Genomic DNA, 57,053 nt, shown 5'->3' with positions numbered 1-57,053 from the left:
TGCAGCAAACCGACAAGCTCATAAAAACGGTACCGGAAGTGAAGACGGTTTTTGGCAAAATTGGTCGAGCGGATACCGCCACTGATCCGGCACCCCTAACGATGGTTGAAACCTTTATTCAACTGAAACCGAAAGATCAGTGGAGAGACGGTATGACCACTGAGAAGTTGAAAAAAGAACTGGATGCGCTTGTAAAGTTTCCGGGGCTGACAAATGCGTGGGTTTACCCCATTAAAACTCGCATTGATATGCTATCGACAGGTATCAAAACGCCGGTAGGTATAAAAGTTGCCGGAGCTGATCTTAATGAAATTCAGGCGATCGGCCAGCAGCTTGAAGCAATACTTGATGATGTAGATGGCACTGCTTCTGTTTATTCAGAGCGAGTGGCAGGTGGACGTTATGTCAAAGTTGACATAAAAAGAGAGCAGGCTGCACGTTATGGCTTGAACATTGAAGATGTTCAGCAGGTTGTTGCCACGGCTATTGGCGGGATGAATGTTTCAGAGACCATTGAAGGGCTCGAACGTTACCCGATAAACCTGCGCTACCCTCAAGATTACCGCGATTCACCGGAAGAATTAAAGACGCTACCTTTAGTTACGCCAGACGGGCAGCGTATTAGTTTGGCGGATGTGGCTGATGTCTACGTTGAACTCGGACCACCGGCAATTAAAAGTGAGAACGCGAGACTTAATGGCTGGACTTTTGTCGACATTGAGGGAGTTGATGTCGGCACTTATGTTGAAAAAGCAATGAAGGTTGTAGAACAAGAACTCGAGTTGCCAGCAGGGTATTCAGTTACCTGGTCCGGGCAGTACGAATATATGGAAAGGGCAAAGGAAAAACTGACTTACGTGATTCCGTTAACGCTCGCGATTATTATCGTTCTTTTATATATGAACTTTCGAAACGCTACAGAAATAGCCATTATATTGGGAACTTTGCCTCTCGCATTGGTGGGGTCAATCTGGCTAATGTATCTTTTAGATTATAATTTCTCAGTTGCTGTAGCGGTTGGTTTTATAGCTCTAGCAGGTGTCACTGTAGAAATAGGGATATTAATGCTGACTTATCTTAATCAGTCCTATAACGAATACGAACAACGCCAACTAGAGCAAGGTAAAGCTTTGACTAAAGACGGTGTTTCTCGCGCTGTAATGGAAGGGGCTGGGCTTCGTGTTCGTCCTGTCATGATGACGGCGGTTTCTACAATTGCTGGTCTATTGCCTATCATGTTCAGTACAGGAACTGGTGCTGAAGTGGTTAGCCGAATAGCCGCCCCGATGGTTGGAGGAATGATCAGCGCTGTTATTCTAACCTTGCTCGTATTACCTGCTGTTTACTATTTGTGGCGAAAGAAAGACGTTAAGGTTAGATGATACCTTACTCTGTGAATATCACCTGCACACCTTTGATCTCGATCAATGATGTGCAGGGGGTAGTATGCCAATTTATAGTATGGCAATAGGAGCGCACATATGTTGCCTGAAACGTATTGGTAGTTTTAATTAACAGGACAGTATTGATGTCAAATAACGATCATAGAGCAGGAGTGCGGGAAATTAACTTAGTAAACCGCACTTTAAAGCTAAACGCAGAGAGTGTGAAAGAAGTTCGCAAAGCTATCAAAGAAATTGACTTGTTGGTTGGTCTCGATAGCGTTGCCTATGACTCTGAGCATAACTTGTTATCGGTCGCTTATGATGCCTCTAAAGTGGATCTCAATGTTATAGAGGAAAAGCTCAGGAAGTTTGGTGTTGAAATAAATAGTGGGTGGTGGACTCATCTGAAAGAAGAGTACTACAAGTTTATTGACCAAAATATTAAAGATAATGCGGAGCACACACCGTGGAGTTGCCACAGAAGTCCACCACGTACCAAAAGCAAGCGAAAGTAACTCTTAATTATAGGTAAGGAGTAAAAAATGCAAATAGAAACAATCAAAGATGTGCTGAGTTGGACCGTTGATTTCCACAAAAACCTGAAGGAGTGTGTTACTCACTGCTCTAAACAAAACCAAGATGAACGAGCTCGGATGATTCTAAACTACGTGTCGGGTCATGAGGCTAGCTTAGAGCGAATGGTCGAAGGTTTTTTGAGTACAGCAAACCGAAGTGCATTAGACACTTGGTGTTATGACTATATTGGGAAACATCCCATCGTTGAGCATGGACACTGTGATTCGCCTTTTAAAGAGTTAGATACTGATCATATTATGGAGAACATTGTAAACCATCATGAGCAAGTCATTGAGTTGTATGAACACCTATATTCCCGTGTTGATATAGACAGCGCAAAAGAGCTGTTAGAAACAGTAAAAAACGTTGAAGAAAATGAAATTAAACGAATGGTGCAAACTGCGAACCGATTTTCGGATATGTAGTTAGTGAAAATTTTATCGTTGGTACTTTGTGGGAAAGAGCCCTGATTTGGTTAATTTTCCATAAATAAGGAGCACTTGTATGGGTGTGAAAACTGAGGACGTTAGTAGTAGTTCCATTGAGGAACTCATTATCGAGGGAGCCGGTTGCGCGAGTTGTGTTGGCAAAATCGAGAGTGCATTAAAGTCTGTATCCGGTGTGGAAAATGCAGAGATGAACTTTGCGCAGCGAACAGTCAGTGTGACAGGAACAGCAAGTCCGAGCGCTTTAGTGAAAGCAGTAGAGAGGGCGGGGTATAGCGCTAAAGTAGCCACGTCCGAAAGTGACGGTGATGCGTTGGCAGAAAAAGAGCAAGCCGACTGGGCTTATTACAAGCGGCTGATGCGGGAGATGACCGTTGCGCTGTCGTTAGGTGTACCTCTCATGATTTATAGCCTTTTTGTTGGTGAAATGACGGTGACCACTGCCACAGAGCGTGTGACATGGTTAGTCGTAGGTATTCTAACGTTAGGTGTACTTTACTTTTCGGGCAAACACTTCTTCGTCGGTGCCTGGCAATCTTTGAAAAATCATTCCGCTAATATGGATACGCTGATCGCACTTGGTACTGGTACCGCCTGGTTGTATTCCATGGTGGTTGTATTGGTTCCGCACCTGGTTCCGGAAATGGCGCGTCACGTATACTTTGAAGCGACCGCAATGATTATCGGTTTGATCAATTTGGGGCTGGCACTTGAACTGAAAGCTCGTGGGCGCACGTCCGAAGCCATAAAACGTCTCATTGGTTTGCAGGCGAAAACCGCAAGGGTGATTCGTGACGATAAACAATTGGATATCGCTATCGAAGACGTACTCGAGGAGGACGTAGTACGTGTTCGTCCCGGAGAAAAAATCCCTGTTGATGGAAAAGTTATAGAGGGAAGTACCACCGTTGATGAATCTATGCTAACGGGTGAACCCATGCCCGTGGAAAAATCAGTTGGTGATGACGTTGTGGCGGGCACGATAAATAAAAGTGGTTCCTTTTTGTTTCAAGCGACAAGAGTCGGAAAAGCTACAGCACTTGCTCAAATTATTAACATGGTGAAACGGGCGCAAAACTCTAAGCCCCCAATCGGTCGTCTTGCCGATATTATTTCAGCTTACTTTGTGCCAGTCGTTATGATTATCGCTGTTATCAGTGCTCTAGCTTGGCTTAACTTTGGGCCTGAGCCGGCACTGGCCTTTGCTGTGGTATCAGCGACCACTGTCTTGATTATTGCTTGCCCTTGCGCATTAGGCCTGGCGACGCCTATGTCGGTAATGGTGGGTGTAGGAAAAGCCGCAGAGGCAGGTGTGCTGATTCGCAATGGCGAAGCATTGCAAACAGCGTCGAAAGTATCGGCTATGATCCTGGATAAAACGGGCACCATTACACTTGGTTCTCCTAAAGTCACCGACGTATTAGTAGCGAGTGAGTACGATGAGCAAACCGTACTGCAACTTGCAGCGACACTTGAGTCTGGCTCTGAACATCCGCTAGCACAGGCGATAGTTGAGTCAGCCAGGGAAAGAGGGATTAAGACAAGTAAGGTCTCGAACTTCAACGCCATCGCTGGTCATGGCGTGGAGGCAGAAGTTGACGGGAAGTCCCTCCTTTTCGGTAATGAAAAGCTGTTGCGTGAACGTCAAGTTGAGCTCGGTAACTTTGTTGAAAAAGCCCAAGGCTTAGCTGCTGAAGCTAAGACGCCTATGTACTTTGCCGTTGATAATGAGTTAGCTGCAATTATTGCAGTTGCCGACCCGATAAAAGACGACTCCGTAGCCGCCATTAAACGTTTGCAAGATAACGGTGTGCGAGTAGTGATGCTTACTGGTGATAATCGCGCGACAGCAGAAGCAGTTGCTGAAAAAGTAGGAATTAAAGAATTTTTCGCTGAAGTTCTGCCGGAAGAAAAATCAAAAAAGGTTCAGGAGCTGCAGATGGAAGGCGAAATCGTTGGCATGACGGGAGATGGTATTAATGATGCGCCAGCACTAGCTATTGCCAATGTAGGCTTCGCGATTGGCACGGGAACGGACGTCGCTATTGAAAGTGCTGATATTACATTGATGCGCGGGTCGTTGCACGGGCTTGCCGATGCGGTCGCGGTGAGCAAGGCCACACTGAGCAACATTAAACAAAACTTATTTGGTGCTTTTATTTACAACGTAGCAGGTATTCCTTTTGCCGCAGGCGCTCTGTATCCATTTTTTGGAATGCTGTTGAGTCCGGTTATTGCAGGTGCAGCAATGGCTTTTTCTTCGCTTACGGTAGTGAGCAACGCTAACCGGTTACGCTTTTTCAAAGCCAAGAAACATTAATGCACCTTTTAACATTGGCGCATTCAGGAGAATAAATATGTTATTTATTAATATTGCTGGTATCGCTCTGATCGCACTGATCGTCTGGTGGTTTTGGCTTTACACGCCCAAGCAGATGAAGCTGGGAGAAGGTGATTGGGTGATTGCCGTCGAAAACGGCACCTACTCGCCTTCGAGAATAAACGTACCTGAAGGTAAGCCGGTTGAACTCAGGTTTCTGCGGAAGGATCAATCGCCTTGCTCTGAAACTCTGCTTATCCCTGACCTGGAAATCAGTGAAACGTTGCCTTTTAACAAATTAAAGCAAATTCAAATACCAGCGCTGGAACCCGGAGAGTACGACTTTCATTGCCAGATGCAAATGTATCGGGGAAAGCTAGTTGTCGGTTAAATGGCTTAAAACGTCCAGGTCACAATATGAGCTTTAAAAGTTTCCCGTTAGATTCGATGAAATTCAATTTCATCGAAGGCATTGAAGGATTCGGCAATAAATATCGCCGTTATATGAGGTCTACGTCAGCGTGGGCTCCAAGATTTAACGATAGTGAAACAAAGTAAAATTAATGAGACCAAAACAATTTGGTCATAGTCAAGAGGGTAATAAAATGAAAAAAGTACTTTCAGCTTTAACTATCACAGCTTTAATGGCCTCTCCTGTCTTTGCTGATGCACAGCATAAACATGGTGATGATAAAACAGGTTCAATGAGTGGAATGATGCATCATGAAAAAATGACATCAATGAATGAGCACATGCAAGAAATGCGCGAAGCTATGGAAAAAATAAAAAGCGAATCCGATCCCAAGAAACGTAAAAAACTAATGGAAGAACACATGAAGTCAATGCAGAAGGGAATGCAAATGATGAACCATGGGATGGATAAAGGCATGAACAAAGGAGAACATAAAAAGGGAGACAAAGCAGAGCAAATGGGCAAAGAGAATATGATGAATAAAATGAAAATGATGGAGCATAGAATGGATATGATGCAAATGATGATGGAGCAGATGATGGAACATCAGAGTGAAGAAAAAAAGGAAATGTAGTAGAGATTAAGCTCTCCGTTGGAAATGCCGCTACTTGCAGTGTGCAAGTAGCGGTACTTTTTCAATATATCTAATTTACAACGGTATTTTTAAGGAGGAAGTTATGAAACTTAATGCAAAGAAATTTGGCTTAGCAGCTGGCGGTGCTTTCGCAGTTTTATGGGGAGTTTGTAGCTTGCTAGTGCTTATTATGCCCTCTAGCATGTGACCTTTCCCCTGAACTAACACCATCTTATCGATGAAATTTCAGTTTTAAGCTACCTGTTTTGCAAACTCCACAGGCGGTAAATAATTTAACGAGCTATGCGGGCGTTCGTAATTATAATGACGCTGCCACTGCTCTATTTCATACCTCGCCTCGTCGAGCGTTCTAAACCAGTTCTGATCAAGACATTCATTCCTAAACTTACCATTCAAACTCTCAACAAAAGCGTTCTGTGTTGGTTTTCCTGGCTGAATAAAGCTCAACCTTACATCGTTGCTTTTGCTCCAGAAAAACATGGCTTTACTGGTAAATTCGGTGCCATTATCGCAGACAATATGCTCTGGCTTGCTGCGCTCGTCGATAAGCTGAGACAAAAAGCGCGATACTTGCTGTCCTGAAATCGATACTGAGACAAGTTGCCCAACCATTTCCCGGCTAAAGTCATCGACAACGTTCAAGACTCTGAAACGTCGGCCACTTGCCAGCTGGTCAGACACAAAGTCCATCGACCATCGCTCATTAACACGCTGCGGTGCGTCCATAACGACACGCGGTCGTGTCAGCTTTTTACGTTTCTTGGTCCGAACCTGAAGCCCTTGTTCGGTATAAAGGCGATAGGTTCGCTTCTTATTCTTTACAAGCCCCTCGCGCTTAAGCAACCCATGCAGCAGTAAATAGCCATACCGTGGATATTCCACGGCAAGCTCCTTTAGGCGAGTCGTTACCCGTTCGTCATCTCGCTGCTTTGGCTTATATCGGTAAGCTGTTCGACTCAGCCCGACCAGTTTGCACGCAAGGCGCTCGCTTAGCTTATACGCAGAGATTAAATGCTCTACGACACGCTTCTTGCTGGCGGGCTTCACCACTTTTTTGAGACGACATCCTTTAAGGCTTCTGTCTCAAGCATCTTCTCCGCCAACAGCTTTTTAAGCTTGTTATTCTCAGACTCAAGCTCTTTTAGACGCTTGGCCTCATTCACTTCCATTCCGGCATATTTACTACGCCAGTTATAAAACGTGCCGCTGGAAATTCCCATTCGACGACAAATTTCGTCAACTTTTGCACCGGCCTCATGCTCTTTGATGGCCTTGATGATTTGCTCTTCGCTGTAACGTTTTTTCATATCGAGATCTCCACTTGACCCATTTTAATGGAAATCTCATCGATGTCATGGTCCTATTTTTGGGGGAGAGGTCACATGATGGCTTTAACAGAAGGCATGGTTCACGGAAAACTCTCTGGTTTCGAGTGGCATTTGAGTTTTAGTGGATTTGTTACGGGATTATTCGGGTGGTCCTTGGGAGCTATGATTACTGGCTGGCTAATTGTAACGTTATATAATAAACAAATGAAAACGGCTAAATGAGATTGTTGTCAAACTGGAAGCCTTTAAATCTGTTGCTCTGAAACTTTGCTTATTCCTGATCTGGGGATCAGCGATACTTTACCGACCAATAAGTTAAAGTTGATCGAATTGCCAGTATTAAAGACCGGAGAATACGATTTTCATTGTCAGATGCAAAGGTATCTAGGAAAACTTATTGTCAAATAAGTGAGACAAATAAGAGCTAATATGAATGAAAAAAAAGTGCTTATAACAACTATTATCACTCCTGAACTAGCTTAACCTATCACCAACCAGCAGCTAAACCCGAAATATTGGTAACTGTCCAGTGAAGTTAAGCTAGGTTATCTCACCCAGCGCAGCAAGATAATTGGCTAACATCTTTAGTAAACGTTTGAGCGCATAATTTTAAGCCTTCTACCATCGTAAGGTATGGGAAGAGCTCATCAGCCAACTCATTGACTGTCATTCCTGCTCTTATCGCCATTACAGCAGCCTGAATCAACTCACCGGCTTCTCCTGCGACGACTTGAACACCGAGCAGTCGGCCGCTGCCACTCTCTGCGACAATTTTTATAAACCCTTGGGTATTGAAGTTAACCAATGCCCGTGGGACATTTTCAAGGCCCAACGTGCGGCTTTCGGTGACGTAACCACCAGTTTTAGCATCAGCTTCTGATAAACCCACCGTGGCGACTTGTGGATCAGTAAAGATAACCTTGGGCATTGCACTGAGATCAAGATGCGCATCACCGCCCGTCATGTTAATAGCGGCTCGGCTGCCGCCTGCGGCGGCGACATAGACAAACTGCGGCTGATTCGTACAGTCGCCTGCCGCATATACTCTTGAGTTAGAGGTTTGCATGCGCTCGTTAATCGTTATTGTACCGCGTTCAGTTTGTACACCGATGGTTTTTAAATCGAGGTTTTCCGTATTGGGCGTACGGCCTGTGGCCACGAGCAGTTGTTCTGCTTTTAATGTTCCGGCATTGGTTTTGAGAATGAAGTGTTGTCCGTCGTAACGCACTTCGCTGGCTTCTGTATGCTCAAGCACATTGATGCCTTCGCGATCAAAAACAGTCGCTATTGCTTCACCAATGGCAGGCTCGTCTTGGGATAACACCCGATTGCGGGCCAAAACAGTAACTTCACTACCGAGACGCGCGAAGGCTTGTGCTAACTCAAGAGCAACGACCGAGGCTCCAATAATAAGGAGGCGCTTAGGAATGTCATTTAGCTCTAATGCGCTTGTCGAAGTAAGGTAAGGGGTTTCAGCTAAGCCGGGGATGGGGGGGTGTGCGGGTCGGGCCCCGGTGCCGATAAAAGCACGGTCAAAGTAAATCGTTTGCTCACCGCCATCGCGAAGTGATACGGAAAGAGTTTCATCGTTTATAAAGCGGGCTTCGCCGTTAATAACGGTAATGGCGGAATTCTCTCTAAGAATACTCTGGTATTTGGATTCACGGAGTTCTTCTACCCGAGCCTGTTGTTGCTCGAGGAGAGCTGATCGATTTACCTTAAGAGTATGAGTACTTAAGCCTTTATCAAAAGAGCTTTCTCGCCGCAGTTGGGCGATATGAGCCGCTCGGATCATGATTTTAGACGGGACACAGCCAATATTGACACAAGTTCCGCCAATAGTACCTCTCTCAATGAGCGTCACTCGGGCACCTCCCTCGGTCGCTTTGAGTGCCGCAGCCATCGCACTGCCGCCGCTACCAATGACAGCAATGTGTAAATTGTTACTACTCATAACGGTTACTCCTTGGTCTTTCAGTTTTACAGCAGCTATAAGGCATTGTGATGTTTCATGACTGATTTTTTGGTGCCGTTGCTTTCAGTGTTGATGGGTATCCTGCATTTGTCGTTGCTTCAGTGAGCTGCTTAACTGACGTTTTTTCGTCGTCGAATGTCACGGTTGCATCCCGCTCTTCAAAACGGACATCGACGGCGCTCACACCTGCGACTTGGCCAAGTGCAGCTTTGACGGTAATTGGGCAGGTGACGCATGTCATACCGGGTACTGATAGCGTGACGGTTTTCTCAGCCGCCAATGCGGGCATGCTAAACAGTAAAAATAAAATGGTTGTTATCATTGCTTTTTTCATCGTGTATTGCCTCCTAGTAAAAGAAAGGAACAACATAGGGGTACGCCAGTGCTGTTAAAGTAAGCACCGCAACGAGCCAAAACATCACTTTGTAGCTCTTACGAGCACTTGGCGTTGCGCAGGTGTTATCAGGGTTGCAGTCATCAGCACGCCGGTATATTCGACGCCAGGCAAAGAATATGGCAATCAATGCAATGGCAATAAAAATGGGTCGATAAGGCTCAAGTGCTGTGAGGCTCCCAATCCAGGCCCCGGATACACCGAGTGCAAGTAATATGAGGGGACCCAGACAACACGCAGATGCCAGAGTCGCTGCGATCCCTCCCGCGAGAAGAGAGCCCCGACCAGATTTTGAATTTGACATAAGAGTAACTCCTTCGGGCATTTTGCTTTAATGTGTTAATCTTAGACCCGTACCTCACTACGGAAGCAATAGCTATGTTAAAAAAACGCAACGTAATGACAATTGGCACGCTGGCCAAAACAGCCGGCGTGGGCGTGGAAACGGTGCGCTATTATCAGCGCCGAGGGCTAATGAGCGAGCCGGAGAAGCCGTATGGGGGGATCCGACATTACGACGAACAAGCGCTTGCTCGGCTTCATTTTATTCGCGCGTCTCAATGGCTTGGATTTAGTCTGGATGAAATTGGTGAGCTATTAACTCTGCAAGATGGCGCTCATTGCGATGAAGCACGGGAGCTTGGGGAGCAAAAGCTCATCAGTGTTCGTCGAAAGATATCGCACTTACAGCAAATTGAACAAGCGCTGAATGAGTTGGTGCAAAAATGCAGCGCCGGACACGGAGATGTCTATTGTCCACTGATGGCGTCGCTTAATGACGGGGTTGAGGACGCTACCACGGACAAACATAAGGTGCGCTAGTCTGTGTAAAACTTTTGAGTGGAGTTCTTTAACTGAATTGCTTTATAGCTAACGCCAGCCATACACAAGAATCCCCATACCGGTTAGCACAAACGTCGTGCCAATCAGGTCGAAATTGGATAGTGGCGATTTATCGACAATTCGCAGCCAGACTATGGCAGTTAACACGTAAATACCACCATAAGCTGCGTAGACCCGCCCGCTTTCCGCCGGATGAAGTGTTAATAAGTAAGCAAATAAAGCTAAGCTTATTGCTGCCGGAATGAGCAACCAAACGGAATGGCCCTCTTTGAGCCATAGGTAGGGTAAATAGCAACCGACAATTTCGGCAATTGCGGTGGCAATAAATAACCCGAGCGTTTTCAATAAAAATAATGCACTCATTATCAGTTGTCCCTACACGCTTCATCAGGATCTTCTAGTTCTACCGTTGTATGGCTTAAAGCATAGGGCGCAAGGACGTTATCGATGTGCTGTTTTAAGTCGCTACGGGCCTCGATATCAAGATTTTCAGTTAACACCAAATGAACGGTTAATACATGCTCCTCGCCGTCTAGTGACCAAAAATGCAAATGGTGTAGGTCAGCAACATGAGGTAGCTCCAGTAAAGCGTCCGCGACTTGTTTGTAGGTTTTTTTGTCTGGCGTGGCCTGTATGAAGAGCTTCAGCGTTGCCCACAGGTTGCGTAGTACATTCACTAAAATAAATAGCGTAAAGCCAATCGACAATATAGGGTCGAGAATCGGCCAGTCTACGAACAGCAAAACAATACCAACGATAAGTACAGCGACCCAGCCGAGAACATCCTCCAGCAAGTGCCAGTTAATAACGCGTTCGTTTAACGTTTTGCCCTCTGACAATTTGTAAGCAGCAAATCCATTAACTGTAATGCCAACGACGGCTAAAGCAATCATGCCATCAGCGACGGGCATCTGAGGGTTCCAGAGTCTGGGAATTGCTTCCACAAGTACCCAGGCAGAGCCTGCGATTAACACAACGGCATTAATAAATGCACCGGCAAGATTCAGTCTTTTATAACCGTAGGTAAAGTGTTGGTTAGCCTGTTTTTTGCCAAGTTTATTTAGTATCCACGCGAGACCTAACGACAGGCTATCGCCAAGATCATGAACGGCATCAGCTAAAATGGCGGTACTGTTGGTAAGAAAACCACCAATGAACTCAATAATGGTAAAAACAAAGTTAAGCAGAAATGCCCAACCTAATCGGTTGGACGGCATGTCCTTTGAGTGATCATGGTTATGGTGATGTCCCATAATACGTTCCTCTTTTAATAAAAGGGGGCGACAATAACCGCCCCCTTAAATGCTATTGAACCCTAACGGCTTAAATCCTTAATTTTTTGTTTCGAAAACCAAGGATAGAGCACGGGTAAGATAACCAATGTCAGCAGAGTAGCTGATACCAAACCACCAACAATGACGGTAGCCAGTGGGCGTTGAATTTCAGCCCCTGCACCGGTTGCAAACAGCATGGGAATGAGTCCTAACGCTGAGGTTATTGCAGTCATCAATACTGGGCGGAGTCGCGACCATGCGCCATCAAACACGGCATCATTAACCGCATGCCCATCGGTTATTCTCTGGTTAATACTCTCGACCAGAACTACACCGTTTAGTACCGCCACACCAAACAGCGTGATGAAACCCACGGCGCTGGGCACCGATAAGTACTGTCCTGACACATAGAGAGCCACAATACCGCCGATGACTGCCAATGGTACATTCACCAAAATCAACATGGCTTGACCCATGGTGCCGAAAGCAAAATAAAGCAGCAGGGCGATGAGTGCCAGCGATATGGGAACGACAATGGACAAGCGCTCCTGTGCTCGTTGTTGACTTTCGAACTGGCCACCAATATCGACTGAGTAACCGGTTGGTAAATCCACCTTCTCGTCAATCGCCTTCCGAATATCGGCAACCACGCTACCCATGTCACGACCCTGAACGTTCGATTGAATCACAACGCGACGCTGTACATCATCACGACGGATTTGCGGTGGTCCTGATTCAATTGCGACGTGGGCGACTTCGCCTACGGTTACCCAGGCTCCCGAAGGAGTTAACAAGCGTAACGAGCGAATAGACTCCGGCGTATCGCGGAATTGCTTGGCCAGCCGCACGTAAATATCATAGCGCTCATTACCGCGAATGATCTGGCCTGCCGAAGCGCCACCCAAGCCATTGTCGACAACGCTCAGTACATCGGAGACATTTAAGCCGTAGCGTGAGAGTTGTTGGCGTTTCGGCGAAACCACGAGTTGTGCTTCACCTTTTATTTGCTCCATCGCTACTGCAACGGCCCCGTCAACTTGCTTGACGGCACTTTCTATTTCCTGGCCTTTACGGGCCAACACGTCAAGCTCGGGTCCAAATAGTTTGATGGCTAGCTGCGATTTTACACCTGATAGCAGTTCATCAACCCGTGTTGCGATAGGTTGTGAAAAATTAAACAACAAGCCTGGGTGAGCATCGAGTTTTGCCTCCATTTTTTCTTGTAAGGCGTAGCGATCCGATGCTGTTGTCCATTCAGACTGCGGCTTGAGACCCACGTATATCTCGATGTTGCTGATAGGCTCTGGATCACCACCCACTTCAGCTCGTCCAATGCGGCTGAGTGCGTAGGTGGTTTCCGGGAACGACATCAGGATTTTTTCAAGCTTCGGAGCCACCTCTAAGGCCGTTTCAAGGTTAGAGGAGGGGGCTAATGTCACGCGAATATTAATCGTGCCTTCTTCCAATTCGGGCGCAAATTCTGTGCCGAGACGAGGCACTAACACCAAAGCGCCGACAAACAGCACACCGGCCAGGGGAATAACAGCCTTTTTACTGCGTAACGCCACCGATAATAGTCTTTTATAACCATTATCTAGTGGTTTAAGCAGTTTATTTTCACGAGGCTTAATACCCCGACTGAAAAAGTAACTGGCTAATGCCGGGACAACCATAATGGCCACAAAAACCGCGGAGATAATGGCCAACATAATACTGATCGCCATGGGCTCAAATAATTTAGCTTCAACACCCTGAAAACTAAACAGTGGCATAAAGACCACCAAGATAATCATGGCGGCAAAGAATACCGGTCGTGCCACTTCGTTAGCCGCTTCCTTAACTCGCAGCTTGATACCATGGCTATCGAGTTTGGCTGCCTGAGGATCCGGGTCGCGGTGCTCTGTGCGTTGCTCGGCGTCGCCTTGGTGTTCACTATCCGGACGACTTAAGTGCTTAAAGATGTTTTCAACCATCACCACGGAGCCGTCGACCAGCATACCAATGGCAACAGCAATCCCGCCCAGCGACATCAGGTTAGCTGACATGCCCATCGCGGACATTACCATCAGGGCAATGGCGATAGAAACGGGAATGGACAGTAACACTAAAAAAGTAGCGCGTATGTTGAGCAAAAACAGTGCTAATACTGCGATAATAAAGACAAAGGCAATGAGCAGTGAATATGCGACCGTAGATACGGCTTTTTGTATTAAATCGGCCTGATCATAATACGGCTCAAAGGTGACACCCTCGGGTAATGCTTGCTGAATAAGCGGAATGCGCTTTTTAATACCGTCGATGGTGGCTTTGGTATTCGAGCCCATGCGTTTGAGCACAATACCCGACACCACTTCGCCCAGCTGGTTGACCTCGCCGTCGACTTTACGCGACATTGAGACCGCTCCCTGGCGAATTTCACTGCCGATTTCGACGTCGGCAACCTGGCCCAGTGTTACGGAAACGCCGTCAACGGTTTTGAGCGGTATTTGTCGTATTTGTTGCAGGCCTTTTTTACCGCTTTCCAGCCAGCCGGTGCCGCGAATAACCAACTGCTCCTGACCGCGGGGCATATACCAACCACCAACGTTACCGTTATTCTTGTTGACCGCGCTCATCACATCTTGCTGTGTGAGTTCGTAAGACAGTAACTTCGCGGGATTTAGGTTAACCTGATATTGCTTAACCTTACCGCCAAAGGACAAGACTTCGGTAATTCCCTCAACGGGCATTAGTAGCAGTTTAACCACATAGTCGTTAAGACTGCGTAGCTCCATACTGCTGACACCGGAGCCCGGTTCGGCAAGTAGCAGATACTGATAAACCTGGCCGAGGCCGGAAGAGTTAGGACCCATTTCGGGTGTACCTACGCCTTCGGGTATCAACTCCTTTGCCGCCTGCAGTCGTTCAAACACCAGTTGCCGGGCAAAGTAGATATCGACACTCTCGTCAAATACCACGGTAATGCCCGATAAACCTGTTTTTGAGATTGACCGAACTTCTTTGACGTCGGGCAGGGCATACATCACCGACTCTATCGGATAGGTAATAAGCTGCTCGACTTCGGTCGCTGCTAATCCTGGTGCTTCCGTATTTACCGTTACCTGAACGTTGGTAACATCGGGAAAGGCATCCAGATTAAGTTTGGGAATAATAAAAAATGACGCAATGCTGATGCTGAATAAAGCCAATACCAATAACAGGCGATTGGCGACAGCAAACTGAATAATGCGCTGAAACATACAACCTCCTGTTAGTGGTTATGTGGGTCAAAACCGCCTTTAGCGATTTGTGAGCGAACGAAAAACGCGCCGTTATCGACGTACTCTGTGCCTTCCTTAACGCCTCGAATGACTTTCCACGGACCCTTTTCATCAACCAATTCGACTTTCTTCGGTTCAAACTTTCCGGGTTCGTGCTCAATGAATATCTGCCAGTCACCATCAGATGCCCGCATTAAGGCTGAGTCCTTAACTGCAAGCACCGGTCCATCCGACTTGACTGAGAAATAAACATCCGCAAATAAACCAGGGTGTAATTGGTCCTTTTCGTTATTTACCGCAAGTCGTACCGTTCGGGTGCGGGTTTTATCGTCGATTGTGTGGCCTTCCTGAATGACTTTTGCCGCAAAGCGCTGATTGTCGACACTCACTGTAACAGGATCACCAAACTGCACACTAAGGTCAGCTGAGCCTGGTAGACGAGCATTAACCCACAAGGTTTCTTCTTGTAGCACTTCAACCAAGTGATTACCGGCATTAACTTGCTGGCCTTGCTTGAAGTTATCGCTAACCACAATCCCGCCAATTTCTGAGGTCAGTTGGTATTCGCCGACAGGGTAGTCAGCTTTACTTAAACGCTTAATATCACTGGCTGACATACCAAATGCTTTGAGTTGCGCTTGCGCTGAGGTAAAGGCGTTTTTCGCTTCGACAAAGCGTTTTTCACCAACAGTTGACTCACCGAGTGACTGCACGCGTTGCCATTCGTTAAGTGTGACCAAATACTGACTTTGCGCCTCCGCCATGGTGGCGCTGAAGAGGGTTGCCAGCGGCTCACCTTTTTCGACGTGGTCGCCAATACTGACAAAACGTTTGAGCACGGTCGAGTCGATGCGCGGACTCACGATGTAGCTATTAAAGTCGTTAGCAACCACCTCGCCCGGGGCATAAACCGGATATTCAATGACTTGAGTTTGCAAGGTTCGCGTGGTGATATCTGCCATGGACAGCTGCTTGCTGGATAGCTCCACGCCTGAGCTTTCCTTATGTTCACCTTGCTCGTGTTTGCCTTCTTCCTTGTGGGTATCTTCTTTTTCGTCGTGTCCGTGTTCATCCTGCGCCATAACCGAAAAGCTCAGCGCAAGTGCTATTGCTGCGTATAAAGGTTTTACTGACATCGTTTACTCTCCAATCTCTGCGTTTGTTTGCTGGCTTAACGGCGATAACGTCAGCGCTTTACTGAGTTCGCCTGAACGGTACAACCATTCAATGGCGGCCAACCGATATTGTGTTTGCAGCGCTATCCCTGCAAATTGGCTATCGAGCTGCTGTTGCACAGCGGTGAGGTAGTCGGTGGTGGATAGGTCACCGGCGAGCCAGGACTGTTCAATCACCTGCATCGACTCATCCTGCCGAGATTGAAAGTCTCTTTGCCAGCTTTGCCACTGTTTTTTCACAAAACGATAATTGTTAAGAGATGATTTCAGTGCTGCTTGCCATTGTTGCCTTAGTGCAATCAAACGTTTTTCTTCAGCAACAGCTTCGCTATTGGCTGCGCGTACTGCATCGCTGTAGTTATTGCGAATCTGTAGTGGAATGCTGAATGATAAGCCAACTACTGTTTCGTTATCGCTCTCGCCCGCTTCGACGCCTACGGTTGGGTTGGCGGTGGTTAACGAGCGTTTCCAGTCGACATCGGCGCGCTTTAATTGCCATTGCAGGTAAGCAGCTTTTAACGCCGGATGTTGTTGCCAGCGAGCCGTTAACGCAGGTTCAACGTTAAATAGCTCCTCATTCACGGAGAGTTGACCGACGTCAATCGTGGTTAGCAGAGCGTTTAACTCTGCTTCAGCGGATTGCAGCTGTTGATAAGCCGCTGCCGTTTGTTGCAGTTGCCGACTTAGTGCGAGTACCGTCAGTTGTTCGTCGACGGCACCTAAGTCACCGGCTTTACGTCGTTCGGCAACCAGGCTTATCGCCTGTTTAACGATTTTCTCTTGTTGCTCGGCCAGTGCGTAACGCTGTTTTGCATCCAGCCATTGCACATAGGCATTCAACAAAGTTTTAGCATGCGATGTCGCCGACTGGCGATAAATACTCACTGCCATAGCCGTCATGGCGTCACTCTGACTGGCCCTTGCTTCATTGCGAGTGCTCCAGTCCAGCGTCTGGCTTAGACCAACAGCGTAATTATTGATGTCACCCTCGCGCTCTAAGCGTGACGATAAGCTAGGGTTGTACAAAGGCTGATTTAATTGTTTGCCCTGTTGGATCAGCGCTTCAGCCTGCTGTTGAGCGGCTTCAACACTGGGGTGTTGCTGCACAGTTTTTTGCCATTGCTCGGGCAACTGTTGTGCATTGGCGTAGCTTGAACTTATTGCCAGACTTACGGCAACAAACAAGCGTTTGCTATGTGTCGAAAACGGACCCATAGATAGACTCCTCAGTCATATTACTGCGTAAAATAATGATTTAGTTGCGCTGCTAAAGCAGCGTATTAGGCAGCTATGAGGAGATGGGAGGCCGGAACAGCGGCGATGATAGTGGGTTAGTGTAAAACTCAGTATACCCAAGACGTATTGTGCCCATTCGTGGTAACGCGAGAGTTTTTTCAGCCTTCATGGCATATAAATGAAATGAACCATGGCAGTGACAGCAATGATGGTAGTCAAAGCTGATTTCGCCACTTTTAGGGAGATTGCGCTTATCGATGTGGGATTCGTCATGCTCAAAATTGAGGTGTTGCTCAGAAGAGGATTGGTGAGATTGATGCACGTCAGCAACCGACTGACTGATTTGAGTCAGAACGGCAGCAAGCACCAGTATTAAAAATCCGAGTCTAAGCATCATTACCTGCAGTTCTAAATAAGCAGCTTAACGGTACATTAATTAAAAATAGTTTTCAACTAGTGCATTCTGAATCGCCACTAGTTCACTAGACACTCAGTAGCCTAACGAAGCTCCGCTGGACAACCTTAAAAAATTGTGTAAGTACGTTGTGTAACCTCCGGAAATTTAGACGTCTCGGTTACAACTAACAGATTCTATTTCATCAATTTTATTAAGAATTGTACACGCAATAACTTTGCTTTGGCCAGTACAACTTGTTCTAATTGAAGTGAGTTGCTTCTCAAGATCTTGCAAAGAAGTAATTTGAGAGCGTATGTGCATTATGTGTTCATCAATCAGGGTATTAACGGCTGAGCAAGGTTGATGTGGATTGTCTTGATAATCTTGTAATCTGCGGGTTTCAGATAATGAAAGGCCTATAGCTCTGCAGCTACATACAAACTTAAGTCTTTTGTAATGTTTTTCAGTGTATACTCGATATCCGTTATAACTACGAGCTGGTAAAGGTAACAAACCCTTTTTTTCATAGAACCTTATTGTCTGGGTTTGAATTCCTAATAAGTCTGCTAGTTGACCAATACGCATAAGAAAATTTCCTATCTAGTTAAGTAATTTCTTGACCTTATAGTAACTTTATAGTTTTTAATTGTGAAACTATATATTTAAGGTAAGTAATACGATGGCTAGTTCCTTTGATACGGTTCGAACAAATGGCGACTCAAAAAATGCCTACGAAGAGTCAGGTAAACGGCTCATCGTTTACTCTGTAGCAAAAATGGATTGCCCATCAGAAGAACGAATGATTCGCTTGGCCTGAATGGGTTTGAGGAAATTCATTCATTATCCTTCGACTTGTCAAACCGTCGGCTGAAGGTATTACATGATGGTGAGACAGCCTTTATTACTTCTAAATTAGAGACTCTAGGTTTGGGGGCCTCGCTTGAAAGAGACACTGCTGCGGACTCCGAGGCAATCAAAGCTGAGGAGTTTTCGGCAAGTTCGGATAAGCAGGAGTCCCGCACCTTGTGTTGGTTGCTCACCATCAATACTCTTCTGTTCTTGGTGGAAATGACTGCCGGACTGCTTTGGCAGTCTGCTGGTTTGATTGGGGAATCTTTAGATAATTTTGCCGATGCGGCAGTTTACGGGCTTTCTCTTTATGCCGTAGCGCGTAGTGTTAATATGCAAATACGTGCTGCGCACCTAGCTGGCGTACTACAACTGGTTTTGGCTCTGGGTGTACTTGCAGAAGTTGTGAGACGCTTCGTATTCGGGAGTGAACCTGAGTCACTTGCGATGATGGGGATTGCATTTGTCGCGTTGATTGGCAATACCATCTGTCTTCTACTTATCTCCAAACATAGAGGAGGTGGTGCGCATATGAAAGCAAGTTGGATTTTTTCAGCTAATGATGTAGTGATTAACCTTGGCGTAATCATCGCTGGCACCCTCGTTGCGTTGACCGGGTCGAATTACCCAGATCTTATTATAGGTAGCATAGCAGGTTTAATCGTGCTTAACGGGTCAAGACGCATTTTTGCACTGAAGGGGAACTGAATGTCCTGCGTTGATAAAGGATTTTCGCCCTATATTTCTCTGTTAATTTCTGGTTTAACTGTAGTCCTTGACCAAGTGATCAAGTGGCAGACGCAGCAATCAATAGCTTACGGTGATTCGATTTCATTGACCCCTTTTTTCAATTGGGTACACACTTGGAACACTGGTGCGGCATTTGGCCTGCTTTCAAATGGTGGAGGTTGGCAGCGCTATTTTTTTATTGGGGTTGCTCTGCTAATGTCTGTGGCTTTAACGAGGTTGATCTTTAATAAAGTAAGTAAACGGGATGGCATTAGCTACGGGCTGATTCTTGGGGGGGCGGTTGGGAACCTCATTGACCGACTGTTTCGTGGCTATGTTGTCGACTCCCTTCATCTAGGTTGGCAAACGTGGCAATTGCCAGTTTTTAATATTGCCGATATTGCAATTACCCTAGGAGTTATCCTATTACTGTTAAGCAACTTGCAGGTCTCAATGATACCGAATCTACCGGGTTCTAAGTAAATAGTAAGTATAATAATTAATATGGCCGAGCTTATTTTGGATGGATTAGGAATTTATATTGAGTGGGGTAATTGAATGAAAATATCTTGGTTTTTAATACTGACTGTGCTCATTCATAGCTCTTTTGCCTGTGCTCCTGTGGCTGGTACTTTCAGTCAGTCTTCAATAAAGAGTGCAGGAGTTGCGTATGACTTAGTCTTAGAAATTGAGCGTGAAAATCAAGACTTAAATAAATCAATATATGATAGTAAACAACAAACACAACCTCATATTAGTTGCATTACTGGTTATAACCTCTTAATTTCAGCCGTGCCTGTTATTTTGGCACCCAACTCAAACTCTGTGGATTTTGGCCAAAGCCTGACTCACCAACCCCCGGTACCTCCACCAAACGCGTAACCGTTAACTTAGACTTTTTAAAACCTATAAGTTAATGGAGAAGCAACATGAAGTATTTATACTTCGTGGCAGCCTTTTGCTTAGGTGCGCTAGTGCCTGTGGCGACGGCTGCGACGACAGATTTAAAGCTGAAAGAAGCGTTACAAAAAACGATCAAGAATAACCCTGAGTTACTGGAGTATGATTATAAAATACGAGCTGCAGGAGCACTGATAGAGCAGGCTGAGTTTTCAGCGAACCCAAGGGTATCTGCGGAAATAGAAAACTTTGCCGGCTCAGGACGGCTAGAAGGTATCAGTAACTCACAATTGACCGTATCCTTTTCTCAGCTCATAGAGTTAGGGGACAAACGGCAGTTACGCGTTGAAGCTGCAACCGAAAAAGAGAAAGCTCAGCGAGCAGAGTTTGAGTATCGTCAAATTGAGGTTTTGGCAGAAACCACACAGCGTTTCTATGACATTTTAAAACTTCAGCAAGTCGCGCATACCAGCGAGCGTCAAATTCAGCGAACTGAGCGACTGATAAAAGTGGCACAGGAGCGTGTAGAAGCTGGCGCGGTGCCTAAATCCGAGGTTATTCGCATTAAATTACAGTTAGAGCGCCAATACGCTTTCTCTGACGAGTTGAACGGTAAACTGAAAAAGCAACAAGCTGAACTGGCTTCAATGTGGGCAGGCGAGCTCAACTTTAAGCGGGTCTCTGGAGACTTTACTTTTCCGCTAAGCCTCCCGGAAAAAGCCAACGTGTTATCGGCTGTTAATCGGGCGCCGGAGTATTTGCGTTTACTGGACTCTGAGCAACTTCTACAAGCGCAAGCCAGAGCGTTAGCAGCGGACTCAAAGTCGGATATTACCGTTGGTGTCGGGGCTCGCTACAATAATGAGTTCGATGATGTAGGTTTAATTGTCCAGGCATCGATGCCATTGCAGTTCACTGACCCTAACGTCGGTCGCATAAAACAAAGCCGATTACTGCATCAGTCTAACCTGGCGCAGCAAAAACAGGTTCGGCAGCAACTAAAATCACTGGCTTTATCGCTAGTGCACAGTTTGCAAACTCACCAAAGTTATCTGCAAAAGATAAATCAGCGACTGATGCCATTATCTGAGCAATTACTTGAACAGACTCAACAGGGTTACGCACGCGGAACGCATTCTTTGTTGCAAGTGTTAGACGCGCAAACGGAGTTAGCCAAACTCGAGTACGAAAAAGTTTCTCGGAAACATGCGATTTACAGCGACATCATCGAATTAGAGCGCATGACCGGACAGCCGTTTTTAGGAGTACAACAATGAAACTCAACACATTGATTACAATTATCTGCATTGCCAGTTTTTCACTGCCCGTATTGGCTTATGAGAAAGAACACGAAGAGCATGAAGCACCCCATACCAATTTAAGTGATGCAGCAATAGAAAACGCGAAATTAACGTTGGCAACAGCGAGCGCTCAAAGCATTCGAGTAAAGCAAACAATTTTCGGTGTAATAGCCCCCAATAATAACAATATTGTGCATATCGGAGCGAAGTACAAAGGTATTGTTACGTCACTAAAGGCCAATATCGGCGATGCCATAAAAGCCGGGCAAACTCTGGCTGTTGTTGAGAATGTTACGACAGGCACGGCATTTGAAGTCATCAGCCCAATTAGCGGAGAGGTAACTGCACGTTTTACCAATGTTGGTGAAGTGGTTGAGCAAAAGCCATTATTTGAAGTCCTGGATCCATCATCGGTCTGGGTAGAGCTTTCAGCGTTCCCGGAGAACATTGAGTCGTTAGAAGAAGAGCAAACGACCTATGTGTACGACTTGCATCATCATAAAACCGTCGAAGGAACTGTGTCTTATATCTCGCCACAAATGACTGGCGGACATATTGCACGCGCACTTATCGAGTTGCCCAATCAGTCGGGGCATTGGCGACCGGGAATGCACGTAAAAGCGGATGTCGTTACAGACAGCTTTAACGCGAGCTTGGCGATAAACAATGATGCTGTTCAACGTTTAGAAGATAACCCCGTTGTTTTTATTAAAGAGGGTAATCGTTTCGAAGCCAGGGAAGTTGAGTTAGGCCGAACTGACGGTGAATACACCGAGGTGTTATCGGGTATTGAGAATGGCGAAAGTTATGTCGTTGAAAACAGCTACTTGATAAAGGCTGACATTCTAAAACAAGGCGCAGGCCACAGCCATTAGGGAGAGTAAACAATGATAGATGCACTCATTCGCTTTGCGGTTGATCGTCGATGGCTGGTGCTTGCCGCAACCTTGTTAGTAGCAGCTGCGGGCGTTTATAGCACATTAAAGCTACCCATCGATGCTGTGCCGGATATTACCAATGTTCAGGTACAGATAAATTCAGAAGCGCCAGGCTATTCGCCATTAGAAACCGAACAACGTATTTCTTATCCGGTGGAAACCGCGATGGCAGGTTTACCAAAGCTGGACTACACCCGCTCGATCTCACGCTATGGGTTGTCGCAAGTTACCGTGGTGTTTGAAGAGGGCACCGATATTTACTGGGCTAGACAGCAAATCAGTGAGCGATTGCAAAAGGTAAGGGGAGAAGTACCCGACGGTATCGAGCCGACGATGGGGCCAATAGCCTCCGGCCTTGGTGAAATTGTTAATTATGTAGTACGCGCGAAAGAGGGGGCTACCAATGCCGATGGCGAGGCGTATACGCCCGAGCAGTTGCGTACCATCCAGGATTGGATCATTAAGCCGCAACTGGTCAAGGTGCCCGGTGTTACCGAGATTAATAGTGTGGGGGGTTATGAAAAGCAATACCAGGTGGCTCCCATCCCCGGTCGTATGCTGGCCTATAAAGTGACCATGCAGGACCTTTTGGCAGCATTGGATCTTAACAATAGAAACGCTGGTGCCGGTTATATCGAGAAAAATGGTGAGCAATGGTTGGTGCGTTCGCCTGGACAGCTTAAGACACTTGACGATATTCGTGATGTGGTCGTGATAAAACGTGATGATGCACCGGTGCGCGTGAGTGACGTGGCTGAGGTCAAACTGGGAGAACAATTACGCACTGGCGCTTCAACCTCGGGCGAGAGCGAGGTGGTATTGGGCACGGCCATGATGCTTATTGGCGAAAACAGTCGCATCGTTGCACAGAATGTCGCCAATAAAATTGAGGAGGTGCAACGAAGCTTGCCAGACGGGGTGGTGATTGAAACGGTGTATAACCGTACTTCTCTCGTTGATAAAACTATTGCAACGGTCGAGAAAAACCTGTTTGAAGGTGCGGTGCTGGTTATTGTGGTGCTTTTCATTCTGCTTGGAAATGTCCGTGCAGCACTGATTACGGCGTGCGTTATTCCCTTGAGTATGCTGTTTGCGGTAAGCGGCATGGTCGCCAACAAGGTGTCTGGTAATTTAATGAGCCTGGGCGCAATTGATTTTGGTATTATCGTCGATGGTGCGGTCATTGTGGTTGAAAACGCTTTGCGACGGCTTGGAATTGCACAGCAACGCTTAGGCCGGGTACTTACCACTAAAGAGCGCTTAATTGAAGTAACCCATAGTACTCGTGAGGTATTTAACCCTGCGGTATTTGGTGTGCTTATCATTATGCTGGTGTACTTGCCCATATTTGCGTTAAGTGGTGTTGAAGGCAAAATGTTTCATCCCATGGCGTTTACTGTCGTAGCCGCGCTTTTAGGGGCTCTGATTTTCAGCGTTACCTTTGTACCCGCTGCTATTGCAATATTTGTCCGTGGCAATATTAAGCACGGTGAAAACCGAATAATGCGAGCCGCCCGCAAAGTGTATCAGCCGGTTTTACGGCAAACACTGAAGCTTCCAGTTGTCATTATTTTGCTTGGCTTTGGGCTGTTTGCGGTATCAATGTTTCAGGCGAGTCGCATGGGAACTGAGTTTTTGCCACAGCTTGATGAAGGCGATATTGCCATGCAAGCCTTGCGCATTCCGGGGACTGGCTTGCAGCAGTCTATAGCAATGCAAAAAGATGTCGAGTCTGTGGTGTCACGCTTTGACGAAGTTAAACTGGTATTCTCAAAAATTGGTACCCCAGATGTTGCGACCGACCCTATGCCACCGAGCGTTGCTGATACCATTATTATTTTAAAGGAGCGTGAGGACTGGCTAAACCCAGAAAAAACCAAAGAGCAACTGGTTGCTGAAATACGAACTGCTGTGCAAGAGCTTCCCGGTAATAAGTACGAGTTCACTCAACCGATTGAAATGCGGTTTAACGAACTTATTGCAGGCGTTCGAGCTGACTTGGGGGTTCGTATTTATGGCGATGACTTGCAAACGCTTAAACGGTTAGGCGACTCAGCCGCGGCAGTCATTCGCACCGTTGATGGCGCTGCTGATGTTCGGGTTGAACAAATGACCGGTTTATCGACACTCTCAGTTATACCTAAGCGTGATCATTTAGCGTTATTAGGCCTAACAGTCGCTGATGTACAGCGAGCAGTTCAAGCTGCGGTTGGTGGAGTTCAGTCAGGGATTATTTACGAGGGGGATAAACGCTTCAAGCTAATGGTACGTCTCGACAAAGAATGGCGTAAGAGCATTGAACAGCTTAAATCACTGCCTATTGATCTGCCTGCCGGCAACCCTGAGCTGCGCTATGTGCCGTTGGGAGAGGTCGCCGAATTGAGTTTGGAAAGTGGACCGAACCAAATTAACCGAGAAAGCAGCAAACGCAATGTTATTGTGAGTGCGAATGTTGAAGATCGTGATTTGGGCTCTTTTGTGGCAGATGTTCAGGATGCGCTAACGACTGAGGTTGATTTGCCAGCAGGTTATTGGGTTAACTACGACGGTACCTTTGAACAGCTGCAATCAGCTTCCCAACGGTTGAGTTTGGTCGTGCCATTAGCGCTGCTATTAATTATTGGCCTGCTATACAGTGCGTTTAATTCGCTGAGCAGTGCACTCGTCATATTCACAGGCGTTCCCTTAGCGCTGACCGGCGGGATATTCGCATTAGCGCTGCGTGATATGCCGCTATCAATTTCCGCTGCAGTCGGCTTCATTGCACTGTCGGGCGTGGCGGTTTTGAACGGCGTGGTCATGCTGACATTCATACGGCAACTGCTGCGCGACGGACTGCCATTGAAAGATGCGGTGTTTGAAGGCGCGCAACAGCGGTTAAGACCTGTACTGATGACTGCTCTCGTAGCTAGCCTGGGCTTTGTCCCTATGGCATTTAATACCGGTGTGGGTGCCGAAGTGCAGCGGCCGTTAGCGACAGTGGTTATTGGCGGTATTGTATCGTCAACATTGCTGACGTTGGTGGTGCTTCCAGCGCTTTATTATTTAGTGCAGCGTTTTAAAGAATAGAGAGTTAGGTCATTGAGCGCAGTTAGAGCACGCTTTTATGAGCGAGCTTTAACTGCCTCAACTCACGCGAACGTCGCCTTGGCTTTGGAAGGCGGTAACGTCAGGTTATAGGCCTGTGTTACTAAGCGTGTTACATCCGTTGCTCAGAAACGAAAAAGCCCCGCACTAAGTGCAGGGCTTTAGAAAGAAGTTGGTGCCCGGAGGCGGAATCGAACCACCGACACGAGGATTTTCAATCCTCTGCTCTACCGACTGAGCTATCCGGGCAACGGCGTGTATTAAACGTTTTTTTCGGTTTCGAGTCAACCGATTTTCGTGCCTTTTTTACTGTTTGCTCAGTAATTGCACATTAAGCGGTTGTTTTGGTGAATTATTCAACGCTTAAGTAGGTGCTGCCGGCCAAACATTTCTCGTAAAAGTTTGTCCAGCGAACACCGGCTCTTGGTGCGAGACCACCATTTCGAACCTGACGGTCAATTTGTTTCTTAACCGCTTTGGCCATGTACTCCGTATTGTATTGCATGGTTTGCAGCACTTTTTCAGCGGAAGTACCTGGCACCACTTCTTCAATGTAGAAGTCGCCGCGCTCGTCATCGTGACAATACACGTGCACCTCTGTGAGTCGACCAAAGAGGTTATGCATGTCGCCCATGACGTCCTGATACGCACCCGTTAAGAACAGCCCAACATGATAATCTTCGCCCTTACGCAAAGAGTGCATTGGAATGTTATCGCTAATTTCGGTGCCTTCAATGTATTTGCCCAGCTTACCGTCACTGTCACACGTAATGTCGGCAATGGAGCAGCGAACTTCTGGCTTCTCGTTTAAACGTGAAATAGGCACTATTGGCAAGACCTGACCAATGGCCCAGGTGTCTGCGGCTGACTGAAAAATAGAAAAGTTACATAAGTACTGGCTGGCGAGCATATCTTCAAGCTCTTCCAGCTCTTGAATAACATAGGCGTCTTTGTCGAGGGACTGATGAATGTCTGCCAGTATTTGCCAATACATGGTATCCAGCTTCGCCATTTCCTGTAACGACAAAATGCCCAGTTTAAAGGCTTCATAAGCATTCTGCTTATAACCAGCGGCGTCGTTGTAACGCTCCTGAGGGTGAAATTGGTCACCTGACTGGTGCAGCTCACGCATATTTTTCACCAAAATATGCTCATCGTCGCTGGGGCTGACATCGAAATTGGTGCTGGCTGGCTTTATTTCACCGACAATGTTGGTGACGACACAGCTGTGGTGTGCGGTCATTGCACGGCCACTCTCGCTGACTAAATTCGGGTGCGGAACCTCTTCTAAGTCACACACCTGTTTGACGCCCCAAACTACGTCGGCAACGTACTCTTCGGTCGAGTAGTTGCGGGAAGAGTCGCTGGTGGTACTGGTGCCGTCATAGTCAATGCCCAGGCCGCCGCCAATGTCTAAGTATTCGAGCGGTACGCCTTCCTGAATGAGTTTGGCGTACAAACGAGCGCCTTCGCTGACGGCTTCTTTTATCTTACGAATATCAGACAGCTGGCTACCAATATGGAAGTGCAAGAGCTTGGCACAATGCAACATGTCCTCCTGGCGCAAACGTTCAATCACGTTCAGTATCTCGGCAATGCTTAGGCCAAATTTGGCGCGGTCACCGCTGGAGCCAGCCCATTTACCGGCACTTTTCACCATCATTTTTGAGCGCAGACCAATCATAGGTTCAACGCCTAATTCTTTGGCCAGCGGAATCAGCATTTCCAGCTCGCTGTACTTCTCAATGACTATGATCATCTTACGGCGTAGCTGACGACCCAGCAGCGCCAGTGTCAGATAGTCTTTGTCTTTGTAGCCGTTCAGTATGGTTAATGCGTCCGGGTTCTCGTTGTAAGCCATAACGGCCATAAGCTCAGGCTTTGAGCCTGCTTCCAGTCCATAGTTGTACGGTTCACCAGCATCCATTATTTCTTCAACCACTTCGCGCATTTGGTTGACTTTAATCGGAAATACGCCGCAATACTTACCATTATAATCAGCGTCTTGAATTTGCTGAGCAAAGGTCTCGTTAATAATTTCGACTTGCGAGCGAAGAATGTCGTGAAAACGAATAACCGCCGGTAGCTCAATGCCTTCGGCTTTTATCTCTTCAACCACTTCCTGCATATCAATAGCTAAGTCTGGCAGTCGATGATTCGGACGAATTTGGATATTGCCGTTTTCGCCAATAGAAAAATAACCTGCGCCCCAACGGTTAACGCCATACAGTTCTTCTGCTTGATCAATATTCCAGTCTGACATTAATTAGGCTCCTGAGCGCTCTAAAACAAGTAACAACTCGCGGACGACTTTAGCCGCAAATACATTGGAGTTTCCGGTGGGGTCTATTGGCGGTGAAAGCTCAACAGCGTCGGCGCCGACCAAGTTCTTTTGACGCAGAATTTTCATGAGGCTGACGAACGAGTGAAAGTCTTCGCCACCCGGCTCTGGAGTGCCTGTGCCTGGGAAAAATGACGGGTCGAAGTAATCCAAATCTAACGTCAAATACACCGGTCTGTCTGCCGCAATGGCTTCAACGCTTTCTAAAAACTCTTGGCGTGATTTACGAATGGTTTTGTGCTCTTTCATCCACTGATATTCGTCGCGAGTGCCGGAGCGAATGCCGTACTGAATAAGCTCGTGACCGGGACCGAAGTGGTCCACCGAGCGGCGAATTATCGACGCGTGTGAATAGTGGTAACCGAGGAATCCGTCGCGCAAATCAGCATGAGCATCTAAGTGCAAAAGCACTAAATCCGGGTATTGCTTCAAATACTTCACGATAGGGGCGTAGGAAATAGAGTGCTCGCCACCTAACGTTAGTAACTTGATGTTTTCTTTGGCTAAGTCGAGGTTGTCAAAAATCTGGTTAAAGTCACTCAATGCATGATGCCATTGCTGTTCTTCGTCATCGTCAAAGCCCAGTCGCAAATTACCTAAGTCATAAAAGGTATGGTCTTCAAGGTCGGCATCTAAATACGGCGAGTAAGACTCGATGTCTTCAGAAACCGAGCGCAGGCCATCCGGCCCCTCTTTGGTGCCTTTGCGAAAACAGGCGGTGCCGTCAAATCCGAACCCTAAAATATGAGTATGACCCGAATGCAATTCGGTACTGTGTTCCGCGCCAAAATATGGGCGAATAGGATCGTTCAACGATACGGGTAATGACAATGCGGGCATGCGCTTTGGTGACCTCTCTTTCTAGTCGTCGACTTGTGTCGATTTCTGCCGATTCTTCTTAATCGGGTTAAACAGACTTTGTTGAATATTAATGAGCTCTTCGCTCAGTTTTTTGCGTTTTGTCCAGGTGTCTGACAGCGGCGTTGCACTTAGCTCATTGGCGCTGACGCCGGCCATAACACGGGTCTGATTCTGGCGGACTAATTCTACCGCATGAACGCCCAAACGTGTTGCTAAAATTCTGTCCATAGCAGTGGGGCGACCACCGCGTTGCACGTGTCCTAATAAACACGGACGACAAGGTAAGTTAAGACGATCTTCCAGCTGCTCTGCAAGTCGAACCGCGCCACCGGGCCACTGGTTTTCACACAGCACCATTACGTAGCTGGAGTCTCCGCGAACACGTTGTACTGACTCAATGTGTTTTACCAGCGCCTCGACCGTCAACGGTTTGTCTTTTTGCAGCTCCGGCAGAATCATACGCTCTGCACCGCTTGCCATAGCACTGCTTATACCAATATAGCCAGCATTACGCCCCATTACTTCAACAATAAACACGCGGTCCATAGCTTCTGCGGTATCGCGAATTTTATCCAGGGCGTCCATAGCGGTTTCCACGGCCGTGTCATATCCAATAGTGTGATCGGTGCCGTACAGATCATTATCGATAGTGCCGGGCACACCAATGACTGGTCCGTTCCAAAATTTCGCTAAATGGTCAGCACCACGGAAAGAGCCATCGCCACCAATGACAATAAAAGCGTCAATTTGGTGCGCGTCTAAATTCGTTGCCGCTTCGCGTCCGCCTTCATCGGTTTTAAAGCGCTCGCTACGAGCACTTTTAATAATGGTGCCCGAATACTGCATAATGTGCTCGACGTCTTCCCTGTCCAGGCGCACGAAGTCGTTGCTCAGTAAGCCTTCGTAGCCGTGGCGAAAACCAATGACTTCAATGCCATAATTTTCCGCGGCCAATACCACGGCGCGAATGGCGGCGTTCATCCCTGGCGCGTCACCGCCGCTGGTAATCAATGCTATTCTGTTTATTGTGTTATCAGATGACACAATCTGTACTCCTTGATAATGTCTTATGCGTAGCTTAAACGACCTGTCAGCCGTCACCAAGAGGAAATTTCATGAACACCGACGTGTCACGTTTTGATTATTCTGAATTAGCGCAATGGGCGCAGTCGTGCTTAACCAATTCAGGGGCTTCGGGCGAGGTCGCTCGTAATGTGGCTTATTATCTTTTAGAAGGTGATTTACTGGGTTTTAGTACGCATGGCTTAATTCGATTGTTGAATAATTGCCAGTGGTTACAAGACGGAAAAAGCCTGCCAAAAGGGCAGCCTGTGGTATTAAGTGAACGTGCAGCCGTCGCAAATTGGGATGCACAGTTTCTGCCGGGACCTTATGTGGTTCCGCAAGCGGTTAATGCGGCGTGCGATATGGCGAAACAGGCGGGAACAGGGACCGTGGTATTGCGCCGGAGCCAACATGTCGCTTCGCTGGCGGCGTATTTAACCATTGCCACCGATAAAGGCATGGTTGTGAATTTAATGTGCTCGACTCCGGGGCAACGAGCGGTGGCACCGTTTGGCGGAAAAGAGGCCGTGTTTTCGCCGAATCCGTTTGCGGTGGGGGTACCCAGTTCAAAAGAGCCGATGCTGTTTGATATCAGCTTTTCGATGACAGCGGCGGGTAAAGTGCGCCAGGCAAAAGCCAATGGCGAGAAATTACCTTATAAAGCGTTGATAAAACCGAACGGTGAATGGACCGATGACCCGCTCAGCTTCTTTGAGTCGCCGGGCAGTGCTATTGCGCCTCTTGGTGGCGAGCAATTGGGCTATAAAGGGTACGGTTTAACCTTGTTTAGTGAAATCTGGTCTATGGCGCTGGCACAATACGGTCGTGTGCAAGGAGCTGATGACGGCGATGCAAATACCGTATGGGTTCAGGTGATTGACCCGGCAGCCTTTGGTGATAAAAGCGAGTTTCTGAAGCAAGTTGACAGTTTGCTGGACGAGGCGCGCAACAGCGCTCCTGCTGACTCCGACGCACCGGTTCGTGTGCCGGGCGAAGCTGCCCTTGCCCGTAAGCGCGAGCAGCTCAAGAAAGGCGTTATCTACGCACCCTCGACACTTAAAGTGTTAAAACGTTGTGCCGAGTTCTGTGGAGTTGAACTGCCTAAGGTTGCAACCGGGTAATTCGCCAACCATCGCCATCGCGGGTGTACTGATAACGATCGTGAAGGCGGTGTTTGCCGCCTTGCCAAAACTCGAAGGTGTCCGGTATAACTCGATATCCACCCCAGTGACGTGGGCGTGGCACTTCGGTATCGGCGTACTCTTTTAATAGCGCTTGATAATGGCTTTCTAACACATCTCGACTGTCGACCGGGCGACTTTGCTGGGAGGCAAGGGCGGCCACTTGGCTTTCTTTCGGGCGTGAATGAAAGTAGGCGTCGTTTTCTTCGTCGCTTAATTCAACCGCTTTACCGATGATGCTGACTTGTCGCTCAAGCGCAAGCCAGGCGAAATGCAGCGAAACCTGACTGTTTCCGCGGATATCGTCGCCTTTATGGCTGTTTTTATTGGTGTAAAAGCAAAAGCCTTGCTCGTTATAGCCTTTTAGCAACACTATGCGTTGGCTTGGCACACCTTCAGCATTGACCGTTGCTACCGTCATCGCTGTTGGGTCAGTCAGCACACCGCTATCAATGGCGTGTTTCATCCAGTGTTCGAACTGCTCAACCGGGCTGGCAAATAATTGCTCTCGGTGCAAACTGCCTAAACCGTATTCACGGCGCATGGCCTGTAAATCCATAGTGGTTCCTTTTATTACACCTGTTATAACTTAATGATTGTCCTGATAACGCTTGCGGATTTTTTCCATTGCATCCAGGTTATCCAGCATAAGGCCGACTAACTCTGGGTCAAAAAACTGACCGCTGTGTTTCAGCAGATAGTCTGCGGCTTCTTCCGCGTCCTGCGCATCACGGTAGCTGCGCTGAGTGCGTAGTGCATCGTAATGGCTGGTTATTGACAAAATACGGGCATTGAGATTAATGGCGTCGCCGGTTTTCTGCGCGGGAAAGCCAGAGCCGTCCCAACGTTCATGAATGTCCTGCGCGATGCCGGCCGCTATTTTAGCCACTGCAGTATCCGTTTGCTGCAAATAATCATGCCCTTGTATGACTTTTTGCATGATCTCTTCATAGTCATGAATGCTCAGAGCGTCAGCACGTTGCGCTAACTCCAGCTGCACCGACACTTTACCAATATCATATACCGATGCGGCTTGCTTTAACGCTTGCGCCTGCTCGTGGTCACAACCGGCTGCAATAGCCAGCTGTCCAGCCATTTCTGCCGAACGTTTCACGTGGTGACTGACTTCATCAATAGAGCGTTTCTCGATGGCTTCGCCTACGCTGTACAGAAGTTCGCGCTGCGCTTCTCGTTCGCTTTCGGTGGCCTGTAAGTTATCAATGGCAATGGAGCTATTATTCACAAATAGACCTAAGAGGTTTTGATCCAACTCAGACAAGTCACGAACACCCTTAATGAACAGTAAATATTGGCGTGAGCTACTGGTCTTATAAAGACCGTAATAGTTGTTGTTTACGATGCGAAAGTCGACGTTTTTTGAGCTTTGCTGCATGGGGCGCACAATATCCCAGTCAATTTCGCTATTGACTGGGTCGCCCACAGCCTGCTCGAAGTCCCCAGTGCCGCCAATAATTTCAAAGGGCTCGTTGGTGTCTGAGCTGGCGGTGAGTGCATCAATGCGGCAATACATGGCGTCATCGCTGTGAGTAATTAATGCGACCAACTGCTCTAAAATGCCCTGACAGAGTCCTTGCATTGAACGCGCTGAAAACACTTCCGCTGAGGCATTAATGACTTTTTCGAGTCCGCGCTTATTTCGCTCAATAGCGTTTAAGTCGCGGTAAGCGCGTAAGCATGAGTACATTAATGTGACCAGCTTGCGGTATGTCAGCTCAGTTTTTTCTTTGTAGTCATCAATATCAAAGCGGGCAATGACATCTTCCTCTGGCGCCTGACCCGGTTGGCCAGTACGAAGTACAATGCGAATTAGTCGGTTTTTTAACTCTTCGCGCACCCACTTGGCCACGTCTAAACCCGCATGATCGGTTTCCATAACCACATCGAGCAACATCATGGCAATATCGCGATTTTTATTCAAAAAAGCGATAGCTTCCTTACCTGAGTGAACCGAATGGAACTCCAGCGGGCGACCATCGAGACGAAACTCGCTGAGTGCCATTTTGGTTATCGTGTGAATTTCTTCATCATCATCGACAATGAGAATATGGTACGGTTCGACGGCCTCGTCGCTGACTGACTCTACTTCGTCTTCTGCGAATAGAAAGTCATCACTCATTAGTCGTTGTCTCCCTTCGTATAAACGCGCTCACCAGCAACATAGGTGGCTTGCACATTAGTACGCCAAATATCTTCAGCGTCGACTGCAAATGGGTCTTGGTCCACAATAATAAAGTCCGCCCATTTGCCCGGCTCTAAAGAGCCTAGTTGCTGCTCCTGCCATGCGGAGTAGGCGGCATCAATAGTGAAAGAACGCAGTGCTTGTGCACGGCTCATGCTCTCATCGGCATACCAACCGCCTTCTGGCATATTTTCACGATCCTGACGGGTCACGGCGGCATGTAAGCCATAAAACGGGTTGGCAAGTTCAACCGGGAAGTCAGAGCCGGAGGCAACGATAGTGCCTTGTTGCAGGAATGTCTGCCAGGCATAGGCGCCTTTCATGCGCGCTTTGCCTAAACGATCTTCCGCCATGTTCTTGTCACTGGTCGCGTGAGTTGGCTGCATGGATGCGACTAAGTTCAATTCTTTAAACCGGTGCAGGTCATCGGGGTGCACAATTTGTGAATGTTCAATGCGGTTACGCAAATTACGGCCACCCATTGTTTCGTAGGCTTTTTCGATATTATTCAGTACAACTCGGTTGGCACGGTCACCGATAGCGTGTGTATTGACTTGGAAGCCTTGTGGAATAATTAACCGGTAAAGCGACATCATTTGTTCTTGTGAGGTCACCATAAGACCGTGATTACCATGGTCGTCGCTATAATCTTCGATAAGCGCCGCACCTCGGCTTCCTAAAGCGCCGTCTGCGTATATTTTGACACTACGAATTGTCAGTTTGTTGTCGTCGGTATAGTAAGGGCCCTCAGCCAAAAGTTGCGGTAGTTTAGGCTCTGTAGCTGCGAGCATGCCATAAATACGCAGCGGCATTAGTCCTTGATTATGTAGTCCTTTATAAACCGATACTTCATCTGCGCTTATACCGGCGTCGTGAACCGACGTAATACCGCGCTCGACTAAATGCTCGAAGGCCAGCTGAAACGCTTGTCGTTGTTGCTCAAAGCTAGCTTCCGGTATGACTTTTTCGACCAGTTGCATGGCGTTATCAATGAGTACACCGGTAGGCTCGCCATTTTCGTCTTTAACAATTTCGCCACCGTCAGGCGAGACAGTGTCTTTATCGATACCCGCTAAACGCAGTGCTTCTGAGTTAGCCCAGCCGGCATGACCATCTACGCGGGTTAGCCAAACGGGGCGTTCATTAACTAATTCGTCAAGGTCGCTGGCGCGCGGAAAACGTTTTTCCTCCCAGTTTTCCTGGTTCCAGCTGCGTCCAGTGATCCACGGCAGTGCTTGTTGTTCGTCAGCGTAGCGTTTAACTCGCTGAGCCGCGTCCTGAACTGATGTGCTGTCGCGTAAATCGACTTGTAATAAACTGTTACCCAAGCCCAGCACATGGCCATGTGCGTCAATGAGTCCCGGGAGAACAGTTTTCCCTTGTAAGTTGACGATATCATCCGTACTTGAGTAGCGTTCGTTGAGTTCGTCGCCACCAATAGCTTTAATTTTACCGTTGTCGACCAGTATTGATGAAAACTGCTGTAAAACGGCATTTTCTCCGGCTGGGCTGGTTAATGTATAACCATTGGCATTGGTATATAAGGTGTCAGCGCCTGCAACCGTGCTTAGAAGCGCGCTGGCAAGAGTCGCTGTAGCTATTGACGTTAACGAAAAACGACGTGAAAAAGACATACTCAAAACACTCTTTATTTTTTAATTTAACTCACACTATAGCGTTTTTTACCCTGAATAAACCAGACAGCATAATAAACTTTTTGTTAACGAAACTAACAACTCATCTGGGATAGACAACATCGCCGACCGAAATACTTGCTGTCTGTTATATTTTAGGTATGCTAAAAGTTAATTTTAGAGCGAGTAATTTGGACGTCGGAATGAAGATTCTCATTATAGACCCTGAGTTTTTTATGCGTGCAGGGCTGATACAACTTCTAACAAACTATGCGAATCAGCCTTCGATTTATGAAGCCGACTCATTTGAGGTCGCTGAAAGTTATTTATCAGCCGATAAATACGACCTTATTTTCCTGGATATGGACTTACCGGACGCTGAAATCCGCCCGGCACTGCAGAAAATTAAAAAAGAAGCCCCTATGGCGCATTTGGTTGTATTTACACGCCCGCGCTCTATTTCGGAAGTGCGCCAGGTATTGGCGGTAGGGGTACGTAGCTATTTACCGAAAGACAGTACTGCAGAGCAGGCGAAATTAGCCGTTCGCGCATTGCTAAACGGCGATCGTTACATTCCCGATGACCCTTACCTGAATGAGCCTCGTGACAAGTCCAGCGGCGCCGAGGGCTTTTTGTCGCCACGTCAGCTGGAAATTATGCAGTTACTGGCGCAAGGTCTTTCTAATAAAGAAATCGCTAACATTTTGGGGATTACCGAAGGCACGATACGTGTGCATTTGTCTGCGATATTTAAAGCCATAAAAGTGTCCAACCGCACCGAAGCGACACTGTGGTATTTGCTGCGTCAAAAGAAGTTAGTTGACTGATAACTCCGTATGTCGTTAAACCGTCTTATTGCTGAGCTGGAAAAGCATCAACATGCGCCCACCGAGCAGTGGGACCCACCCTACTGTGGAGAAATTCCAATACGCATTGACGGCGACGGCTGTTGGTATTATCAAGGCAGTGAAATTAAGCGGCAGGCGCTTGTGAAACTTTTCGCTTCGGTGCTTGTAAAAGAAGACGATGACTACTTTTTGATCACGCCGGCTGAAAAAGTGAAAATTACCGTCGATGATGCGCCTTTTATGGTGGTCGATTGGGAGCAACGCACAGAAGATGGTGAAAGCCTCTTGCTGTTAACAACCAATATCGGTGATACTCTTGTTTTGAGTTCTGAACATCCGTTACAAATTAAAGACGGTGTTCCTTACGTGGTGATGCCAAGAGAGCTCGAAGCGAAAGTGCATCGAAATGTATTTTATCAGTGGGTATCGATTGCACAGACTCGAGAAGTCGATGGAGCGGAAGAATATTTTCTTTCCAGTGCGGGCGAGACCTTTGTGTTGGGCAGTATGAAGTAGGACGTTGCGGTAAATTCGTCTATGGTAAGAACAAGAACAGTCTATCTGGTTGAGCAGCAACCTGAGCGCCGACAACATTTTGAAACGGTTCTGACCTTTATTGGTGAATCTGTCAAAGTGGTCGAGCCGTCGCAACTGCTGGATCTAAGCCCGACTGAAGCGCTCTGCATTATTGCTGGAACAGGTGTCGATAACCTTCGGGACTTAGCCAGTAACGTTCCACACCTGCCTTTTATTTGCGCGGCCAGCGAGCACCAAAGTGCGTTGGAAAAAGCGAACGTGCTGGGCCCACTGGACGACTCTTTTGACTATTCGAGTTTATCCAATCTGCTGCATTACTGTCAGGCCTACCATCAACAAATGCCTGGCCGTAAGAGTAAGAAAGAACACCCGAAACGTTCTCACTTAGAGCAAACCCTTGTTGGTCAGGGGCGTGCTATGAAGCACGTCAGACAGCTTATTGAGCAAGTGGCGGGCTCTGACGCAAACGTACTGATTCTTGGCGAGTCGGGAACGGGTAAAGAAGTGGTCGCACGCGGCGTTCACGATTTGTCGCAGCGACACAAAGGACCCTTTGTGCCGCTGAACTGCGGTGCCATTCCCGGTGACCTGTTAGAAAGTGAATTATTCGGTCACGAAAAAGGCGCTTTTACGGGGGCTATAGGCGCTCGGAAAGGACGTTTTGAGCTGGCGCAAGGCGGTACTCTGTTTCTGGATGAAATTGGCGATATGCCAATGCCTATGCAGGTAAAGTTACTGCGTGTTCTTCAAGAGCGTACGTTCGAGCGGGTTGGTGGAACTAAAAGTATTGCCGCCGACGTTCGGGTCGTAGCCGCTACCCACCGTGAACTTGAACAAATGATTATTGACGGTAAATTCAGGGAAGACTTGTATTACCGTTTGAATGTGTTCCCAATTGAGATGCCGGCGCTGCGTGAGCGTCAGGAAGACGTGCCGCTGCTTATGCAAGAACTGACACAGCGCTTTAAAAAAGAGCAGGGGGTCGGAGTTCGTTTTACCGACCGAGCGTTGGAATCCTTGTCTTATCATCGCTGGCCGGGCAACGTGCGAGAGCTGACCAACCTTATTGAGCGCTTGACCATAATGCACCCTGACAGCTTGGTTGATGTGTCTGACTTACCTCCTAAGTATCAGCATATTTATCACAGCAGCCCGACCCCCGATTACCCGGAAGAGGTGCTTGAACGTGAAGCACTGAACGCTATTTTCTCTGAGCCCGAATACGAAGAAGATATCGAAGAGTCGACAAGTGCTTCGTTAGACTCAGAACTACCCGACGACGGTGTGAACTTGAAAGACATGCTCAGCGAGATTGAAACCGGCATGATAGCCCAGGCACTGGAAAAGTCGGACTGGGTTGTGGCGAAAGCGGCTGAGCTACTCAGTATGCGGCGCACCACCCTGGTCGAGAAAATGAAAAAGTACGGTATTCAAAAAGACGACTAACTCTGCCGCCGATTTTTTGACATCTTAACTCATTGAAATAAAACAATAATTTACTGGCATCTATTTTGCATTACTAAGCCTAATTAAAACTTAGTGTGAAGTGGGAGATGTCAGTATGGCGACCTACCATCAAATTATTGATGCGATGCCAAATGCCGTAATTTTGCTCGACAGTCACGGTGTTGTGGATTACTGCAATGACAATGCGCAATCATTACTGGAACACTCGCTCAAAGGCGAAGTATGGCGTGATCTTGTCGCGACACTGTTCGCTCCCAAGGCCGATGACTGGCACGAAGTGTCGTTAAAAAATGGACGACGCGTTCGCATAGATACCTCTGAGGTGAATGAAAAACCAGGCCAACTAATTGTCTTAACCGATTTAACCGAAACTCGGCAACTTCAACAGCGTATTTCTCACTTACAGCGTTTATCGTCAATGGGGAAAATGGTGGCCTCGTTAGCGCACCAAATACGAACCCCTTTGTCAGCTGCGATTCTCTACGCACAAAACTTATCACAAGGCATGATATCGCCGGTTAAGCAGCAGCGTTTCTCCCATAAACTGTTGTCCAGGCTTCATAATTTGGAACAACAGGTTAATGACATGCTGCTGTTTGCTAAAAGCGGCGAAAAGCCCGTGTTGGAAGAGCTGGCAACGCACAGTTTATTGAATACGGTTGCTTCAAATGTTGAGTCTTATGCGGCGCAGCATCATGTCAACATTGTCATGCCGGAATGCGGGCACAGTGCTGTGTTGAAAGGGAATAAAACTGCGCTAACTGGTGCATTACAGAATTTAATTAATAACGCCATAGATGCCAGTCAGCCGGGCCAGGAGATACTGGTAAAAACACATGTCGAAGGAAATAACTGGTGTGTTTCCGTCATAGATGCAGGTGCTGGCATTGATAAAGAAAAGCAAGCGCAAATATTTACGCCCTTTTTTACCGGAAAATCAAATGGCACCGGGCTTGGTTTAGCTGTCGTACAAACGGTTTTACGAGCTCATCATGGCAGCATTGACTGGGAAAGCGAGCCGGGTAAAGGCAGTCGCTTCACACTCTCTATTCCGGTTCATTGCTTTAATGAGCAACCGGTAAGCGAGGTGCGTTATGGCTAACGGTGAAACTATGAATGCACGAAATGTTCTGGTCGTCGAAGACGATGTTTCGCTTCGCGAGGCTATTGTCGACACACTTGAGCTGGCTGATTGTGAGTGTATTGAAGCGGCCAACGGCGAAGAAGCGCTCATTGCGCTGAAAGACAATAAAGTGTCGTTAGTGATAAGCGATGTGCAAATGCCAGGTGTTGATGGCTTGCAGCTGCTGCGCAGCATGAATCGTCAACAGTTTGATATTCCGGTCATTATGATGACAGCCTTTGCCAAAGTTGACGACGCTGTCGTGGCTATGCGAGAAGGCGCTGTCGATTATTTGACGAAGCCGTTTTCAATCGAAAAGTTACAAACATTGGTGCAACGATACTTACCGGACGGTGCTATTGATGATGTGAGTCCGGTAGCGGAAGAAGCGTCCAGCCAACAGGTGTTTGCCATTGCAAAACGTGTTGCAGACAGTGATGCCAGTGTGATGATCACAGGCCCAAGTGGGACCGGTAAAGAAGTGCTGGCGCGCTATATCCATAAACAATCCAGTCGCGCACAGGCGCCTTTTGTTGCCATTAACTGCGCAGCAATTCCTGAAAATATGCTGGAGTCCATGCTGTTTGGTTACGAGAAAGGTGCATTTACCGGCGCAACACAGTCGCAGCCGGGTAAGTTTGAACTGGCGCAGGGCGGTACTATTTTGCTCGATGAAGTCACGGAAATGCCGTTGCACTTACAGGCAAAGCTTTTGCGCGTGATTCAGGAAAAGCAGGTGGAGCGTTTAGGCTCCCGGAAGACCATTCAATTGGATGTTAGAATTCTGGCGACATCGAATAGAGACTTGCAGCAAGCAGTGACCGAAGGCGAGTTTCGTGAAGACTTGATGTATCGCTTAAATGTGTTTCCTCTGCACTGGCGGCCGTTGGCTGAGCGTCCCGCCGATATTCTGCCGTTGGCAGAAAACCTGTTGCAGCGGCACAAACAGCGCTCGGGCATTAAAACGCCAGTGTCGTTTAGTGAGCATGCTAAACATTGCTTAACCCAGTATCACTGGCCGGGTAATGTCAGGGAATTGGAGAATGTGGTTCAGCGCGCGCTGGTGTTGCATCGCAATGAAGTGATTGAGCCTGATGACTTAATGCTGGAGTTAAACCAAAGCACCGAGTCCGATGCCAATAGCGAAGCTGTATTTCCTGAGCAAGTGAGTTACTCACAAAACTCAACGAAAGACACACTCGAAGGTGCATCGGAGTCAGCCGATAAATTAGATGATTCGTTGTTTCACCAAGAGTATCGAATTATTAAAGACGCACTTCAGCGGCACCAGGGAAAACGTAAGCCGGTTGCCGATGAGCTGGGCATTAGCCCACGCACGCTGCGTTACAAATTAGCAAAAATCCGCGAACAAGGTCTCTCCATAAATTAAAGTTGGCATTCCACTTGCATAATATCTGTTAAGAATTGTTAATGATGATTTTTTGACGGGGTGAATTATGAAAGTGGAAGCCAACGCTCTCTACCAGCAGATGCAGGCTATGTCTGCACAAGCGTCTCAAAGCGACAAGGCAACCAATGTAAATGCCCTTCCGGGAAATACTGCGAATGCCGACTTTTCGAATATGCTGAAAAGCGCTATCGATAATGTTAACGAGCTGCAGCAAACCTCGGGCGACTTAAAAACTCGTATGGAGCTTGGTGACCCCAATGTAACGTTGGAACAAACCATGATAGCCAGTCAAAAATCAAGCATTGCCTTTGAGGCAACCGTTCAGGTACGCAACAAGATAGTCGATGCGTACAAAGAAATCATGTCAATGCCGGTATAAACCGCAGTAGCACTGGAGATTTGAATTGTGGCTGAATCAACAGACTTAATGGTGCAGGACAATGCACTTCCGGACTCTCCGGACACAGGCGCTTCGGGTGAAGGCAATGAGAAATCCGGCATTATGGATATGCTGGGCAACTTTGACATGCTGCGCCAGGTTATTGTGGTACTGGCACTGGCTATCTGTGTTGCTATTGCCGTATTCATTATGCTGTGGGCGCAAGAGCCGACCTATCGCCCTTTGGGTAAGCTGGAAACCGAAGAGTTAGTCAGCACGCTGGACTATATGGATGCCAATGGCATTGACTATAAAGTGAACGGCAATACGGTTTCTGTGCCTGAAGAAAAATACGATGCGATAAAGTTAGAGTTGACTCGTGCGGGTGTCAGCTATGGCAATGCTGAGTCAGATGGCTCTGAAATTTTAATGAGCGAACCGGGCTTTGGTGTCAGTCAGCGTCTGGAAAGAGAGCGCTTAATTCACTCTCGCGAAGTACAGTTAGCCCGTGCTATTGAAGAGATGAAAAAGATATCAGCCGCGCGCGTGCTGCTGGCTGTACCTAAGCAGAACGTTTTTGCCCGCCGTGAGAAGCAGCCAAAAGCGTCGGTTATGCTGAATGTTCGGGGCGGTACGTCATTGAGCGAAGAAGAAGTCGCGTCGATTGTCGACATGGTGGCTTCTTCGGTTACAGGTTTAAGCACCGAGCATGTCACCGTTACCGATCAGGCCGGCCGTTTATTAAATTCTGGTTCGCAAAGTGCACTGGCTGCTAAAAGCTCGCGCGAATATCAAATTGAACAAAAACGCGAAGCAGAATATTTAGAAAAAATTGACAGTATTCTGATTCCAGTGCTGGGTTATGACAACTATACGGCGCAGGTGGATGTCACTATGGACTTCACTCAGCGTGAATCAACGCAGCGCCAGTTTAACCCTGATATGCCGGCGATTCGCAGTGAAATGACCGTAGAAAATCGTTCTACAGGTAGTCCTATTGGCGGTATTCCGGGCGCGTTAACCAACCAGCCTCCACTGGAGTCGGATATACCGGAAGAGGCGGGGCCAGGCAGTGCCGGCGGCTCTGTGAATGGCAGTAGTCACCGTGAAGCGACACGTAACTATGAGCTGGATAACTCAATTACACACACAAGAAACCAAACCGGTACTATCGAGCGCTTGAGCGTTTCGGTTGCCGTGAACCATGAGCAAGTCACTGGTGAAGGTGGTGAGGCACAACAACAAGCGCGCAGTGCGGAAGAGCTCGCCAATATTCGCCGCTTGCTGCAAGGTGGTTTAGGTTTCAATATTAACCGTGGCGATGCATTGGAAGTGGTGTCTGTACCCTTTGCTCAATTGCCGCAGGTTGGTGACGGTGAAACGCCTTTGTGGGAAGAGCCTTGGTTCTGGCGTGCATTCCGCTTAGTCATGGGCGCACTGGTTATTATGGTCTTGATATTAGCCGTTGTTCGTCCGATGCTTAAGAAACTGATGAATCCTGAAGCGGATGTCGAGGACGATGCAGAAGCCCTATTTGAAGGCGAAGAAGCAATGGGCGATGAAACCATTGATCTGTTATCCTCGCAGTTTGATGAGAGTGCGGTCGGGTTTGGTGCTGACGGAAGTCTGCAATTACCTGACTTGCATAAAGATGAAGACTTGCTGAAAGCGGTTCGAGCGCTGGTTGCCAACGAGCCTGAACTGTCTTCGCAAGTTGTCAAAGCATGGTTGAACGAAGATGCCTGATCAAGAGATGAAAACCAAGCGCGGCAAGGTTGAGTTCGATGTGAACTCCCTTGAGGGCGTTGAAAAAGCGGCTATATTGCTGCTGAGTCTTTCTGAAGAAGACGCAGCACAAATTCTGAAGCACCTTGAGCCTAAGCAGGTACAGAAGGTGGGTATGGCCATGGCAAGTCTGGAAGATTTCAACCAGGACAAAGTCAACGCTGTTCACCACTTGTTCCTGGAAGAGATTCAGAAGTTCACCAATATTGGTTTCAAGAGTGAAGAGTTTGTGCGTAAGGCACTGACCTCAGCGCTGGGTGAAGACAAAGCCGGTAACCTGATAGAGCAAATTGTCATGGGCGGCGGCTCGAAAGGCCTCGACTCATTGAAGTGGATGGACTCGAAGCAGGTTGCCACCATTATTCGTAACGAACACCCGCAAATTCAGACTATTGTTCTGTCGTATCTTGACCCTGAGCAAAGCGCCGAAATTATGGCGCAGTTCCCGGAGAAGGTTCGCTTAGACCTAATGATGCGCATTGCCAACTTAGAAGAAGTTCAACCAGCAGCACTGCAAGAGTTGAACGAGATTATGGAGAAACAGTTCGCGGGTCAGGCAGGCGCTCAGGCAGCGAAGATGGGCGGCCTGAAAGCGGCAGCGAATATCATGAACTACCTGGACACCAATATCGAAGGCCAGTTGATGGACTCTATCCGTGAGCAGGACGAAGAGATGAGCCAGAACATTCAGGACTTGATGTTTGTTTTCGAAAACCTGGTGGATGTCGACGACCGTGGTATTCAAACCTTGCTGCGTGAGGTCGAGGGCGAAACGTTGCAAAAAGCAATGAAAGGCGCAGACGAAGCCGTTCAGGAGAAAATTTTCAAGAATATGTCGAAGCGTGCCGGCGATATGCTGCGTGATGATCTTGAAGCCATGGGCCCTATACGTATTAGTGACGTAGAAGCAGCGCAGAAAGACATTCTGGCGGCGGCCCGTCGATTAGCTGACGCTGGCGAGATGATGCTTGGCGGTGGCGGCGGTGAAGAGTTCCTATAAGGATTAAAGTTGTATGAGCGACAACCGCGACGACAATACGCATTTCAGTCACTGGGACTTGCCGGACATGACCTCGCAGGAACTGCGCGAAGGGTCCCAGGTAAATGCGTTAAACAAACCAAGACGGTGGCAGTATGAGCCGCCGGAAGCGGACGACAATGACGAAGAAGAGTTGCAGCCGTTAACCGCTGAACAGCTGGAAGAAATTCGTCAGGCGGCTCGCGACGAGGGGTATCAGGAAGGTTTTGAAAACGGTCGCACAGACGGTATTAAAAAAGGCTACGACGAAGGCTATGAAGCCGGCAAAGAAGAAGGTGTTGCAGCCGGTAAAGAAGAAGGTATAGCGGCCGGTAACGAGGTTATAGAAGAACAACGAACAAAGCTTGATGCTTTGCTACAAAGTTTGTCGACGCCGAATGAACGTATTACCGAAGCGGTGCAGGAAGAGCTCGTTGATATGGTCAGCGAACTGACCCGTGTCATTTGTCTGGATGCGGCTGAGCACTCGAAAGATATGATAGTCAATGCCGTTCGCGAGGCAGTATCGGTATTACCAGTCACCGATCAGCGAGTGGTTATACACTTAAACCCAGACGACATAGAGCTTATTGAGTCTGTTTACAGTGAGTCTGAGCTGAAAGAAAAAGGCTGGTTGCTGAACAAAGACGAATTGCTGGAGCGCGGCGGTTGTCGTGTGACGACTGAGAGCTCGACCATAGATTACAGTTTAGAGACTCGTATGGAAGATGTTTTCAGCCGCGTTAAGGGGTAACCGATGGGCGCATCAGAGACACTGATTCAAGAACTTCGAAAAAAGCGTCAGCGCATTGAAAAGCCGTCGGTGGCGGTATCGGGCTATTTAACTCGCGTTGTGGGGCTAATGTTTGAAGCTGTTGGTTGCCGTGCGCCTGTGGGCTCCAGCGTTGCGGTGGAAGCCGCCGGTGGCGACATTGAGGCCGAAGTGGTGGGCTTTGAAGGTAATATTAGTTATTTAATGCCAACGGAGGACGCGTTAGGCGTGGTTCCCGGTGCTCGCGTACGCCCCCTGAGCCGGAAGAACCAACTGCCGTTAGGCATGGAGTTACTCGGACGGGTTATTGACGCCCGTGGAGAGCCACTCGACGGCAAAGGCCCTATTTTTTCTGACGGCAAAACCTACCGTAGCAAACCCATGAACCCATTGAATCGCCGCCAGGTAAAACAACCACTGGATGTTGGTGTGACAGCAATTAATGCTTGCTTAACCGTCGGGCAGGGGCAGCGTATGGGTCTGTTTGCCGGCAGTGGTGTTGGCAAAAGTGTGTTGCTTGGCATGATGACCCGAGGCACTAACGCTGATGTCATTGTTGTTGGTCTGATTGGTGAGCGGGGTCGTGAGGTCAAAGAGTTTATTGAAGAGATACTGGGTGAGGAAGGTTTGGAAAAAGCCGTGGTTATCGCCGCTCCGGCTGACCAGTCTCCCCTTATTCGTTTGCGCGGTTGTGAAACGGCAGCACAAGTAGCGGAGTATTTCCGTGACCAAGGTTTAAACGTTTTGCTGCTAATGGACTCACTCACTCGTTACGCCATGGCACAACGTGAAATCGCGCTGGCAGTTGGTGAGCCTCCGGCAACCAAGGGCTATCCACCGTCTGTATTTGCCAAATTGCCAGCACTTGTCGAGCGTGCGGGTAACGGCGGCGACGGGCAAGGCTCTGTCACGGCGTTTTATACTGTTTTAACCGAAGGTGATGACTTGCAGGATCCGATTGCGGACTCAGCGCGAGCCATTCTTGATGGACACATCGTTTTAAACCGTGAGCTGGCAGATTCCGGTCACTACCCGGCCATTGATGTTGAAGCTTCCATTAGCCGGGTGATGCCGCAAGTGGTTTCTGAAGAGCACATGAAACAAGCCATTCAGGTGCGTCAGTGGTATTCGAATTATCGTCGTAACCGAGATCTTATCTCTATTGGCGCCTATACCCGCGGAAGTGATCCGGCGATTGATCAAGCCATTGCAATGCAGCCAAAAGTAGCTCAGTTTCTTCAACAGCCAATGAAACAGGTGGTTAGCTACGATGAGAGCTTGTTGGAACTGAATCAATTAATTCATCCGAACCAGCAACAGTCAGCCGGTAGCTAGATAAATGGCCGAATTAAGCCAACTAAAAATGCTACTGGATTTAGAACAGCAGCGTGAAGATAAAACCGCAAAAGACTTTGCTGAGGTGCAACAGCAGGTTCAGGATAACCAGATGCGACTGGACGGCATGTCAAAATACCGACTCGACTACTTGAATCAGCTACAGCAGCGGGGGCAGGGCGGCATTCAGTCGATGCAGGTGAGCCAATACCATGCGTTTGTTGGCAAGCTCGATGAGGGTGTTGAACAATTGCACCACGAAGTTGTTAAGTTGCAGCAGGTGTTGGCTCAGCGTAAAGAGCGGTGGTTGGCGCAGCGTCGAAAACGAGAGTCTATCGAGCACCTGATTAAAGAAAAAGAAAAGCGTGAGCAAAAGGTGCGAGCACGCAAAGAGCAAAAGAATTTGGACGACTTTTCCAGTCAACGCTTTATTCGGGATAAAAAAGCCTGACGCAAATAGTTGGAACGCTTCTTGCTTTATTTTGAGCAAGTCAGTTATTCAGGACATGAAACTATGCAACAGCTGCTGAATTTAACAGAATCAACGGAAAACTTTGTCCGCACCGGCGGCAAAGCGGGTGGCAAAGCTTTGGGGAAAGAGCTTTCTCTTGGCGCAGGCGATAGCGCGGAAGGCGAGTTTTCTCGTTTGATGATGCAACAAACCGAGAAAGGCAAAGAGTTCCAGCAAGTAAAGCTGACACCGGAGCAAACCAGTATCAAGAAGGCGATAGCTGATGAAGGGCGTCGTAATGTTGGCGGGCCGGTCGAGAGGAATATGTTTGAGTTACTGCGGGAAATGCAGCAGCAAATGGCCGAAGTGTCCAGCGAAGAGGGAGAGGCAGAGTTATCGGCCGATGAGGTTACTGCGGTGGTCAGTATTGATGAAACGCAGCTGGAGAAAACTGGTGATATCGAACTGAGCAACGCTGACCTCGAAGAGTTACTGGCTGTATTTGTGGATAAACTCAGTCATCAGCAAGGTGACCAAAAAGAACTCTCGGCTGAAGAGCGGCAAAGTCTTGCCGAAAGTGTGTTGGCAAAAATGACCGACGAGCAGAAACAGCAGTTGATGGAGCAATTAAATGCGATTGCCAAAGGGGGGGCAGATGCAGCCGATCAAAAGTTCATTGTGCAATTACTTGAACCCATGATGCCTAAGTCCGATGCGGATAAATTGTTGGTTGGTAAAGATAAAGCATTGTCAGAGAATATTGCTGCAGGGAAAGACACCAATAAACAGTCGGATGCCAGGCAGGTATCACATGCATTGTTGGCTGCGCTACGAGACGTTGTAACTGAATCTAAGCAGGAGTCACAAAAAAGTTCTGATCCTGCGCAGTTAATGAAACAACTGGAATCCCAGTTAGCGGCGCTGAAAGAGAACGGCAATACGGATGCTAAGGCGCTTACGGGCAAAGAACGTGGCAACTTAGAGCAATTAATGGCTGAGCTTCGTCAGTTAATGGCGGGGGCGTCTGGTAATAAAGAATCCCTGACGAAAGAACAGGCGACTAAAGCAGAACAACTGATTGCCGATTTAAGACAAACACTGAAACAAAGTAGTGATAAGGCATCGGCGGTAGGAGCTTCGACTGATGCGAAGTCTGGTAAAGCGGAATTTGCGATAAGCGCGACAGACTCAAACAAAGGTCCAAGTGAGTCCAGGGCCGAGCAGTTAGCGAAAGCGGATAAAAATACTAAAGCTGAGCTTGCCGCTGAAGGTCAGGTAAAAGGCGACAAAGCGTCGAAACCTGATGGTGAGTTGGCGACTAAAACGGCCGAAAATGCCCAGGTGAATCAAGCGTTCAGAAATACAGTCGATGCATTGTCTGATGCTGGAGCCGCCAAAGCAATACAAGGCCAAATGGTGTCGACGGCTCAAGGCACTGTAGCAGCATCAGAAAGCAGTTCGGCGAATACTTTGCAGGCACTGCAAAGACCGTTAGATTTGCAGCAGACTGAAGCGTCACAAAAGCTGCAAGAGCGCATCAATATTATGATGAGCAAAAACATTCAGCGGGCTGATATACGGCTTGACCCGCCTGAACTTGGTAACGTACAGATACGAGTGAACGTGAGCGGTGAGCAGACAACGGTTCAGTTCCAGGTGCAAAATGCGCAAGCCCGAGAAGCGATAGAATCGGCAATGCCGCGTTTGCGGGAAATGATGGAGCAGCAAGGCCTGAACTTAGCGGATACTCAGGTCGGTGAGCAGGCTAGGGATGGTAGTGGTACAGGCGACGGTGAAAATGCCTCAGGATCGGAAGCTGAACACTGGACGCAGGAGTCGGAAATTGCCTTGCAGGATGGTCAGGTTGTGACTGATGGCCGCGTGGATTTTTACGTATAACGGTGACGTTGGAGGCCTATTCAGGCTATAGTAACAACATAAAGACCGATATAGCGTTGACCCAAGGAAAGCAAGATGGCTGAAGAGCAGAATACAGAAAACAATACAGAGCAAAACGAAGAGCAGGAAGGCAAAGGCGGTAAGAAGAAAAAGCTGATACTGTTCGGCGTTATAGGCTTGGTACTGATTTCTACAGTTGTATTGGTCCTGTGGCTCTTTGGCGGAACTTCGTCGAATGAACAAGCGCCAGAGCGCGCGCCGGAGCAGACAAGTAATGATTTTGAGAATGCGTCAGCTCCTGAAATTGGCAATGCGCTGTATGTTGGTATGCCGCGTCCATTTGTGTTTATTGTACCTGGAGACTCAAGAGAGCGGACGGTGCAGATAAAGGCGCAATTAATGGTACGCGGTGAGGAAAACGAAGAGCTGGCGAAAAAACATATCCCGTTGATTGAAGGCACGTTACATGAAGTGTTCTCATCATCGACGGCAGACCGATTAAAAACGGCGGAAGGCAAAGGGCAATTGCGCGAATTAGCGTTAACGGAAGTGCGAGATGCACTTCAGGAAGTGGCCGGGAAACCAGTCGTCGAACAAGTTTTATTTACCAGTTTGGTAATGCAATAAGTGAGCAACTATGGCTGTGAGCGACTTACTATCACAAGACGAAATTGACGCACTCTTACACGGCGTTGACGACGTAGAAGAAGAGGGTTCGGAGGGGCAAGAAGCCTCGGCGGATGCGCTCGACTATGACTTTTCGTCGCAAGACCGAATTGTTCGTGGGCGTATGCCAACTCTCGAAATCGTTAATGAACGGTTCGCTCGTCATATGCGCGTAAGCTTATTCAATATGATGCGTCGTACTGCCGAGGTCTCCATTAACGGTGTGCAAATGATTAAATTCGGCGAGTATGTGCATACACTGTTTGTTCCAACGAGTTTGAACATGGTGCGTTTTCGTCCGCTTAAAGGTACTGCGCTGATAACTATGGAAGCTCGTCTGGTCTTTATTTTGGTCGACAATTTCTTCGGTGGCGATGGTCGTTATCATGCAAAAATAGAAGGTCGTGAGTTTACGCCGACTGAACGCCGCATTATTCAAATGCTGCTGAAGTTGGTCTTTGAGGACTATAAAGAAGCTTGGGCTCCGGTCATGGATGTCGGCTTTGAGTATCTGGATTCAGAAGTAAACCCGGCCATGGCTAACATTGTGAGTCCGACAGAAGTTATTGTCATAAGTTCGTTCCATATTGAGCTTGATGGTGGTGGTGGAGACTTCCATATTGCCTTACCGTACTCCATGCTTGAGCCTATCCGAGAACTGCTAGACGCAGGTGTTCAGTCGGATAAAGAAGACACCGATATGCGCTGGAGCAAAGCGCTGCGTGATGAAATTATGGACGTTCCCGTTGAAATGATTGCCAAATTGGCGGAAACCGAAATGTCGCTACGGGAAGTTATGGACTTGCAGGAAGGCGACGTTATTCCTCTGGAAGTGCCGGATGATTTAACCGTTCTGATAGAAGACTTACCGACGTTCCATGCGAAGATGGGGCGTTCAAGAGACAATGTGGCGTTGAAAATTTCGGATAAAATTAAACGTCCGGAAACAGTCAAATCTGATATTCACATGTTGACGCGTGGTGGTCGCCGAATAGGCGGAGATGCTGAGCTTCAACAGTTAGAAGAAGACATTGATTTATAATAATTGCTGCTTAGAAAGTGAGGTTGCAAAATGAGTAACGACGATAAAGATATGGATGACTGGGAAGCAGCAATGGCTGAACAGGCAGCTGCAGAAGATGAAGAGTCTTCAGAGGGCGATGCATCGGAAAGCGAAAAGCCAAGTAATGCCAGTCATTCAGGCATGGACAACGTGCAAACCGCAGAGCTGGAAGAGCTTAACGAAGATGCGCCGGTTGGTGAAGAAGAGAAGCGTAAACTGGATGCAATTCTTGATATTCCGGTCACTATTTCAATGGAAGTAGGGCGTAGCCAAATAAGCATTCGTAACTTACTTCAGCTGAATCAGGGCTCAGTTGTTGAATTAGAGCGTGTTGCTGGGGAACCTTTGGATGTTTTGGTGAACGGTACCTTGATTGCGCACGGCGAAGTGGTTGTTGTTAATGATAAATTCGGGATACGATTAACCGATGTTATTAGTCAAATTGAGCGTATTCGCAAGCTTCGTTAGTTTGCTGGCGCTGCCGGTGACGGCACTTGCCCAAACCGAGCAAAAAGCAATAGTGTCCGGTAATGATATAGGCGCCATGGTATTGGCGCTTTTTGCCGTTTTAGTGGTCATTGTTGTATTGGCGTCACTGTTAAAACGGTTTAACCTGAAATTTCAGGGCGCTTCGGGTATGAAAGTGCTAAGTAGCGTGTCCTTAGGCGCCAAAGAGCGCTTGGTCATTGTCGATGTTGGGGGCGAAAAACTGTTGTTAGGTGTTACCCAGCAGCGCATTGACTGTTTAAAAGAACTACCGTCCGATATCAACCTGGAAGGAAAACAAGAACAATGAACCGCTGGTGGTATCTCATATTATTTACGGCGTTTTTGCTGATACCTGAGCAAGCTTTAGCCTGGCAGGATCTTTCCGCGGTGACCGTCAAAACTAATCCTGACGGCACTCAGGAGTACTCAGTAACGCTGCAAATTCTCGCTATAATGACCGCGCTGACGTTTATACCGGCAATGGTCATTATGATGACGTCCTTCACCCGAATCATTATTGTTCTGGCGATACTTCGTCAGGCTATAGGCTTGCAACAGTCTCCGTCGAATCAGGTGTTATTGGGTATTGCATTGTTTTTAAGTTTTTTCATTATGTCGCCGGTGCTGAATGAAATTAATGATAAAGCTTTGCAGCCCTACATGAATGAAGAAATTCAGTCACTGGAAGCCGTTGACCGAGCAAAAGCACCGTTAAAAGCTTTTATGCTGGCGCAAACACGGTTAACTGACCTGGAAACTTTTATTGATATTTCAGGTGAAGAGGGCATTGAAGCACCAGAAGACGTGCCGATGTCTATTTTGATCCCGTCTTTTATTACCTCAGAGCTAAAGACGGCCTTCCAAATTGGCTTTATGCTGTTTATTCCATTCCTAATCATCGACTTAGTGGTCGCCAGTGTTCTTATGGCCATGGGTATGATGATGTTATCGCCAATGATTGTGTCACTGCCTTTTAAGCTTATGTTATTTGTATTGGTTGATGGCTGGAGTCTGACTATGAGTACGTTGGCCGGAAGTTTTGGGGTTTAGGAGGACCTATGTCACCAGAAATGTTTTTGGATATTTTTCAGGAAGCGCTGAAAACCATCGTTATCATGGTGGCATTTATCATTTTGCCCGGGCTGTTGATCGGGTTAGTGGTTGCTGTTTTTCAGGCCGCCACCTCAATTAACGAACAAACCTTAAGTTTCTTACCTCGTTTACTAGTGACGCTCGCTGTTATCGGTCTCGGAGGGCACTTCCTGACTGAAACAGTGATGGATTTTACCATCGAAATGTTTAACCGGATCCCTGAAGTGGTTGGCTAATGGATCTGGTCACTTCTGTCGTTCTGGAGTGGCTGGAGCAACATCTCTGGCCGTTAACACGGGTCTCCGCCATGATAGGCAGTATGGCGCTATTTTCCGGCACTCTGGTTAACGCGCGTATTAAAGTTTTCCTGTCGTTAGCCATCATACTGGCGGTTTCCCCTGCATTACCTGAGGTGTCGACTGGTGTTGAAATGACATCAGTGGGTGGTTTTTTAGTGACCGCACAACAAGTGGTTATTGGCGTAGCCTTGGGGTTGGTATCGCTGCTTTTCCTGCAAATATTCGTGCTTGGTGGTCAGGTCATTGCGATGCAGATTGGTTTGGGTTTTGCCTCGATGGTGGATCCAACCAATGGTCAGCAAGTACCGGTTATTGCACAGTTTTTCTTGATGCTTGCGAGTTTGGTTTTTCTGGCTTTCGATGGTCATTTACTGATGATCCACATGATCATGGCCAGCTTCGATGCTATTCCCGTAGGCATGACAGGGCTGGATGCTGATGCATTCATGGCAATAGCGGAATATGGTTCCGTTATGTTTTCAGCAGCCCTGGCCGCTATGCTTTCTGGTGTTATTGCGATACTGCTGATTAACCTCAGCTTTGGCGTAATGACAAGAGCAGCGCCGCAGCTTAATATTTTCGCAATAGGCTTTCCAATTACTATGGTAAGTGGCTTAGTCGTACTATGGCTCACCATGGGCGGCTTTATTTTCCATTTTGAAAACCAATGGCAACGTGCAATTGACGTGATGTGCACAGTTATTGGCTCTCAGTGTAGCTAGACTCCGGGATAAGGTAGAGAGTAATGGCAGAGACTGATCAGGAACGCACAGAAGACCCCACGGAGCGACGAAAACAGCAGGCCCGCGAGAAGGGCCAGGTTGCGCGCTCCAAAGAAATGGGTACGGCGTTTGTACTGGTGAGCGCCGCCATTGCTTTTATGTGGTTTGGGGACTGGCTGTATGAGGGCGCCCGCAGCGTCTTCCAAACGATGTTTACTATCGATCGTCAGCAGGCCTTTGATACCACCAAAATTTACGAAGCCTTTGGTATTGCCTTCGGCTTTATCATGTGGCCGGTACTGATTATTTTCGCCTTTGTTTTAGTGGCGACCTTTTTCGGGAACAGCTGGCTGGGTGGTATTTCCTTCTCGGCCAAAGCTATGGCGCCTAAGTTCAGTCGCATGAACCCCCTTAATGGCTTTAAGCGCATGTTCGGTATTCAGGCATTGGTAGAGCTTGTTAAAGCGATAGCTAAATTCTCAGTTGTTGCCGTTTCGGCATTCTTCTTATTGAAGTGGCAGTTTGTCGATATTCTGCAAATGTCGATGGGTCAAATGCCGAATATGATGGCTCACGCTTTGGATATCTTGCTGTGGATGTTCTTATTACTGTGTTGCTCAATCTTTTTGATTGTGGTGATTGATGCGCCGTTTCAGTTGTGGAAACACAATAAAGACTTGCGCATGACCAAGCAGGAAGTGAAAGACGAGCATAAAGACACAGAGGGGAGTCCGGAAGTCAAAGGTCGTATTCGTCGCTTGCAGATGGAAATGGCGAATCGCCGCATGATGCAGGAAGTGCCTAAAGCCGATGTGGTCGTTACCAACCCGACGCATTATGCGGTGGCGCTAAAATATGAAGACGGAGGCTCGCAAGCGCCTGTGCTGTTAGCGAAAGGTACTGACGAGACAGCGGCGAAAATTCGTGAAATTGCTTTGGAGTATGATATTCCATTAGTGCAGTCGCCCGCATTGGCGCGCTCTGTTTACCACACTACGGAGCTGGAGAAAGAAATTCCGCAGGGGCTGTTTGTTGCTGTCGCACAAATTCTTGCCTATGTGTATCAGTTGCGCCTGTTTAAGCAAGGTCAGGCGAAACGTCCGAAAAAGCCTGACAGCGAGTCACCAATTCCCGAAGATTTGCGCTACTAACAGCGCTGCTATATCATTCGCCACCATTCGTGCCGATGTCGGCAGTGGTTAAATTGGAAGCAGTTATGGCTGAACTTAATTTGTGCCTAGCGCAACTGGACTTTACCGTTGGCGCAATTCACAACAATACCGCATTAATTTTAAAAACCATTCGTGAGCAGGGTCAGCAACACGACATTATCGTGTTCCCTGAGTTGGCCATTACGGGGTACCCGCCAGAAGACTTACTGTTAAGAAACGATTTAAGTCAGGCTGTCGACAACGCCGTGGAGCAAATTAGCGCAGCAGCGTCTGACTGTGTGGTTATTGTCGGACACCCACAGCATGTTGGTGGCGAACTTTTTAATGCCATGTCGGTGCTGCATCGCGGTGAATGCTTATTACGTTACTTCAAGCAGCGTTTACCTAATCATGGTGTGTTTGACGAGCAGCGTTACTTTATTCCGGGTCATGAAAGTCAGGTGTTTGAGTGGCACGGCGTCCGCATTGGCCTACAAATATGTGAAGATTTGTGGCATCCCGAGCCATTACAACGATTGGCTGAAGACGATATTGATTTTGTCTTATCGATAAACGCGTCGCCTTATGAGCTGAATAAGCATGAGCAACGTTTGGGTGTATTGAGACAACGCGTATCGGAGTCGTCCAAGCCCATTGTGTACTTGAATAACTGTGGTGGACAAGACGAGCTGGTTTTCGATGGACATTCTGTTGTGATGGATGACGATGGTCAATTGCTGGCCGAGCTGCCGCATTGTCATACAACGCTAACAAGTTTGAGTTATAAAAACGGGAAACTTCATTGTGAGACCTATCCTCCACGTGAGTCGCAAAATGACTTAGCCAATGTGTATGACGCTCTGGTTTTAGCTGTTAGAGATTATGTCACGAAAAATGGATTCCCAGGTGTCGTGTTAGGCTTGTCTGGCGGTATTGATTCGGCATTAACCCTAGCTATCGCTGTTGATGCGTTGGGTGCCGATAAAGTTCAGGCCGTGATGATGCCTTTCCGGTATACCTCGGACATGAGTCTTGAAGACGCTGAAAAGCAGGCGCATACGCTTGGCGTTCAATATGACTCAGTGCCTATTGAGCCAATGTTCGATCAGTTCATGCAGCAATTAACGCCGCTTTTTAAAGGCGCGGAAACCGATACAACGGAAGAAAACTTACAATCACGTTGTCGTGGTGTGTTACTTATGGCGCTGTCGAATAAAACCGGGTCGTTGGTGCTGACGACGGGTAATAAAAGTGAAATGGCTGTGGGTTATGCAACGCTTTATGGAGATATGTGCGGAGGCTTCGCGCCGATAAAGGATGTGCCTAAATTGTTGGTGTATCAGTTGGCTGAATATCGAAACACATTAGGCGACTGTATCCCTCAGCGAGTGATAGACCGTCCGCCTTCAGCGGAATTAGCGCCGGATCAAGTCGATTCAGACTCGTTGCCTGACTATGGCGATTTAGACCGAATTCTGGCATTGTATGTAGAGAGAGACTGGTCAGTAACAGATATTGTTGCTGCAGGGTTTAGCGAAGAAGATGTTCGCCGGGTGGTTCGATTGGTCGACCTGAACGAATACAAACGGCGTCAGTCGGCAGTTGGTCCGAAAGTGACACCAAGAAACTTCGGTAAAGATCGCCGTTATCCTATTACCAGTCATTATCGCTATGAATTGCAACGACAAGGGCAATAGGGAAGCGTTATGAAAAAAGTTGAAGCCATTATAAAACCTTTCAAGCTTGATGATGTGAGAGAAGCATTGTCAGAAGTCGGTATTGCCGGCATGACTGTATCTGAGGTTAAAGGCTTCGGTCGTCAGAAAGGCCATACTGAGCTGTATCGTGGTGCAGAGTATATGGTCGACTTCTTGCCAAAGGTAAAATTAGAAGTGGTGGTTGGCGATGATGATGTCGAACGTTGCATAGAAGCTATTATGGAAACGGCTCAAACCGGCAAAATAGGTGATGGCAAAATCTTCATTACCGATATTGAACGAGTCATTCGCATTCGAACCGGTGAGGAAAATGAAGACGCGGTTTAAACAACCGCGCCTTTCTCATTAATTGCTGACTAACTGATTCCCCGGGAAGTTAGCTCTTAACACTTTCAAAGCGTCTTCGCGTAACTCTGGTAAATCTAACTGATCGTAACTTTCTACCATCATCGCTAAAGCGTTTTCCACTTCTGGCGTGTCAGAAAAGTGCTCCAGAATGTAGCGCCCTCGATTGGCCGCCGCTAAATAAGCTTGGCGATCCATATAATACTGAGCAACAGCTAATTCTTTTTTCGCCAGACGACTCTTTATAGCGACTAACCGTTTTTTTGCATCGGCCGCATATTCACTGTCCGGGTATTTGCGAACTAATTCTGCAAAGTCCTTAAACGCTTCTTCAGCCATTGAAGAGTCGCGGTCAGAGCGGTCAACGCCAAACATTGCATGAATACCGTTGTGCTCAGCGCGCTGGTTGACCAGACCACGCATATACATGGCGTAATCAATGTCTTTATGATTCGGATTAAGGCTAATAAAGCGATCAATCGCGGCTAGTGCTTCTTCTGTGTTATCTAACTTGTAGTGCAAGTAAATAAGGTCGAGTTGCACCTGGTGCGCGTAAGGACCAAACGGGAAGCGTCGGTTCAGATTCGACAGCTGCTCTTGAGCTAAATTAAAGTTACCTGCCGCCATACTTTCACGAGCTTGCTCGTAAAGTGACTCAATTTGGGTTTTAGCAACTTGTTGTTCTTCGTCAGGTTGGCTCGAACAACCAACAGCCATAAAGCAAAGAGCTGTGGATAATACAATGTGTCGGCCGAGTTGTTTACTTAACATATTTAGCAGTATTCCCTATATTTTTTTGGCGCTGCACGGGCAAACCGTTACACTAGCATATTCTTGCATTCTAACGCAGCCTTTAAGGCTTTGACAGTCGAAACCGAATATATGAATAAACGTATTGAATTAGAAGCTATTGTTCCTGAGTCATTAACAGGAAAACGATTAGACCAGGCACTTGCTGAGTTGTTCCCGGACTATTCTCGCTCTCGTTTAAAAGGGTGGATAACCGAGGAGAAGGTTTCGGTTGATGCCGAGGTCGTTAAAAAGCCCCGCGAGAAAGTCGAGACCGGCATGTTAGTGGCTGTGGATGCTGAAATTGAAAGTGAAGAGCGTCATATCCCGCAGCCGGTGGAACTGGATATTGTCTATCAGGATGATGACATCTTGGTGATTAATAAGCCGGCTGGCCTAGTTGTTCATCCGGGGGCTGGAGCGCCGGATAGAACGCTATTGAATGGTTTGCTGCACTATGATCCACAACTCGACTTGGTACCACGAGCCGGTATCATTCACCGGTTGGACAAGGATACAACCGGGTTGATGGTGGTTGCGCGTACTGTGCCTGCGCAGACACAATTAGTGTCGATGATGCAGGCACGTGAAATTACACGCGAGTATGAGGCTGTGTGTAATGGCGTTATGACCGCAGGCGGAATGGTCGACGAGCCTATTGGCCGGCACCCAACTAAACGTACACACATGGCCGTGGTTCAGTCCGGAAAGCCCGCAGTGACTCATTATCGAGTGTTAGACCGCTATCGAGCTCACACCTTGTTGCGCTTGCGTCTGGAATCAGGGCGAACGCATCAAATTCGTGTGCACATGGCACATATCAAACATCCGCTGGTTGGCGATTTAACCTATGGAGGCCGTCCGCGCCCGCCGAAACAAGCCGATGATGAATTCTTACAAACTTTGAGAAACTTTAACCGGCAAGCTTTGCA

57 protein-coding genes, 1 tRNA gene and 1 pseudogene (2 of these 59 cut by a window edge) are annotated in these 57,053 nt (G+C 47.6%); 41 read left to right on the top strand and 18 right to left on the bottom strand.

Features of this window, described 5'->3' with window-relative positions; translation table 11 throughout:
* From UM402_RS09685 to UM402_RS09655, 7 genes are all read left to right on the top strand, one after another.
* Window positions 1-1,382, top strand: partial view of an efflux RND transporter permease subunit gene (locus UM402_RS09685; protein ID WP_058578253.1) — the end only. It extends 1,744 nt beyond the left edge of the window; only the last 1,382 of its 3,126 coding nucleotides appear in the window; the start codon falls outside the window, past its left edge; the stop codon is at window positions 1,380-1,382.
* A gap of 146 nt (window positions 1,383-1,528) precedes the next feature.
* A complete protein-coding gene (locus UM402_RS09680; RefSeq protein ID WP_058578254.1) occupies window positions 1,529-1,900 on the top strand; it encodes a cation transporter in 372 nt (123 codons plus the stop codon).
* A gap of 27 nt (window positions 1,901-1,927) precedes the next feature.
* Window positions 1,928-2,386: a hypothetical protein gene (locus tag UM402_RS09675; protein WP_058578255.1), complete on the top strand. Its 459-nt coding sequence runs from the start codon at window positions 1,928-1,930 to the stop codon at window positions 2,384-2,386.
* 79 nt (window positions 2,387-2,465) lie between these two features.
* Window positions 2,466-4,727 (top strand): heavy metal translocating P-type ATPase, encoded by a 2,262-nt coding sequence (locus UM402_RS09670; protein WP_322295296.1) that lies wholly within the window; start codon window positions 2,466-2,468, stop codon window positions 4,725-4,727.
* A gap of 37 nt (window positions 4,728-4,764) precedes the next feature.
* Complete coding sequence (locus UM402_RS09665) at window positions 4,765-5,118, top strand: cupredoxin domain-containing protein (protein ID WP_058578257.1); 354 nt, start codon at window positions 4,765-4,767, stop codon at window positions 5,116-5,118.
* Between the two features lie 214 nt (window positions 5,119-5,332).
* The gene (locus UM402_RS09660) at window positions 5,333-5,773 is read left to right on the top strand and encodes a hypothetical protein (RefSeq protein WP_034818226.1); all 441 of its coding nucleotides are present in this window, start codon (window positions 5,333-5,335) and stop codon (window positions 5,771-5,773) included.
* Between the two features lie 103 nt (window positions 5,774-5,876).
* The gene (locus UM402_RS09655) at window positions 5,877-5,981 is read left to right on the top strand and encodes a DUF5676 family membrane protein (protein WP_322295295.1); all 105 of its coding nucleotides are present in this window, start codon (window positions 5,877-5,879) and stop codon (window positions 5,979-5,981) included.
* A gap of 44 nt (window positions 5,982-6,025) precedes the next feature.
* Here the strand turns inward: UM402_RS09655 and UM402_RS09650 are convergent.
* Window positions 6,026-7,101 (bottom strand): IS3-like element ISIba1 family transposase gene (locus UM402_RS09650; protein ID WP_322295294.1). Its coding sequence is split into 2 segments (ribosomal slippage): window positions 6,026-6,852 and window positions 6,852-7,101, totalling 1,077 coding nucleotides; the frame shifts between segments, so codons are not numbered across the junction.
* A 75-nt stretch (window positions 7,102-7,176) separates the two neighbouring features.
* On the opposite strand from UM402_RS09650, the gene UM402_RS09645 reads away from it, so the two are divergent.
* Complete coding sequence (locus UM402_RS09645) at window positions 7,177-7,344, top strand: DUF5676 family membrane protein (protein WP_006956214.1); 168 nt, start codon at window positions 7,177-7,179, stop codon at window positions 7,342-7,344.
* A 45-nt stretch (window positions 7,345-7,389) separates the two neighbouring features.
* Window positions 7,390-7,530, top strand: coding sequence for a cupredoxin domain-containing protein (locus tag UM402_RS09640; RefSeq protein ID WP_153849795.1), 141 nt, complete (start codon window positions 7,390-7,392; stop codon window positions 7,528-7,530).
* Window positions 7,531-7,672: 142 nt separating this feature from the next.
* Here UM402_RS09640 and merA read toward each other — a convergent pair whose 3' ends face one another.
* The 3 genes from merA to merT are packed head-to-tail and all read right to left on the bottom strand — an operon-like array spanning window position 7,673 to window position 9,795.
* Complete coding sequence (gene merA / locus UM402_RS09635) at window positions 7,673-9,076, bottom strand: mercury(II) reductase (RefSeq protein ID WP_058577375.1); 1,404 nt, start codon at window positions 9,074-9,076, stop codon at window positions 7,673-7,675.
* Between the two features lie 55 nt (window positions 9,077-9,131).
* Entirely contained in the window at window positions 9,132-9,431 is a 300-nt protein-coding gene (gene merP, locus UM402_RS09630; protein ID WP_006956212.1) for a mercury resistance system periplasmic binding protein MerP, read from the bottom strand.
* A 13-nt stretch (window positions 9,432-9,444) separates the two neighbouring features.
* Window positions 9,445-9,795, bottom strand: coding sequence for a mercuric ion transporter MerT (merT, locus tag UM402_RS09625; protein WP_273024510.1), 351 nt, complete (start codon window positions 9,793-9,795; stop codon window positions 9,445-9,447).
* A 74-nt stretch (window positions 9,796-9,869) separates the two neighbouring features.
* Between merT and merR the strand changes: the two genes are divergently transcribed.
* Window positions 9,870-10,313: an Hg(II)-responsive transcriptional regulator gene (merR, locus tag UM402_RS09620; protein WP_034818168.1), complete on the top strand. Its 444-nt coding sequence runs from the start codon at window positions 9,870-9,872 to the stop codon at window positions 10,311-10,313.
* 48 nt (window positions 10,314-10,361) lie between these two features.
* Here merR and UM402_RS09615 read toward each other — a convergent pair whose 3' ends face one another.
* From UM402_RS09615 to UM402_RS09595, 5 genes are all read right to left on the bottom strand, one after another.
* Window positions 10,362-10,697, bottom strand: a complete 336-nt coding sequence (locus tag UM402_RS09615; protein ID WP_006956209.1) for a YnfA family protein — start codon at window positions 10,695-10,697, stop codon at window positions 10,362-10,364.
* A 2-nt stretch (window positions 10,698-10,699) separates the two neighbouring features.
* Window positions 10,700-11,587 (bottom strand): cation diffusion facilitator family transporter, encoded by an 888-nt coding sequence (locus tag UM402_RS09610; RefSeq protein ID WP_034818164.1) that lies wholly within the window; start codon window positions 11,585-11,587, stop codon window positions 10,700-10,702.
* Between the two features lie 62 nt (window positions 11,588-11,649).
* Window positions 11,650-14,847, bottom strand: a complete 3,198-nt coding sequence (locus UM402_RS09605) for an efflux RND transporter permease subunit (RefSeq protein WP_286874247.1) — start codon at window positions 14,845-14,847, stop codon at window positions 11,650-11,652.
* Between the two features lie 11 nt (window positions 14,848-14,858).
* Complete coding sequence (locus UM402_RS09600) at window positions 14,859-16,004, bottom strand: efflux RND transporter periplasmic adaptor subunit (protein ID WP_286911500.1); 1,146 nt, start codon at window positions 16,002-16,004, stop codon at window positions 14,859-14,861.
* Window positions 16,005-16,007: 3 nt separating this feature from the next.
* A complete protein-coding gene (locus UM402_RS09595; RefSeq protein WP_058577380.1) occupies window positions 16,008-17,258 on the bottom strand; it encodes a TolC family protein in 1,251 nt (416 codons plus the stop codon).
* A 211-nt stretch (window positions 17,259-17,469) separates the two neighbouring features.
* Between UM402_RS09595 and UM402_RS09590 the strand changes: the two genes are divergently transcribed.
* Window positions 17,470-17,655, top strand: a complete 186-nt coding sequence (locus UM402_RS09590; RefSeq protein ID WP_058577381.1) for a hypothetical protein — start codon at window positions 17,470-17,472, stop codon at window positions 17,653-17,655.
* A gap of 186 nt (window positions 17,656-17,841) precedes the next feature.
* Here UM402_RS09590 and cadR read toward each other — a convergent pair whose 3' ends face one another.
* A complete protein-coding gene (gene cadR / locus UM402_RS09585; RefSeq protein WP_074668950.1) occupies window positions 17,842-18,261 on the bottom strand; it encodes a Cd(II)/Pb(II)-responsive transcriptional regulator in 420 nt (139 codons plus the stop codon).
* 73 nt (window positions 18,262-18,334) lie between these two features.
* Here cadR and UM402_RS09580 point away from each other — a divergent pair.
* From UM402_RS09580 to UM402_RS09555, 6 genes and pseudogenes are all read left to right on the top strand, one after another.
* A pseudogene (locus tag UM402_RS09580) lies at window positions 18,335-19,233 on the top strand (cation transporter).
* Complete coding sequence (lspA, locus tag UM402_RS09575; protein WP_034818150.1) at window positions 19,234-19,737, top strand: signal peptidase II; 504 nt, start codon at window positions 19,234-19,236, stop codon at window positions 19,735-19,737. It begins immediately after the preceding pseudogene.
* A gap of 75 nt (window positions 19,738-19,812) precedes the next feature.
* Window positions 19,813-20,136, top strand: coding sequence for a hypothetical protein (locus UM402_RS09570; RefSeq protein WP_058577382.1), 324 nt, complete (start codon window positions 19,813-19,815; stop codon window positions 20,134-20,136).
* Window positions 20,137-20,183: 47 nt separating this feature from the next.
* Window positions 20,184-21,431 (top strand): TolC family protein, encoded by a 1,248-nt coding sequence (locus UM402_RS09565; RefSeq protein ID WP_058577383.1) that lies wholly within the window; start codon window positions 20,184-20,186, stop codon window positions 21,429-21,431.
* Window positions 21,428-22,330, top strand: coding sequence for an efflux RND transporter periplasmic adaptor subunit (locus UM402_RS09560; protein WP_058577384.1), 903 nt, complete (start codon window positions 21,428-21,430; stop codon window positions 22,328-22,330). Before UM402_RS09565 ends, UM402_RS09560 begins: the two co-directional genes overlap by 4 nt.
* A gap of 12 nt (window positions 22,331-22,342) precedes the next feature.
* Window positions 22,343-25,462 carry an efflux RND transporter permease subunit gene (locus UM402_RS09555; RefSeq protein ID WP_058577385.1) on the top strand — a complete coding sequence of 1,040 codons (3,120 nt, stop codon included), beginning with the start codon at window positions 22,343-22,345 and terminating at the stop codon, window positions 25,460-25,462.
* 191 nt (window positions 25,463-25,653) lie between these two features.
* Here UM402_RS09555 and UM402_RS09550 read toward each other — a convergent pair.
* The 4 genes from UM402_RS09550 to UM402_RS09535 form a co-directional block, all read right to left on the bottom strand.
* Window positions 25,654-25,729 (bottom strand) — tRNA-Phe (locus UM402_RS09550).
* A 103-nt stretch (window positions 25,730-25,832) separates the two neighbouring features.
* A complete protein-coding gene (gene speA / locus UM402_RS09545; RefSeq protein WP_058577386.1) occupies window positions 25,833-27,743 on the bottom strand; it encodes a biosynthetic arginine decarboxylase in 1,911 nt (636 codons plus the stop codon).
* Between the two features lie 3 nt (window positions 27,744-27,746).
* The gene (gene speB, locus UM402_RS09540) at window positions 27,747-28,661 is read right to left on the bottom strand and encodes an agmatinase (RefSeq protein WP_058577387.1); all 915 of its coding nucleotides are present in this window, start codon (window positions 28,659-28,661) and stop codon (window positions 27,747-27,749) included.
* Window positions 28,662-28,682: 21 nt separating this feature from the next.
* Complete coding sequence (locus UM402_RS09535) at window positions 28,683-29,726, bottom strand: ATP-dependent 6-phosphofructokinase (RefSeq protein ID WP_058577388.1); 1,044 nt, start codon at window positions 29,724-29,726, stop codon at window positions 28,683-28,685.
* 71 nt (window positions 29,727-29,797) lie between these two features.
* Between UM402_RS09535 and UM402_RS09530 the strand changes: the two genes are divergently transcribed.
* A complete protein-coding gene (locus UM402_RS09530) occupies window positions 29,798-30,868 on the top strand; it encodes an Ldh family oxidoreductase (RefSeq protein WP_058577389.1) in 1,071 nt (356 codons plus the stop codon).
* Here the strand turns inward: UM402_RS09530 and pdxH are convergent.
* The 3 genes from pdxH to UM402_RS09515 are packed head-to-tail and all read right to left on the bottom strand — an operon-like array spanning window position 30,849 to window position 34,762.
* Window positions 30,849-31,487 carry a pyridoxamine 5'-phosphate oxidase gene (gene pdxH / locus UM402_RS09525; protein WP_058577390.1) on the bottom strand — a complete coding sequence of 213 codons (639 nt, stop codon included), beginning with the start codon at window positions 31,485-31,487 and terminating at the stop codon, window positions 30,849-30,851. The genes UM402_RS09530 and pdxH overlap by 20 nt on opposite strands.
* A gap of 30 nt (window positions 31,488-31,517) precedes the next feature.
* Window positions 31,518-33,065: a response regulator gene (locus UM402_RS09520; RefSeq protein ID WP_058577391.1), complete on the bottom strand. Its 1,548-nt coding sequence runs from the start codon at window positions 33,063-33,065 to the stop codon at window positions 31,518-31,520.
* Entirely contained in the window at window positions 33,065-34,762 is a 1,698-nt protein-coding gene (locus UM402_RS09515) for an amidohydrolase (RefSeq protein ID WP_058577392.1), read from the bottom strand. The genes UM402_RS09520 and UM402_RS09515 overlap by 1 nt, the downstream gene beginning before the upstream one ends.
* A 203-nt stretch (window positions 34,763-34,965) precedes the next feature.
* Between UM402_RS09515 and UM402_RS09510 the strand changes: the two genes are divergently transcribed.
* From UM402_RS09510 to glnB, 22 genes are all read left to right on the top strand, one after another.
* Window positions 34,966-35,589: a LuxR C-terminal-related transcriptional regulator gene (locus UM402_RS09510; RefSeq protein WP_053954037.1), complete on the top strand. Its 624-nt coding sequence runs from the start codon at window positions 34,966-34,968 to the stop codon at window positions 35,587-35,589.
* Window positions 35,590-35,598: 9 nt separating this feature from the next.
* On the top strand, window positions 35,599-36,126 hold the full coding sequence (locus UM402_RS09505; RefSeq protein ID WP_058577393.1) for a DUF1285 domain-containing protein: 528 nt from the start codon (window positions 35,599-35,601) through the stop codon (window positions 36,124-36,126).
* 21 nt (window positions 36,127-36,147) lie between these two features.
* Entirely contained in the window at window positions 36,148-37,593 is a 1,446-nt protein-coding gene (locus UM402_RS09500; protein ID WP_058577394.1) for a sigma-54 dependent transcriptional regulator, read from the top strand.
* 115 nt (window positions 37,594-37,708) lie between these two features.
* Window positions 37,709-38,716 (top strand): sensor histidine kinase, encoded by a 1,008-nt coding sequence (locus tag UM402_RS09495; protein WP_058577395.1) that lies wholly within the window; start codon window positions 37,709-37,711, stop codon window positions 38,714-38,716.
* Between the two features lie 10 nt (window positions 38,717-38,726).
* Complete coding sequence (locus UM402_RS09490; protein WP_058577413.1) at window positions 38,727-40,127, top strand: sigma-54-dependent transcriptional regulator; 1,401 nt, start codon at window positions 38,727-38,729, stop codon at window positions 40,125-40,127.
* 67 nt (window positions 40,128-40,194) lie between these two features.
* A complete protein-coding gene (gene fliE / locus UM402_RS09485) occupies window positions 40,195-40,527 on the top strand; it encodes a flagellar hook-basal body complex protein FliE (protein WP_053954033.1) in 333 nt (110 codons plus the stop codon).
* Between the two features lie 48 nt (window positions 40,528-40,575).
* Window positions 40,576-42,273, top strand: coding sequence for a flagellar basal-body MS-ring/collar protein FliF (gene fliF, locus UM402_RS09480; protein ID WP_416182887.1), 1,698 nt, complete (start codon window positions 40,576-40,578; stop codon window positions 42,271-42,273).
* Window positions 42,266-43,312 (top strand): flagellar motor switch protein FliG, encoded by a 1,047-nt coding sequence (gene fliG, locus UM402_RS09475; protein WP_058577397.1) that lies wholly within the window; start codon window positions 42,266-42,268, stop codon window positions 43,310-43,312. Before fliF ends, fliG begins: the two co-directional genes overlap by 8 nt.
* A gap of 13 nt (window positions 43,313-43,325) precedes the next feature.
* Window positions 43,326-44,084: a flagellar assembly protein FliH gene (gene fliH / locus UM402_RS09470; protein WP_058577398.1), complete on the top strand. Its 759-nt coding sequence runs from the start codon at window positions 43,326-43,328 to the stop codon at window positions 44,082-44,084.
* Between the two features lie 3 nt (window positions 44,085-44,087).
* Window positions 44,088-45,437, top strand: a complete 1,350-nt coding sequence (fliI, locus tag UM402_RS09465) for a flagellar protein export ATPase FliI (protein WP_058577399.1) — start codon at window positions 44,088-44,090, stop codon at window positions 45,435-45,437.
* Window positions 45,438-45,441: 4 nt separating this feature from the next.
* Window positions 45,442-45,888, top strand: a complete 447-nt coding sequence (gene fliJ / locus UM402_RS09460; RefSeq protein ID WP_058577400.1) for a flagellar export protein FliJ — start codon at window positions 45,442-45,444, stop codon at window positions 45,886-45,888.
* 63 nt (window positions 45,889-45,951) lie between these two features.
* The gene (locus UM402_RS09455; protein WP_058577401.1) at window positions 45,952-47,787 is read left to right on the top strand and encodes a flagellar hook-length control protein FliK; all 1,836 of its coding nucleotides are present in this window, start codon (window positions 45,952-45,954) and stop codon (window positions 47,785-47,787) included.
* Between the two features lie 75 nt (window positions 47,788-47,862).
* Window positions 47,863-48,414 carry a flagellar basal body-associated protein FliL gene (fliL, locus tag UM402_RS09450; protein WP_058577402.1) on the top strand — a complete coding sequence of 184 codons (552 nt, stop codon included), beginning with the start codon at window positions 47,863-47,865 and terminating at the stop codon, window positions 48,412-48,414.
* A 16-nt stretch (window positions 48,415-48,430) separates the two neighbouring features.
* Entirely contained in the window at window positions 48,431-49,495 is a 1,065-nt protein-coding gene (gene fliM / locus UM402_RS09445; protein ID WP_058577414.1) for a flagellar motor switch protein FliM, read from the top strand.
* 30 nt (window positions 49,496-49,525) lie between these two features.
* Entirely contained in the window at window positions 49,526-49,984 is a 459-nt protein-coding gene (fliN, locus tag UM402_RS09440) for a flagellar motor switch protein FliN (RefSeq protein ID WP_053954025.1), read from the top strand.
* On the top strand, window positions 49,944-50,312 hold the full coding sequence (fliO, locus tag UM402_RS09435; RefSeq protein WP_286911494.1) for a flagellar biosynthetic protein FliO: 369 nt from the start codon (window positions 49,944-49,946) through the stop codon (window positions 50,310-50,312). The genes fliN and fliO overlap by 41 nt, the downstream gene beginning before the upstream one ends.
* Complete coding sequence (fliP, locus tag UM402_RS09430; protein ID WP_058577404.1) at window positions 50,309-51,055, top strand: flagellar type III secretion system pore protein FliP; 747 nt, start codon at window positions 50,309-50,311, stop codon at window positions 51,053-51,055. The genes fliO and fliP overlap by 4 nt, the downstream gene beginning before the upstream one ends.
* A gap of 8 nt (window positions 51,056-51,063) precedes the next feature.
* On the top strand, window positions 51,064-51,333 hold the full coding sequence (gene fliQ, locus UM402_RS09425; protein WP_058577405.1) for a flagellar biosynthesis protein FliQ: 270 nt from the start codon (window positions 51,064-51,066) through the stop codon (window positions 51,331-51,333).
* Window positions 51,333-52,118 carry a flagellar biosynthetic protein FliR gene (gene fliR, locus UM402_RS09420; protein WP_058577406.1) on the top strand — a complete coding sequence of 262 codons (786 nt, stop codon included), beginning with the start codon at window positions 51,333-51,335 and terminating at the stop codon, window positions 52,116-52,118. Before fliQ ends, fliR begins: the two co-directional genes overlap by 1 nt.
* Window positions 52,119-52,141: 23 nt before the next feature.
* Entirely contained in the window at window positions 52,142-53,269 is a 1,128-nt protein-coding gene (flhB, locus tag UM402_RS09415) for a flagellar biosynthesis protein FlhB (protein WP_058577407.1), read from the top strand.
* A gap of 65 nt (window positions 53,270-53,334) precedes the next feature.
* A complete protein-coding gene (locus UM402_RS09410; protein ID WP_058577408.1) occupies window positions 53,335-54,966 on the top strand; it encodes an NAD+ synthase in 1,632 nt (543 codons plus the stop codon).
* 9 nt (window positions 54,967-54,975) lie between these two features.
* The gene (gene glnB / locus UM402_RS09405) at window positions 54,976-55,314 is read left to right on the top strand and encodes a nitrogen regulatory protein P-II (protein ID WP_053954019.1); all 339 of its coding nucleotides are present in this window, start codon (window positions 54,976-54,978) and stop codon (window positions 55,312-55,314) included.
* A gap of 18 nt (window positions 55,315-55,332) precedes the next feature.
* Here glnB and UM402_RS09400 read toward each other — a convergent pair whose 3' ends face one another.
* A complete protein-coding gene (locus tag UM402_RS09400; RefSeq protein WP_053954018.1) occupies window positions 55,333-56,103 on the bottom strand; it encodes an outer membrane protein assembly factor BamD in 771 nt (256 codons plus the stop codon).
* Window positions 56,104-56,214: 111 nt separating this feature from the next.
* Here UM402_RS09400 and rluD point away from each other — a divergent pair, with 111 nt between their 5' ends.
* On the top strand, window positions 56,215-57,053 hold the 5' portion of the coding sequence (gene rluD / locus UM402_RS09395) for a 23S rRNA pseudouridine(1911/1915/1917) synthase RluD (protein WP_058577409.1). The gene runs 127 nt beyond the window's last position; only the first 839 of its 966 coding nucleotides appear in the window; it begins with the start codon at window positions 56,215-56,217; its stop codon lies off the right edge, out of view.

The sequence above is a fragment of the Idiomarina sp. OXR-189 genome (assembly GCF_034373425.1).
In the GTDB taxonomy this organism is placed as follows: domain Bacteria; phylum Pseudomonadota; class Gammaproteobacteria; order Enterobacterales; family Alteromonadaceae; genus Idiomarina; species Idiomarina zobellii.
Note: the sequence above shows the minus strand (reverse complement) of the source record. Positions and strands in the feature narration are given on the sequence as shown.

What these genes read in the sequence shown, in the direction of transcription:
- fliG (WP_058577397.1), top strand. Translation starts at nt 42,266, where the DNA reads ATGCCTGATCAAGAGATGAAAACCAAGCGCGGCAAGGTTGAGTTCGAT.
- UM402_RS09655 (WP_322295295.1), top strand. Translation starts at nt 5,877, where the DNA reads ATGAAACTTAATGCAAAGAAATTTGGCTTAGCAGCTGGCGGTGCTTTC.
- merP (WP_006956212.1), bottom strand. Translation starts at nt 9,431, where the DNA reads ATGAAAAAAGCAATGATAACAACCATTTTATTTTTACTGTTTAGCATG.
- UM402_RS09530 (WP_058577389.1), top strand. Translation starts at nt 29,798, where the DNA reads ATGAACACCGACGTGTCACGTTTTGATTATTCTGAATTAGCGCAATGG.
- speB (WP_058577387.1), bottom strand. Translation starts at nt 28,661, where the DNA reads ATGCCCGCATTGTCATTACCCGTATCGTTGAACGATCCTATTCGCCCA.
- UM402_RS09560 (WP_058577384.1), top strand. Translation starts at nt 21,428, where the DNA reads ATGAAACTCAACACATTGATTACAATTATCTGCATTGCCAGTTTTTCA.
- UM402_RS09515 (WP_058577392.1), bottom strand. Translation starts at nt 34,762, where the DNA reads ATGTCTTTTTCACGTCGTTTTTCGTTAACGTCAATAGCTACAGCGACT.
- UM402_RS09520 (WP_058577391.1), bottom strand. Translation starts at nt 33,065, where the DNA reads ATGAGTGATGACTTTCTATTCGCAGAAGACGAAGTAGAGTCAGTCAGC.
- merA (WP_058577375.1), bottom strand. Translation starts at nt 9,076, where the DNA reads ATGAGTAGTAACAATTTACACATTGCTGTCATTGGTAGCGGCGGCAGT.
- fliF (WP_416182887.1), top strand. Translation starts at nt 40,576, where the DNA reads ATGGTGCAGGACAATGCACTTCCGGACTCTCCGGACACAGGCGCTTCG.
- speA (WP_058577386.1), bottom strand. Translation starts at nt 27,743, where the DNA reads ATGTCAGACTGGAATATTGATCAAGCAGAAGAACTGTATGGCGTTAAC.
- pdxH (WP_058577390.1), bottom strand. Translation starts at nt 31,487, where the DNA reads ATGGATTTACAGGCCATGCGCCGTGAATACGGTTTAGGCAGTTTGCAC.
- UM402_RS09565 (WP_058577383.1), top strand. Translation starts at nt 20,184, where the DNA reads ATGAAGTATTTATACTTCGTGGCAGCCTTTTGCTTAGGTGCGCTAGTG.
- UM402_RS09410 (WP_058577408.1), top strand. Translation starts at nt 53,335, where the DNA reads ATGGCTGAACTTAATTTGTGCCTAGCGCAACTGGACTTTACCGTTGGC.
- UM402_RS09570 (WP_058577382.1), top strand. Translation starts at nt 19,813, where the DNA reads ATGAAAATATCTTGGTTTTTAATACTGACTGTGCTCATTCATAGCTCT.
- UM402_RS09675 (WP_058578255.1), top strand. Translation starts at nt 1,928, where the DNA reads ATGCAAATAGAAACAATCAAAGATGTGCTGAGTTGGACCGTTGATTTC.
- UM402_RS09645 (WP_006956214.1), top strand. Translation starts at nt 7,177, where the DNA reads ATGATGGCTTTAACAGAAGGCATGGTTCACGGAAAACTCTCTGGTTTC.
- fliI (WP_058577399.1), top strand. Translation starts at nt 44,088, where the DNA reads ATGGGCGCATCAGAGACACTGATTCAAGAACTTCGAAAAAAGCGTCAG.
- UM402_RS09665 (WP_058578257.1), top strand. Translation starts at nt 4,765, where the DNA reads ATGTTATTTATTAATATTGCTGGTATCGCTCTGATCGCACTGATCGTC.
- UM402_RS09555 (WP_058577385.1), top strand. Translation starts at nt 22,343, where the DNA reads ATGATAGATGCACTCATTCGCTTTGCGGTTGATCGTCGATGGCTGGTG.
- UM402_RS09590 (WP_058577381.1), top strand. Translation starts at nt 17,470, where the DNA reads ATGGCAGTGACAGCAATGATGGTAGTCAAAGCTGATTTCGCCACTTTT.
- lspA (WP_034818150.1), top strand. Translation starts at nt 19,234, where the DNA reads ATGTCCTGCGTTGATAAAGGATTTTCGCCCTATATTTCTCTGTTAATT.
- UM402_RS09605 (WP_286874247.1), bottom strand. Translation starts at nt 14,847, where the DNA reads ATGTTTCAGCGCATTATTCAGTTTGCTGTCGCCAATCGCCTGTTATTG.
- UM402_RS09615 (WP_006956209.1), bottom strand. Translation starts at nt 10,697, where the DNA reads ATGAGTGCATTATTTTTATTGAAAACGCTCGGGTTATTTATTGCCACC.
- fliJ (WP_058577400.1), top strand. Translation starts at nt 45,442, where the DNA reads ATGGCCGAATTAAGCCAACTAAAAATGCTACTGGATTTAGAACAGCAG.
- UM402_RS09510 (WP_053954037.1), top strand. Translation starts at nt 34,966, where the DNA reads ATGAAGATTCTCATTATAGACCCTGAGTTTTTTATGCGTGCAGGGCTG.
- fliE (WP_053954033.1), top strand. Translation starts at nt 40,195, where the DNA reads ATGAAAGTGGAAGCCAACGCTCTCTACCAGCAGATGCAGGCTATGTCT.
- UM402_RS09600 (WP_286911500.1), bottom strand. Translation starts at nt 16,004, where the DNA reads ATGTCAGTAAAACCTTTATACGCAGCAATAGCACTTGCGCTGAGCTTT.
- fliQ (WP_058577405.1), top strand. Translation starts at nt 51,064, where the DNA reads ATGTCACCAGAAATGTTTTTGGATATTTTTCAGGAAGCGCTGAAAACC.
- cadR (WP_074668950.1), bottom strand. Translation starts at nt 18,261, where the DNA reads ATGCGTATTGGTCAACTAGCAGACTTATTAGGAATTCAAACCCAGACA.
- merT (WP_273024510.1), bottom strand. Translation starts at nt 9,795, where the DNA reads ATGTCAAATTCAAAATCTGGTCGGGGCTCTCTTCTCGCGGGAGGGATC.
- fliP (WP_058577404.1), top strand. Translation starts at nt 50,309, where the DNA reads ATGAACCGCTGGTGGTATCTCATATTATTTACGGCGTTTTTGCTGATA.
- fliO (WP_286911494.1), top strand. Translation starts at nt 49,944, where the DNA reads ATGTTATTAGTCAAATTGAGCGTATTCGCAAGCTTCGTTAGTTTGCTG.
- flhB (WP_058577407.1), top strand. Translation starts at nt 52,142, where the DNA reads ATGGCAGAGACTGATCAGGAACGCACAGAAGACCCCACGGAGCGACGA.
- fliN (WP_053954025.1), top strand. Translation starts at nt 49,526, where the DNA reads ATGAGTAACGACGATAAAGATATGGATGACTGGGAAGCAGCAATGGCT.
- UM402_RS09595 (WP_058577380.1), bottom strand. Translation starts at nt 17,258, where the DNA reads ATGGGTCCGTTTTCGACACATAGCAAACGCTTGTTTGTTGCCGTAAGT.
- fliL (WP_058577402.1), top strand. Translation starts at nt 47,863, where the DNA reads ATGGCTGAAGAGCAGAATACAGAAAACAATACAGAGCAAAACGAAGAG.
- fliR (WP_058577406.1), top strand. Translation starts at nt 51,333, where the DNA reads ATGGATCTGGTCACTTCTGTCGTTCTGGAGTGGCTGGAGCAACATCTC.
- merR (WP_034818168.1), top strand. Translation starts at nt 9,870, where the DNA reads ATGTTAAAAAAACGCAACGTAATGACAATTGGCACGCTGGCCAAAACA.
- UM402_RS09505 (WP_058577393.1), top strand. Translation starts at nt 35,599, where the DNA reads ATGTCGTTAAACCGTCTTATTGCTGAGCTGGAAAAGCATCAACATGCG.
- UM402_RS09495 (WP_058577395.1), top strand. Translation starts at nt 37,709, where the DNA reads ATGGCGACCTACCATCAAATTATTGATGCGATGCCAAATGCCGTAATT.
- UM402_RS09400 (WP_053954018.1), bottom strand. Translation starts at nt 56,103, where the DNA reads ATGTTAAGTAAACAACTCGGCCGACACATTGTATTATCCACAGCTCTT.
- UM402_RS09455 (WP_058577401.1), top strand. Translation starts at nt 45,952, where the DNA reads ATGCAACAGCTGCTGAATTTAACAGAATCAACGGAAAACTTTGTCCGC.
- UM402_RS09610 (WP_034818164.1), bottom strand. Translation starts at nt 11,587, where the DNA reads ATGGGACATCACCATAACCATGATCACTCAAAGGACATGCCGTCCAAC.
- UM402_RS09500 (WP_058577394.1), top strand. Translation starts at nt 36,148, where the DNA reads ATGGTAAGAACAAGAACAGTCTATCTGGTTGAGCAGCAACCTGAGCGC.
- UM402_RS09490 (WP_058577413.1), top strand. Translation starts at nt 38,727, where the DNA reads ATGAATGCACGAAATGTTCTGGTCGTCGAAGACGATGTTTCGCTTCGC.
- glnB (WP_053954019.1), top strand. Translation starts at nt 54,976, where the DNA reads ATGAAAAAAGTTGAAGCCATTATAAAACCTTTCAAGCTTGATGATGTG.
- fliH (WP_058577398.1), top strand. Translation starts at nt 43,326, where the DNA reads ATGAGCGACAACCGCGACGACAATACGCATTTCAGTCACTGGGACTTG.
- UM402_RS09670 (WP_322295296.1), top strand. Translation starts at nt 2,466, where the DNA reads ATGGGTGTGAAAACTGAGGACGTTAGTAGTAGTTCCATTGAGGAACTC.
- UM402_RS09660 (WP_034818226.1), top strand. Translation starts at nt 5,333, where the DNA reads ATGAAAAAAGTACTTTCAGCTTTAACTATCACAGCTTTAATGGCCTCT.
- UM402_RS09680 (WP_058578254.1), top strand. Translation starts at nt 1,529, where the DNA reads ATGTCAAATAACGATCATAGAGCAGGAGTGCGGGAAATTAACTTAGTA.